The organism is Streptomyces sp. NPDC005799 (assembly GCF_040630525.1).
Classification (GTDB): Bacteria; Actinomycetota; Actinomycetes; order Streptomycetales; family Streptomycetaceae; genus Streptomyces; species Streptomyces griseorubiginosus_B.
Map to the genome: position 1 here is coordinate 1 of NZ_JBEXXQ010000064.1, position 57,671 is coordinate 57,671.

General features: G+C 71.1%; 47 protein-coding genes and 3 pseudogenes (1 of these 50 running past the window's edge). 24 read left to right on the forward strand and 26 right to left on the reverse strand.

The genetic code is table 11. From position 1 onward, the window contains the following. Positions 1-21: 21 nt before the first annotated feature. Together ABZ453_RS42190 and ABZ453_RS42195 are read left to right on the forward strand one after the other, a co-directional pair. Positions 22-126, forward strand: a complete 105-nt coding sequence (locus ABZ453_RS42190) for a hypothetical protein (RefSeq protein ID WP_359024017.1) — start codon at positions 22-24, stop codon at positions 124-126. An 83-nt stretch (positions 127-209) separates the two neighbouring features. Continuing rightward, positions 210-935 carry an SDR family NAD(P)-dependent oxidoreductase gene (locus tag ABZ453_RS42195; protein WP_359023924.1) on the forward strand — a complete coding sequence of 242 codons (726 nt, stop codon included), beginning with the start codon at positions 210-212 and terminating at the stop codon, positions 933-935. 117 nt (positions 936-1,052) lie between these two features. Here ABZ453_RS42195 and ABZ453_RS42200 read toward each other — a convergent pair whose 3' ends face one another. From ABZ453_RS42200 to ABZ453_RS42215, 4 genes and pseudogenes are all read right to left on the reverse strand, one after another. Next, positions 1,053-1,328 carry a cyclophilin-like fold protein gene (locus tag ABZ453_RS42200; protein ID WP_359023926.1) on the reverse strand — a complete coding sequence of 92 codons (276 nt, stop codon included), beginning with the start codon at positions 1,326-1,328 and terminating at the stop codon, positions 1,053-1,055. A gap of 257 nt (positions 1,329-1,585) precedes the next feature. Then, positions 1,586-1,792 (reverse strand): annotated as a pseudogene (locus tag ABZ453_RS42205) (helix-turn-helix domain-containing protein); the annotation flags it as partial. Positions 1,793-1,829: 37 nt separating this feature from the next. Then, positions 1,830-2,117 (reverse strand): annotated as a pseudogene (locus ABZ453_RS42210) (non-heme iron oxygenase ferredoxin subunit); the annotation flags it as partial. Between the two features lie 132 nt (positions 2,118-2,249). Then, entirely contained in the window at positions 2,250-2,729 is a 480-nt protein-coding gene (locus ABZ453_RS42215) for a flavin reductase family protein (RefSeq protein ID WP_359023928.1), read from the reverse strand. Between the two features lie 194 nt (positions 2,730-2,923). Here ABZ453_RS42215 and ABZ453_RS42220 point away from each other — a divergent pair, with 194 nt between their 5' ends. Continuing rightward, positions 2,924-5,215 (forward strand): FUSC family protein, encoded by a 2,292-nt coding sequence (locus ABZ453_RS42220; RefSeq protein ID WP_359023930.1) that lies wholly within the window; start codon positions 2,924-2,926, stop codon positions 5,213-5,215. A 22-nt stretch (positions 5,216-5,237) separates the two neighbouring features. Here ABZ453_RS42220 and ABZ453_RS42225 read toward each other — a convergent pair whose 3' ends face one another. Both ABZ453_RS42225 and ABZ453_RS42230 read right to left on the reverse strand, forming a co-directional pair. Then, positions 5,238-6,290 (reverse strand): alcohol dehydrogenase catalytic domain-containing protein, encoded by a 1,053-nt coding sequence (locus ABZ453_RS42225; RefSeq protein ID WP_359023933.1) that lies wholly within the window; start codon positions 6,288-6,290, stop codon positions 5,238-5,240. Continuing rightward, positions 6,287-7,114, reverse strand: coding sequence for an IclR family transcriptional regulator (locus tag ABZ453_RS42230; protein ID WP_359023935.1), 828 nt, complete (start codon positions 7,112-7,114; stop codon positions 6,287-6,289). Before ABZ453_RS42230 ends, ABZ453_RS42225 begins: the two co-directional genes overlap by 4 nt. Positions 7,115-7,164: 50 nt before the next feature. Between ABZ453_RS42230 and ABZ453_RS42235 the strand changes: the two genes are divergently transcribed. Further along, positions 7,165-8,877, forward strand: a complete 1,713-nt coding sequence (locus ABZ453_RS42235) for an IlvD/Edd family dehydratase (protein WP_359023937.1) — start codon at positions 7,165-7,167, stop codon at positions 8,875-8,877. A 16-nt stretch (positions 8,878-8,893) separates the two neighbouring features. On the opposite strand, the gene ABZ453_RS42240 is transcribed toward ABZ453_RS42235, so the two are convergent. The 4 genes from ABZ453_RS42240 to ABZ453_RS42255 form a co-directional block, all read right to left on the reverse strand. Further along, positions 8,894-9,055 (reverse strand): hypothetical protein, encoded by a 162-nt coding sequence (locus ABZ453_RS42240; protein WP_359023939.1) that lies wholly within the window; start codon positions 9,053-9,055, stop codon positions 8,894-8,896. Next, on the reverse strand, positions 9,010-9,375 hold the full coding sequence (locus tag ABZ453_RS42245) for a LysE family transporter (protein ID WP_359023941.1): 366 nt from the start codon (positions 9,373-9,375) through the stop codon (positions 9,010-9,012). The genes ABZ453_RS42240 and ABZ453_RS42245 overlap by 46 nt, the downstream gene beginning before the upstream one ends. Positions 9,376-9,473: 98 nt before the next feature. Next, a complete protein-coding gene (gene icmF, locus ABZ453_RS42250; protein WP_359023944.1) occupies positions 9,474-12,704 on the reverse strand; it encodes a fused isobutyryl-CoA mutase/GTPase IcmF in 3,231 nt (1,076 codons plus the stop codon). Positions 12,705-12,804: 100 nt separating this feature from the next. Further along, positions 12,805-14,271: an NAD(P)/FAD-dependent oxidoreductase gene (locus ABZ453_RS42255; RefSeq protein WP_359023946.1), complete on the reverse strand. Its 1,467-nt coding sequence runs from the start codon at positions 14,269-14,271 to the stop codon at positions 12,805-12,807. 128 nt (positions 14,272-14,399) lie between these two features. Between ABZ453_RS42255 and ABZ453_RS42260 the strand changes: the two genes are divergently transcribed. Beyond that, on the forward strand, positions 14,400-14,534 hold the full coding sequence (locus ABZ453_RS42260) for a hypothetical protein (RefSeq protein ID WP_359023948.1): 135 nt from the start codon (positions 14,400-14,402) through the stop codon (positions 14,532-14,534). Continuing rightward, positions 14,531-14,866: a hypothetical protein gene (locus tag ABZ453_RS42265; protein ID WP_359023950.1), complete on the forward strand. Its 336-nt coding sequence runs from the start codon at positions 14,531-14,533 to the stop codon at positions 14,864-14,866. The genes ABZ453_RS42260 and ABZ453_RS42265 overlap by 4 nt, the downstream gene beginning before the upstream one ends. A gap of 2 nt (positions 14,867-14,868) precedes the next feature. Here ABZ453_RS42265 and ABZ453_RS42270 read toward each other — a convergent pair whose 3' ends face one another. The 3 genes from ABZ453_RS42270 to ABZ453_RS42280 form a co-directional block, all read right to left on the reverse strand. After that, a complete protein-coding gene (locus ABZ453_RS42270) occupies positions 14,869-15,369 on the reverse strand; it encodes a universal stress protein (RefSeq protein ID WP_356773302.1) in 501 nt (166 codons plus the stop codon). A 95-nt stretch (positions 15,370-15,464) separates the two neighbouring features. After that, entirely contained in the window at positions 15,465-16,106 is a 642-nt protein-coding gene (locus tag ABZ453_RS42275) for an acyltransferase (protein ID WP_359023952.1), read from the reverse strand. A gap of 71 nt (positions 16,107-16,177) precedes the next feature. Next, entirely contained in the window at positions 16,178-18,805 is a 2,628-nt protein-coding gene (locus ABZ453_RS42280; RefSeq protein ID WP_359023954.1) for an alpha-L-rhamnosidase C-terminal domain-containing protein, read from the reverse strand. A gap of 142 nt (positions 18,806-18,947) precedes the next feature. On the opposite strand from ABZ453_RS42280, the gene ABZ453_RS42285 reads away from it, so the two are divergent. Beyond that, positions 18,948-19,409, forward strand: coding sequence for an ankyrin repeat domain-containing protein (locus ABZ453_RS42285; RefSeq protein ID WP_359023956.1), 462 nt, complete (start codon positions 18,948-18,950; stop codon positions 19,407-19,409). Here the strand turns inward: ABZ453_RS42285 and ABZ453_RS42290 are convergent. After that, on the reverse strand, positions 19,381-21,843 hold the full coding sequence (locus tag ABZ453_RS42290; protein ID WP_359023958.1) for a SpoIIE family protein phosphatase: 2,463 nt from the start codon (positions 21,841-21,843) through the stop codon (positions 19,381-19,383). The two genes, ABZ453_RS42285 and ABZ453_RS42290, sit on opposite strands and share 29 nt — an antisense overlap. Positions 21,844-22,054: 211 nt before the next feature. Between ABZ453_RS42290 and ABZ453_RS42295 the strand changes: the two genes are divergently transcribed. The 5 genes from ABZ453_RS42295 to ABZ453_RS42315 all read left to right on the forward strand — a co-directional run bounded on the left by ABZ453_RS42295 (position 22,055) and on the right by ABZ453_RS42315 (position 31,690). After that, positions 22,055-24,121: a SpoIIE family protein phosphatase gene (locus ABZ453_RS42295; RefSeq protein ID WP_359023960.1), complete on the forward strand. Its 2,067-nt coding sequence runs from the start codon at positions 22,055-22,057 to the stop codon at positions 24,119-24,121. A 54-nt stretch (positions 24,122-24,175) separates the two neighbouring features. Continuing rightward, on the forward strand, positions 24,176-24,430 hold the full coding sequence (locus tag ABZ453_RS42300) for an EF-hand domain-containing protein (RefSeq protein WP_359023962.1): 255 nt from the start codon (positions 24,176-24,178) through the stop codon (positions 24,428-24,430). A 243-nt stretch (positions 24,431-24,673) separates the two neighbouring features. Then, positions 24,674-29,869, forward strand: a complete 5,196-nt coding sequence (locus ABZ453_RS42305; protein WP_359023964.1) for a family 43 glycosylhydrolase — start codon at positions 24,674-24,676, stop codon at positions 29,867-29,869. Between the two features lie 91 nt (positions 29,870-29,960). Beyond that, positions 29,961-30,446 carry a TrkA C-terminal domain-containing protein gene (locus tag ABZ453_RS42310; protein WP_359023966.1) on the forward strand — a complete coding sequence of 162 codons (486 nt, stop codon included), beginning with the start codon at positions 29,961-29,963 and terminating at the stop codon, positions 30,444-30,446. 5 nt (positions 30,447-30,451) lie between these two features. Next, on the forward strand, positions 30,452-31,690 hold the full coding sequence (locus ABZ453_RS42315) for a cation:proton antiporter (RefSeq protein WP_359023968.1): 1,239 nt from the start codon (positions 30,452-30,454) through the stop codon (positions 31,688-31,690). A 16-nt stretch (positions 31,691-31,706) separates the two neighbouring features. Here ABZ453_RS42315 and ABZ453_RS42320 read toward each other — a convergent pair whose 3' ends face one another. Beyond that, positions 31,707-32,726, reverse strand: a complete 1,020-nt coding sequence (locus ABZ453_RS42320) for a hypothetical protein (protein ID WP_359023970.1) — start codon at positions 32,724-32,726, stop codon at positions 31,707-31,709. Between the two features lie 196 nt (positions 32,727-32,922). Here ABZ453_RS42320 and ABZ453_RS42325 point away from each other — a divergent pair, with 196 nt between their 5' ends. The 6 genes and pseudogenes from ABZ453_RS42325 to ABZ453_RS42350 all read left to right on the forward strand — a co-directional run. Further along, complete coding sequence (locus ABZ453_RS42325; RefSeq protein WP_359023972.1) at positions 32,923-33,864, forward strand: ABC transporter ATP-binding protein; 942 nt, start codon at positions 32,923-32,925, stop codon at positions 33,862-33,864. Further along, the gene (locus ABZ453_RS42330; RefSeq protein ID WP_359023974.1) at positions 33,861-35,219 is read left to right on the forward strand and encodes an ABC transporter permease; all 1,359 of its coding nucleotides are present in this window, start codon (positions 33,861-33,863) and stop codon (positions 35,217-35,219) included. Before ABZ453_RS42325 ends, ABZ453_RS42330 begins: the two co-directional genes overlap by 4 nt. 4 nt (positions 35,220-35,223) lie before the next feature. Beyond that, complete coding sequence (locus ABZ453_RS42335) at positions 35,224-37,980, forward strand: bifunctional YncE family protein/alkaline phosphatase family protein (RefSeq protein WP_359023976.1); 2,757 nt, start codon at positions 35,224-35,226, stop codon at positions 37,978-37,980. 131 nt (positions 37,981-38,111) lie between these two features. Continuing rightward, on the forward strand, positions 38,112-39,026 hold the full coding sequence (locus ABZ453_RS42340; protein WP_359023978.1) for an LLM class flavin-dependent oxidoreductase: 915 nt from the start codon (positions 38,112-38,114) through the stop codon (positions 39,024-39,026). A 49-nt stretch (positions 39,027-39,075) separates the two neighbouring features. Then, positions 39,076-40,098 (forward strand): LLM class flavin-dependent oxidoreductase, encoded by a 1,023-nt coding sequence (locus ABZ453_RS42345; RefSeq protein ID WP_359023980.1) that lies wholly within the window; start codon positions 39,076-39,078, stop codon positions 40,096-40,098. A 62-nt stretch (positions 40,099-40,160) separates the two neighbouring features. Beyond that, positions 40,161-40,304 (forward strand): annotated as a pseudogene (locus ABZ453_RS42350) (DUF4440 domain-containing protein); the annotation flags it as partial. 76 nt (positions 40,305-40,380) lie between these two features. Here ABZ453_RS42350 and ABZ453_RS42355 read toward each other — a convergent pair. Then, a complete protein-coding gene (locus ABZ453_RS42355) occupies positions 40,381-40,815 on the reverse strand; it encodes a tetratricopeptide repeat protein (RefSeq protein WP_359024019.1) in 435 nt (144 codons plus the stop codon). Positions 40,816-40,871: 56 nt separating this feature from the next. Then, positions 40,872-41,978 (reverse strand): LLM class flavin-dependent oxidoreductase, encoded by a 1,107-nt coding sequence (locus ABZ453_RS42360; protein WP_359023982.1) that lies wholly within the window; start codon positions 41,976-41,978, stop codon positions 40,872-40,874. Between the two features lie 146 nt (positions 41,979-42,124). Between ABZ453_RS42360 and ABZ453_RS42365 the strand changes: the two genes are divergently transcribed. After that, complete coding sequence (locus ABZ453_RS42365) at positions 42,125-42,613, forward strand: carboxymuconolactone decarboxylase family protein (protein WP_359023984.1); 489 nt, start codon at positions 42,125-42,127, stop codon at positions 42,611-42,613. Positions 42,614-42,629: 16 nt separating this feature from the next. Here ABZ453_RS42365 and ABZ453_RS42370 read toward each other — a convergent pair whose 3' ends face one another. Together ABZ453_RS42370 and asnB are read right to left on the reverse strand one after the other, a co-directional pair. Next, positions 42,630-43,100, reverse strand: coding sequence for a MarR family transcriptional regulator (locus ABZ453_RS42370; RefSeq protein WP_359023986.1), 471 nt, complete (start codon positions 43,098-43,100; stop codon positions 42,630-42,632). Between the two features lie 73 nt (positions 43,101-43,173). Next, positions 43,174-45,015: an asparagine synthase (glutamine-hydrolyzing) gene (gene asnB, locus ABZ453_RS42375; RefSeq protein ID WP_359023988.1), complete on the reverse strand. Its 1,842-nt coding sequence runs from the start codon at positions 45,013-45,015 to the stop codon at positions 43,174-43,176. Between the two features lie 305 nt (positions 45,016-45,320). Between asnB and ABZ453_RS42380 the strand changes: the two genes are divergently transcribed. Beyond that, positions 45,321-46,907: a serine/threonine-protein kinase gene (locus ABZ453_RS42380; protein ID WP_359023990.1), complete on the forward strand. Its 1,587-nt coding sequence runs from the start codon at positions 45,321-45,323 to the stop codon at positions 46,905-46,907. A 27-nt stretch (positions 46,908-46,934) separates the two neighbouring features. On the opposite strand, the gene ABZ453_RS42385 is transcribed toward ABZ453_RS42380, so the two are convergent. Next, complete coding sequence (locus tag ABZ453_RS42385) at positions 46,935-47,924, reverse strand: DUF5937 family protein (protein ID WP_359023992.1); 990 nt, start codon at positions 47,922-47,924, stop codon at positions 46,935-46,937. Between the two features lie 123 nt (positions 47,925-48,047). Between ABZ453_RS42385 and ABZ453_RS42390 the strand changes: the two genes are divergently transcribed. Further along, positions 48,048-49,232, forward strand: coding sequence for an MFS transporter (locus tag ABZ453_RS42390; protein WP_359023994.1), 1,185 nt, complete (start codon positions 48,048-48,050; stop codon positions 49,230-49,232). A 199-nt stretch (positions 49,233-49,431) separates the two neighbouring features. Continuing rightward, positions 49,432-50,367 carry a hydroxymethylbilane synthase gene (gene hemC, locus ABZ453_RS42395; protein ID WP_359023996.1) on the forward strand — a complete coding sequence of 312 codons (936 nt, stop codon included), beginning with the start codon at positions 49,432-49,434 and terminating at the stop codon, positions 50,365-50,367. Positions 50,368-50,415: 48 nt separating this feature from the next. On the opposite strand, the gene ABZ453_RS42400 is transcribed toward hemC, so the two are convergent. The 4 genes from ABZ453_RS42400 to ABZ453_RS42415 all read right to left on the reverse strand — a co-directional run bounded on the left by ABZ453_RS42400 (position 50,416) and on the right by ABZ453_RS42415 (position 53,270). Beyond that, positions 50,416-50,937, reverse strand: a complete 522-nt coding sequence (locus tag ABZ453_RS42400; protein WP_133047651.1) for a hypothetical protein — start codon at positions 50,935-50,937, stop codon at positions 50,416-50,418. 192 nt (positions 50,938-51,129) lie between these two features. Further along, positions 51,130-51,990 (reverse strand): ABC transporter permease, encoded by an 861-nt coding sequence (locus ABZ453_RS42405; RefSeq protein ID WP_359023999.1) that lies wholly within the window; start codon positions 51,988-51,990, stop codon positions 51,130-51,132. Next, positions 51,950-52,792 (reverse strand): ATP-binding cassette domain-containing protein, encoded by an 843-nt coding sequence (locus ABZ453_RS42410; RefSeq protein WP_359024001.1) that lies wholly within the window; start codon positions 52,790-52,792, stop codon positions 51,950-51,952. The genes ABZ453_RS42405 and ABZ453_RS42410 overlap by 41 nt, the downstream gene beginning before the upstream one ends. 25 nt (positions 52,793-52,817) lie before the next feature. Continuing rightward, positions 52,818-53,270, reverse strand: coding sequence for a MarR family winged helix-turn-helix transcriptional regulator (locus tag ABZ453_RS42415; protein WP_359024003.1), 453 nt, complete (start codon positions 53,268-53,270; stop codon positions 52,818-52,820). Positions 53,271-53,528: 258 nt separating this feature from the next. Between ABZ453_RS42415 and ABZ453_RS42420 the strand changes: the two genes are divergently transcribed. After that, positions 53,529-54,323 carry a SigB/SigF/SigG family RNA polymerase sigma factor gene (locus tag ABZ453_RS42420; RefSeq protein WP_359024005.1) on the forward strand — a complete coding sequence of 265 codons (795 nt, stop codon included), beginning with the start codon at positions 53,529-53,531 and terminating at the stop codon, positions 54,321-54,323. 21 nt (positions 54,324-54,344) lie between these two features. Here ABZ453_RS42420 and ABZ453_RS42425 read toward each other — a convergent pair whose 3' ends face one another. Next, entirely contained in the window at positions 54,345-54,677 is a 333-nt protein-coding gene (locus ABZ453_RS42425; RefSeq protein WP_359024007.1) for an ANTAR domain-containing protein, read from the reverse strand. Between the two features lie 171 nt (positions 54,678-54,848). Between ABZ453_RS42425 and ABZ453_RS42430 the strand changes: the two genes are divergently transcribed. After that, positions 54,849-55,652, forward strand: coding sequence for a VOC family protein (locus ABZ453_RS42430; RefSeq protein WP_359024009.1), 804 nt, complete (start codon positions 54,849-54,851; stop codon positions 55,650-55,652). Positions 55,653-55,896: 244 nt separating this feature from the next. Here the strand turns inward: ABZ453_RS42430 and glgX are convergent, their stop codons facing one another. Then, positions 55,897-57,671: the 3' portion of a glycogen debranching protein GlgX gene (glgX, locus tag ABZ453_RS42435; RefSeq protein WP_359024011.1), read on the reverse strand. The gene runs 373 nt beyond the window's last position; only the last 1,775 of its 2,148 coding nucleotides appear in the window; its start codon lies beyond the right edge, outside the window — the gene reads right to left on this strand; it ends in the stop codon at positions 55,897-55,899.

The window sequence follows — 57,671 nt, forward strand, 5'->3', positions numbered from 1 at the left end:
CACACCGACCACGACGCCCAGATCCCCGTCTCCCCCGAGGCGACGGAACTCCTCTCCGGCAAGCCCACGACCGGATCGGTCACCGTGCCGGCGGGGGAGGTGGCGGTGGTTCGCGAACCCCGCTGACCTGGTCTTCGCCAAGCCCGCTGGCCTGATCGACGATGATGAGGGGGACGGGGACGAGCGATCACCCGAGAGGCGGTGCCATCTTGAGTCGGATCCTGGTGACCGGTTCCGCGGACGGCCTGGGGCGGGCCGCGGCCGCGTCGTTGCTGTCCGCGGGACACGACGTGGTGGTACACGCCCGCAGCCACGAGCGCGCGACGGCGCTCGACCCTCTGGTCGAGCGCGGGGCCCACCTCGTAGTGGGCGACTTCACCGAGCGTGCGGCGGTACGGGACATCGCCGCCGAGCTCAATGACGCCAAGCCGCTCGACGCGGTCGTCCACAACGCGGGCGTGTGGAGCGGACCCGCTGTCATGCCGGTCAACATCGTCGCGCCGTACCTGCTCACGGCCCTGCTGCGCGGGCCGCGGCGGCTGGTGTACCTCAGCAGCGGCTCGCACTTCGGCGGGCGCCCCTCACTCGCCGGCGTCGACTGGCGGGGGCGGGGCGCGGGCTCGTACGCCGACAGCAAGCTGTTCGTCACGACGCTCACCGCAGCGGTGGCGCGCCTGCGGCCCGGGGTGCTGAGCAACGCGGTGGACCCGGGCTGGGTGCCGACGAAGATGGGCGGGCCGAACGCGCCCGACGATCTGGAACTCGGCCACGAGACACAGGTGTGGCTCGCGACGAGCGACGACCCGCTGGCCCTGACCACGGGCGGGTACTGGTACCACCGCCAACGGAGCGAACCGCACGACGCGGTCCACGACGAGGCCTTCCAGGACCGCCTGTTGATGGCACTGGCCGAGGAGACCGGCACGCAGCTGTGAGCGGGCGCAGCGGCTCCTGGACAACGTCACGCGGACGGATATCAGGAGGCCGCGGCTTCTATGAGGACCTTGTCCGCGGTGCCGATTCGGTCGTACTGACCCGCACTTCAGTGCGGGTCACACCAGGTTGCCCCAGGGCCTGTGGTAGGCCAGGTCACCGGCCTTGGGCTCGGCTCCGGCCGGGGCGCCGGAGGTGGACAGCCGAAGGGGCAGATCGGCGATCAGGGTGGTGGTGACGGGATGGCCGTCGATGGTGAGGCGCAGCTTCATGGCGCTGGTCCTGCCGGAGGTCGTGGTCGGTGACGGGCCGGAGTGCGGTGGCCGCAGCACGGGCGTGGGGGCCGGCGCGGCCAGCAGCACGGCGGCGGCCGGTATCAAGAGGCGTCGGGACATTCAGTCGGGCAGGGGCTCGGAGTAGTGGCGGAAGACGTCACGCCCGCTGTGCATGCTGTACAGGCGCTGGGCCAACGCGTCCGGGCTGTTGTGCTCGGCACGATCAGCTGTGCGACATGGATGTTCTCCGGGGCGAGCGCGTCGTGCAGCATGCGGGCGTAGGCACTCTCGCCGGCGAAGGCGATCGAGGTGCCGGCGACGTTCCCGTTGGGCCGTACGGCGCTGTACGCCTCGTGGAATTCCGCCTCGACGTCCCCCATCAACGCCAGCAGGAGTCCGGTCCGGTCGCCGAACCGGCGGAACAGGGTGCCTTTGCCCACCCCAGCCGCCTGGGCGACCTCGTGCATCGTCACATGGTCCGCGCCGCGTTCGGCCACCAGGTCGGCGGCCGCCTCCAGCAACCGGGCGCGGTTGCGGGCCGCGTCGGCCCGCTCCACGACGGCGTCGTCCGGCACCTGTGTCACCGTTGGCTCCGCGGTGGTAGGCGTAGACGCGGCCGTCCTCGATCTGCACGGGGTACACGGGGACGGGGCGCGTCGCCGGCGGGTCGAGGGGGTTGCCGGTGCGCAGGTCGAAGCGGGAGCCGTGCAGCCAGCACTCGACCGTGCACCGCTCCACCTCGCCCTCGGCGAGCGAGACGGCGCTGTGCGAGCACACGTCGTGGATCGCGAACACCTGCTTCTCGGTGAGCACGAGGGAGAGGGGAGTCCCCTGCACCTCGAATCGGCGCGGAACGTCCTCCTCCAGTCCGTCGAACGCGCAGATGTACGTGTAGCCGTCGCTCGGCATCGCTCTCCTGGGTGCGTCCGCGTGATGGTGGCTGATCGCCCACCGTAGCGACGCGACCTCGGCGCGGGACCCTCCCCCAGCCCGAACCTTCCTCGGCACATGGACCTAGGACACCGCCACTCCCGGGGAGGTTCAGGCCGGATGGCCCGGGTCGATGTCCAGCGCGTCGCGGAGCCTGAGCAGTGGACCGTCCGTGCCGCCTCCCCACTGCACCGGTGCCAGGACGAAGCCGACGTGATCGCCTCCGTCGATGTGGCTCTCGACGGTGCCGACGAACCACGCCGCGACCTCGTCCAGGATCGCCGAGCCGCCGTACCCCTGTGTCCACGGTGTCCGGGTGAACTTGTCGGTCCGGTCGCCCGTCCGTCCGCCGAACAGCTCCGCCTGTGCGTGCTGCTCACGGGTCAGCAGATGGACGGCGAGGCAGTCGGCGCGGCGGGCGATGTCGTAGGTGTGGTTGGCCTTGGAGATCCACACCGCGAACCGCGCTGGCTGGATGGAGCACTGGCAGAAGAACCCCACCAGACACCCGGCCCGTTGCCCATCCGCCGAGGCCGTGACCACGCACATGTCGGGGTTCAGCCGGTCGGTGAACGTGTCGATGTCTGTCATGGCTGCCCGCTCCGGATCCTTCGCCGATCGCTCCGCGTACGAGTGCCCGCCTTCCACTCCGGCTCACGGGCGCAAACATGGCCCCGGCGCCCCGGACGTTTTCGGCAGGAAGGCGGGCAGCGCGGTCCCGGGGCGCACATACTCGACACCTGTGGGGCGCGCGGGCGTCGTGCCGACGGGAGGTGTGCGGGCGTATGCGGATACCTGGTCGTCTCGCGGTCGCCGGGCGTCTCGGGGCGTGGCTGCGGGACCACGATCCGGGGCTGGCGGCGACGCGCCGGGCGGGTCGGACCGCGCTGGTCATGCCGGCCCTGTTCGCGCTGTGCAGCCAGGTGTTGCACGCGCCGACGATCGCCACGTTCGCGGCGTTCGGCTCGTTCTCGATGCTGCTGCTCGTGGAGTTCACCGGTCCGATGGTGCAGCGGCTACGCGCCCATATGGGGCTCGCGGTGGCCTGGGCGCTGCTGATCTGTCTGGGCACGCTCGTGGCCCGGCAGACGTGGCTGGCGGTCACGGTCACCGTGGTGGTCGGCTTCCTGGTGCTGTTCGCGGGTGTGGTCAGCTCCGTCCTCGCGGGCGCGTCGACGGCACTGCTGCTGGGTTTCGTCCTTCCGGTGACCTCACCCGGCCCGCTCTCGCAGCTGCCCGACCGGCTCGCCGGCGCGGGCCTCGCGGCGGCCGCCGCCCTGCCCGCGATCTCCCTGCTCTGGCCCCGGCCCACCGCGGACCCGCTCAGCGCGCCCGCCGCCCGGGTCTGCCGCGCGGCCGCCGCACAGCTGCACGCCGACGCGTCCCGGCTCGCCGCCGATCCGGACGCGCCGAGCCCCGCCCACTGCCGCGTGGCCGCCCACGGCGCCGCCACCACGGCCGCCGAGCTGCGCACCGCCTTCGACGCCACGCCCTATCGGCCGACCGGCCTGTCGACCGGGTCGCGGGCCATCGTCCGGCTGGTCGACGAACTGACCTGGCTCAGTGCCATCGTGGCCGAGAGCGCGCCTCCGGACGACGGGAACGCCGGCTGCGACCGGGACGCCCATCGGGTACGACGATCCGCCGCCGAGGTCCTGGAGCGGGCCGCCGATCTCCTGGACGCCCCGCGGTCGGACCCGAAGGCTCTGCGGGCCGCCTCGGCGGAGCTGCGCGAGGTCATGGACGGCATGGAGCACGGGGCCGTCACCCGGCTGCCGGTGCACCGGCCCCGCCCGGGCACGGAGGCGGAGATCCGGGACTTCCTCGGCTCCCTGGACCTGTCCTTCCGCGCGCAGGAACTGGGGTTCGCCACCCTGCAGATCGCCGGCAACGTGGACCTGGCCGCGGCCGCCGAGCGCCGCAGCTGGCCGGAGCGGCTGCTGGGCCTCGAACCCGGTACCGTCGTCCAGCCGCTGGCCTCGGCGCACGAGCGGGCCGCCGCCCACCTCCAGCGCGGCTCCGTCTGGCTGCACAACAGCCTGCGCGGCGCGCTCGGCCTCGGCGTCGCGGTCGCCCTCGCCGACGCCACCGGCGTCCAGCACTCCTTCTGGGTGCTGCTGGGCACGCTGTCGGTCCTGCGCTCCAACGCCCTCAACACCGGCCAGAACGCCGTACGCGCGCTGGGCGGCACCCTCGTCGGCTCGGTGCTCGGTGCCGGGCTGCTCCAGCTGATCGGCGACCACAGCACAGTGCTGTGGTTCCTGCTGCCCCTCGCCGTGCTGGTCGCGGGCATCGCACCCGCCGCCATCTCCTTCGCCGCAGGTCAGGCGGCGTTCACCGTCACGCTGGTCATCCTGTTCAACATCGGCCGGCACCCGGACTGGCACATCGTGCTGCTGCGGATCGAGGACATCGCGCTGGGCTGCGGGGTGAGCGTGCTGGTCGGCCTGTTCTTCTGGCCGCGCGGCGCCACGGCCGCCGTCGACCGCGCCCTCGCCGCCGCCTACACCGACAGCGCGCGCTATCTGGCCGGCGCGGTGCGGTACGCGGTGGGCCGCTGCGCCGGCGGCCCCCCGCCCGTCGCGGCCCCGGAGGAGGAGAACCGCCAGGCGGCGGCCGCGGCTCGGCGCCTGGACGACGCCTTCCGCAGTTATCTCGCGGAGCGCGGCGCCAAACCGGTGCTCCTGGCCGACATGACCACCCTCGTCACCGGCGTCGTCGGACTGCGGCTCGCCGCGGACGCCGTCCTGGGCCTGTGGCAGCGCGCCGGTGAGCAGCCCGACGAAACGGACCGGGTGGACGCACGTCTGGTGCTGATGGGCACCGCGGACCATGTCTCCGTCTGGTACCGCAATCTGGCGACGGGCCTGGACCGCGGCACCTCGGTGCCGGACCCGATGCCCCCGGACCCGGCCGCCGAGGCCCGCCTGGTCACCTCCCTGCGGCGCGATCTGAGCGACGAGGCCGGCAAGGCCACGGACACGGCGGTCCGTATCATCTGGACCGCCGACCACCTCGACGCGGCCCGCCGCCTGCAGTCCGGGCTGGCCGCGGCGGCGAGGCCCGCCGAGACGTGAGACCAGGCCTCACGAGGCCTCTTCACTCGTGCGCTGGACGAGCGTCCTCCCGCCGTGGATCAACGAGGACCTTGGGCCCGGGGCCCGCCTCCGCGGGCCGTCCTCCGGCGAGCACGGCGCCGACCGATTCCAGGCCCACGGTCGCCGCGACGAGCGGTCGCGGATCGACCAGACCCTGCGCGTAGGCCCGGATCGTTGCCGCCAGTCCCGGGGACGCGGACAGCACGCCCACCGCGGTCACGTCCTTCAGGGCGAGCGCGCGGGTGTCGACACGGCTCGGTTCACCGGACAGTCCGATGTACACGAGCCGTCCGGCCGGCTCGACCAACTCCAGTGCCCTGCCCGGCAGATGGGCGGCGTTGGAGGCGTCGACGACGGCGTCGAAGGGCAGCTCGGGAACGGCGTCCTCCCACCACACGTGCTCGAAGCCCAGTGCGCGGGCGAAGGCGAGCGACGGGGCGGTACGGCCCATGAGGTGCACCTCGGCCCCGGCGGCCCGGACGAACATCGCCACGAGCAGCCCGATCGTCCCCGGCCCGAGCACCAGAACCCGGTCACCGGGCCCGGCGCCCGTGGCCCGCGCGGCGCGCAGGGCGTTGCCGCCCGGCTCCACCAGGGCCCCGAGTTCGGCGTCGACGGAGTCCGGCAGAGCGTGCAAGGACGTGGCGGGGACGGCCAGTTGCTCGGCCAGCGCCCCGGGCCGGTTCCCGCGTACGCCGACCTCCTGCCGTTTGTCGCACACGTGCTGGTGCCCTCGCCGGCAGCGGCGGCAGTCGCCGCACCCGAGCATGGTGTCGCCCATGACCCGCCGGCCGATCCACGCGGGGTCGACCCCGTCGCCGACGGCGGCCACGCGTCCGGCCCACTCGTGGCCCAGACGCATGGGGTAGGCGGCGTGTCCCTGGTGGAGGTAGGCCATCGCGCCGCTGAAGAACTCGGCGTCGGTGCCGCAGACACCGGCCCGCTCGACGTCGACGACGACTTCCCCGGGAGCCGCCACGGGTGCCGGGACCTCCTGGACCGCGTACTCCCCCGGTGCGGTCAGGACGAAAGCGCGTATGGCGCGGACGGTCATCGCGGGTGCGGCCCGTTCAGCGGGCCGAGCAGCTTGCGGATGTCGTCGATCCCTTCGGTCAAGGTCTGCACGGGAGTTCGGTAGGCGAGGGCGCTGACGCTCACCGCTCCTGAGGGAGCGGTCGGTGAGACGGCGTAGACGGGCAGGGCGAGGCAGTTGACGCCTGCCTCGTTCTCCTGGTCGTCGAGGGCGTAACCGCGTGTGCGGGTTACCTCCAGCTCGCGGTGCAACTCCTCGGCCCCGCACCTGGTTTGGGGCGTCCGGCGCTCCAGGGGAGCGTCGCCGATCCACCGTCGTACGGCCTCCGGCGTGCTCAACTCGTGGGCGAGCAGCAGCTTTCCGACGGCGGTGGCGTGGGCGGGGTTTCGGCCGCCGACCGTGGAGGTCAGCCGGACGGCGCCGTTGGGCGGGTCGACCTTGGCGCGGTAGACGACCTCGCGGCCGTCGAGGACGGCGTAGTGGGCGGTCTCGCCGAAGCGGGCGGCCAGCGCTTCCAGCACCGGCCGCAGGCGGACGTGTTCGGGGCGCGCTTCGTGGTGGGCGAAGGCCATGCGCAGGAACTCGTCGCCGAGCAGATAGTGGCCGCGCCCGTCCTGATCGGCGAATCCGGCCCGGCGCAGGGCGGCCAGAGCCCGGTGCACGGTGGGTTTCGGGCTGCCCATCGCCCGGGTCAGTTCCTCCAGGCCCACGCCCTCGGAATGCCGGGCGAGCTGCTTGAGGACCGCGAGCACCCGGTCCGACCCCACCAGCCGAGCTCCGCCGACGCGCTCGGAGCCGTCTTCGTCGGGGTCTGTCGATCCCTCATCGCTCTGCGTATGCTCCATGGCGTTCCACAGATTAGACCTGTGTGTCGATTGCCGGAAGGGGCTCGAGGGTGACGCTCCGCAGCGCCCAGTGGTACGAGGGTCAGGACCGCAACGCCTACATCCACCGGGCGTGGATGCGTCGAGGAGGGCCCGAGGACGCGTTCTCGGGCCGGCCACAGATCGCCATCGCCAACACCGCCTCGGATCTGACCCCGTGCAACGCGCATCTCGACGAGGTCGCGGCCTCGGTCCGTGACGGTGTCCACGAGGCGGGCGGCATCCCGCTGGATCTGCCGGTGGTGTCGCTGGGCGAGACCCAGGTGCGCCCGACGGCGATGCTCTGGCGCAACATGGCGGCGATGGCCACGGAGGAGATGCTCCGGGCCAACCCCATCGACGGCGTGGTGCTGCTCGGTGGCTGCGACAAGACGATCCCGTCCCTGCTGATGGCCGCCGGGTCGGTGGATCTGCCCGCGGTCGTCGTGCCGGGCGGCCCGATGCTGACCGGGACCTTCCGCGGGCGTCCGCTGGGCTGCGGTACGGACGTGTGGCGGCTGTCGGAGGAGGTCCGCGCCGGGACCCTCAGCCAGGAGCAGTTCACCCGCTCCGAGTCCGCGATGATCCGCAGCCGCGGGCACTGCAACACCATGGGCACCGCCTCCACGATGGCGCTGGTGGCCGAGGCCCTGGGCACCGTCGTACCCGGAGTCGCCGGAACCCCCGCACCCGACAGCCGACTGCTGCAGGCCGCGCACCACACCGGCCGGCGGGCCGTGGAGCTGGTCGGCGCCGACCGCAGGCCGTCGACCTTCCTGACCAAGGCCTCCTTCCACAACGCGATCGTGGCGCTGGCCGCGATCGGCGGCTCCACGAACGCCGTCGTCCATCTCCTGGCGATCGCGGGCCGGTTGGGCGTCGAGCTGACCCTCGACGACTTCGACCGCATCGGCTCGCGCGTCCCCGTCCTGGTCGACCTCCAGCCCGCCGGCCGCTTCCTGATGGAGGACTTCCACCGCGCCGGAGGCCTCCTCGCCGTCCTGCGCGAGGTCCGCGACCTGCTCGACCCCGACGCGCTGACCGTCACCGGCGAGCCGCTGGTCCACTACCTCGACGAGGCGCCGATCTGGGACGGCGAGGTCATCCGCACCCGCGCCGAACCGCTCGTCGCCGAGGGGGGTATCGCCGTCCTGCGCGGCAACCTCGCCCCCGACGGCGCGCTCGTCAAACCGGCGGCCGCCTCACCTCACCTGCTGCGCCACCGCGGCCGGGCGGTCGTCTTCGACTCCATCGAGGACTTCCATGCCCGCGTCGACGACCCCGACCTCGACGTGGACGCCGACTCCGTCCTGGTCCTGCGCGGCTGCGGCCCCAAGGGCTACCCGGGCATGCCCGAGGTCTCGAACATGCCTCTGCCCAGGAAGCTCCTCGCCCAGGGCGTCCGCGACATGGTCCGCGTCTGCGACGGCCGGATGAGCGGCACGGCGTACGGCACGGTCGTCCTGCACGTGGCTCCGGAAGCCGCGGCGGGCGGTCCCCTCGCCCTCGTCCGCACCGGGGACGTCATCACCCTCGACGTCGCGGCCCGGCGCATCGACATGGACGTATCGGCCGAGGAACTCGCCCGCCGGCCCCCGAGCAAGGCCACCGTCACCGGCTTCGCCAACCCCGGGCGGGGCTGGGAACGCCTCTACGTCGACCACGTCCTGCAGGCCGACACCGGGGCCGACCTGGACTTCCTGGTCGGCTCCAGCGGCTCGGAGGTCAGCCGCGAGTCGCACTGACGGCCGACGGTGACGGTCACTCCGTCGCCGCGACCCCCAATCCGATGGCGATGAGCAGCCCGCCGGTGACCCGCTCCCAGCGGCGCCGCCAGGCCGGACGCTCCAGCACGGACCGCAGCCGGGCCGCGACCATCACCAGGGCCAGCCAGTAGCCGAGGCCGAGGACGATGTCGGCCACGCCGTCGCGCAGCGGGGGCCGTCCTCCCGCCGTGGCATCCGCCGTGCGCCGAGCAGGGCGCGCACCCCCAGGTACACCAGGTAGGCGGCCCCGAGCAGCTTGATGACGGTGAAGGCGTACGCGAACCGGGTCGCGAGGACGGACACTCCCAGGACGGCCGCGCAGAAGTGCACACACAGCCCTGCCCGGGCGCCGAGAGCCGCGGCCCTGCCCACTGCGCGTCGCCGGACGGACGCCCGGACGATGACCAGGAAGTCGGGGCCCGGTACCAGGTAGGCGAGCAGCACCACCCCGACGAACCTCACGAGATCGACCGACATGCCGTCCTCCGCCCTGCCGCCCGCTTACGGGCCGAGCCGAGAACTGCCGTGTTCCACCGGCACGCGAGGGCATGCGGCCGACCTCGTATCGGTGACCGTCAGACGTTACGGCGGTACTGTCCGCCGACCTCGAAGAACGCGTCGGTGATCTGCTGCAGCGAGCAGACCCGGGCGGCGTCCATCAGGACGGCGAAGACGTTGTCGCCGCTGACCGCCGCGTCCTTCAGGGCGGCCAGGGCGGCATGGGCCGACTCCTGGTGGCGGGCCTGGAAGTCGTGGACACGGCCCAGTTGGGAGTGCTTCTCCTCCTCGGTGGCGCGGGCGAGTTCGACGACGGCCGGTTCGGCGGTGTCGGCGTGCGGGTTGCGGAAGGTGTTGACGCCGATCAGCGGCAGCGAGCCGTCGTGCTTGCGCTGCTCGTACAGCATCGACTCGTCCTGGATGCGTCCGCGCTGGTAGCCGGTCTCCATCGCGCCGAGCACACCGCCGCGTTCGCTGATCCGCTCGAACTCCTGCAGGACGGCCTCCTCGACGAGGTCGGTCAGTTCGTCGATGATGAACGATCCCTGGAGCGGGTTCTCGTTCATCGCCAGGCCCCATTCCCGGTTGATGATCAGCTGGATGGCCAGGGCCCGGCGGACGGAGTCCTCGGTGGGGGTGGTGACGGCCTCGTCGTAGGCGTTGGTGTGCAGGCTGTTGCAGTTGTCGTAGATGGCGATGAGTGCCTGCAGGGTGGTGCGGATGTCGTTGAAGTCCATCTCCTGGGCGTGCAGGGAGCGTCCGGAGGTCTGGACGTGGTACTTCAGCTTCTGCGAGCGCTCGTTGGCGCCGTACTTCTCCTTCATCGCCACCGCCCAGATGCGGCGGGCGACCCGGCCCAGCACGGAGTACTCGGGGTCCATGCCGTTGGAGAAGAAGAAGGACAGGTTGGGGGCGAAGTCGTCGATGTGCATGCCCCTCGCGAGGTAGGCCTCGACGTAGGTGAAGCCGTTGGCCAGGGTGAAAGCGAGCTGGCTGATGGGGTTCGCGCCGGCCTCGGCGATGTGGTAGCCGGAGATGGACACCGAGTAGAAGTTGCGGACCTTGTTCTGGATGAACCACTCCTGGATGTCGGCCATCATCCGAAGCGAGAACTCGGTGGAGAACAGGCAGGTGTTCTGGCCCTGGTCCTCCTTGAGGATGTCGGCCTGCACGGTGCCGCGCACGGTCGCCAGCGCGTGCGCGCGCAGCTCGGCCGCTTCCTCGGGGGACGGGTCGCGGCCCTCGGCGGCGCGGAACTTCTCGGTCTGCTGGTCGATCGCGGTGTTGAGGAAGAAGGCGAGGATGGTGGGCGCGGGCCCGTTGATGGTCATGGAGACCGAGGTGGTGGGTGCCACGAGGTCGAAGCCGTCGTAGAGGGCCTTCATGTCCTCCAGGGTGGCCACCGAGACACCGGAGGTGCCGACCTTGCCGTAGATGTCGGGGCGTTCGTCGGGGTCGCGGCCGTAGAGGGTGACGGAGTCGAAGGCGGTGGACAGGCGGGTGGCGGGCTGGCCTTCGGAGAGCAGCTTGAAGCGGCGGTTGGTGCGGAAGGGGTCGCCCTCGCCGGCGAACATGCGGGCCGGGTCCTCGCCGTCGCGCTTGAAGGGGAACACCCCGGCGGTGAAGGGGAAGTGGCCGGGCAGGTTCTCCGCTCGCCAGAACCGCACCAGTTCGCCGTGGTCGGTGAAACGGGGCAGGGCGACGCGGGGGATCTTGTTGCCGGACAGCGACTCGCGGGTGAGCTTGGTGCGGATCTCCTTGTCCCGCACCTTCACCACCTGTTCGTCGCCGGAGTAGGCGGCCACGACCGCGGGCCAGTTCTGGATCTGCTCCGTGATCTCGTACGGCAGCCGCCGCCGCGCCTGGGCCAGCAGTGACCGTACGTCCTCGGCGTCCAGGCCGGCGTCGACGAGCTCGCCCTCGACCGCCGCCAGGCGCTGCACCCGCCGTGCCGCGTCGGCCAGTTGACCGGTGGTGACGTGGTAGGCGCGGATGGAGCCGGTGATCTCGGCGAGGTAGCGGACCCGGTCCGCGGGGACCACCTGGCGGATGCCGGAGGAGTGCCGTACGTCGACCGGAGCCAGCGTGCCCTCGGCCAGCGGCAGTCCCTTCTCGGCCAGGACGGTCTTCAGGTGCTGGTGCAGGGCGGTGACGCCGTCGTCGTTGAAGGTCGCCGCGGAGGTGCCGTAGACCGGCATGTCCTCCGGCCGCTTACCGAACGCCTCGCGGTTGCGGACCAGTTGACGGCCCACGTCCCGCATCGCGTCCTTCGCGCCGCGCCGCTCGAACTTGTTGATCGCCACCACGTCGGCGAAGTCGAGCATGTCGATCTTCTCCAGCTGGGAGGCGGCGCCGAACTCCGGCGTCATCACATACAGCGAGGTGTCGACGAACGGCACGATCGCCGCGTCGCCCTGGCCGATGCCCGGCGTCTCCACGATCACCAGGTCGAACCCGGCGGCCTTCACGACGTCGATCACGTCGGAGAGGTGCTCGGGCAGCTCGCGGCTGCCGCGGGTGGCCAGGCTGCGGAAGAACACCCGGTTGCCGTCCAGGGAGTTCATCCGGATCCGGTCACCGAGCAGGGCGCCCCCGCCGCGGCGGCGGGTCGGGTCGACGGCGATCACCGCGATCCGCAGCTTGTCCTGCTGGTCGACGCGGAAGCGGCGCACCAACTCGTCGGTGAGGGAGGACTTTCCGGAGCCGCCGGTGCCGGTGATGCCCAGCACCGGCACGGTCCGGGCGGTGGCCGCGGCGCGCAGCTGCCCCAGGAACTCCGTGTCCAGCTTGCCGAGTTCGGCGCCGGTGACGGCACGCGCGACGGCGAACCGGTCGCCGACCAGGACGGCGGCGGCATCGGCCGGCTTCGCGTCCCACAGGTCGAAGTCGCAGTCCCGCACGACCGTGTTGACCATTCCGGCCAGCCCCATCCGCTGCCCGTCCTCCGGGGAGAAGATGGTCACCCCGCTCCCCCGCAGCCGGGCGATCTCCTCGGGGACGATGACGCCGCCACCGCCGCCCACCACCCGCACATGCTCCGCCCCCTGCTCGCACAACGACTGGACCAGGTACTCGAAGTACTCGACATGCCCGCCCTGGTAGGAGGAGACGGCCACGCCATGGGCATCCTCCTCGAGGGCCGCGTCGACGACCTCCTGTACGGAGCGGTTGTGGCCGAGGTGGATCACCTCGGCGCCCTGGGACTGGAAGATGCGCCGCATGATGTTGATCGAGGCGTCATGCCCGTCGAACAGGGCCGAGGCCGTGACCAGACGGACGGGGTGCACGGGCCGGTGCAGATCGCTCATGGCGGGGGCCTTCCCAGGGCAGGTCGCGGGCACTGACGAAGAAATAGTAGGACGTCCTAGTAATCGGCGGCCGGAGGGCGGCGTGTGAGGAGCAGCACAGTTACTCGGACGTCCTACCATCCTGTGCCCTCGCCCGGCGTGATCGACGCCCCGTACGCCGCAGATACCGCAGCGCCGACTCGGCCGCGTGCGCTCCGCACATGCCGTGCGCCCCGGCTCCCGGCGGGGTGGCGGCCGAGCAGATGAACACGCCGGGCACGCCCGTGGCGTACGGGTCGAGGGCGGGGCGGGGTCGGGCCAGCAGTTGGCGGACGGTGTTGGCGCCGGTGACGATGTCCCCGCCGACGAAGTTCGGGTTGTACTCCTCGAAGGCGGCGGGCGTGCGCACCGCCTTGCCGACGACCCGGTCGCAAAAGCCGGGGGCGAACCGTTCGATCTGCTGGACGATCGCCTCGGTCGCGTCGCCGTCGTAACCGTGGGGCACGTGGGCGTACGTCCACACCGGGTGGACGTCCCCCGCGGAGCGCGCCGGGTCGGCCAGGTACTGCTGTCCGACCAGCACGAACGGCCGCTCGGGCATCCGGCCGAGGTGGACGGCGTACTCGGCGGCGGCGACCTGCTCGAAGGTCCCGCCGAGGTGCACGGTTCCCGCCCGCCGTGCCGCCTCGTGGGTCCAGGGCACCCCGCCCTCGACCGCGAAATCCACCTTGAACGCGCCCGGACCGTGCCGGAAGCGACGGTAGGCGCGGGCGACCGGGGCCGGCAGCCGGTCGCCGAGCACGTCGGCCACCGCAGCCGGCGCCAGGTCGAACAACACCACGTCGGCGGGCGGGAGTTGGGCCGCCGACCGCACCCGGACACCGGTCTCGATCCGGCCGTCCAGCTCTCCCAGCAGACCCGCCAGGGCATCGCTGATCGCGCGCGAGCCGCCCGCCGCCACCGGCCAGCCGTACCGGTGCCCGGAGGCGATGATCGACACCCCGATGGCGGCGGTGGCCGGGCGGTTCAGCGGCCGGAAGGCGTGCGCGGCGATGCCGCCGTACAGCGCCCGCGCCGCCTGTGAACGCCACACCCGCGCCAGCGCGGAGGCGGGCAGCAGCGACGGGACGCCGAAGCGGGCCAGCAGCAGCGGGTGACGCGGCACGCGGGTCAGGGGGCCCAGGAAGTCCCCGGCCAGCGCGTCGAAGTGCTCACCCAGGGGCCCGAACAGCCGCTCCCAGCGGGAGCCGTCGGGACGGCCGAGCCCCTCGGCGGTCCGCCGCACCGACCGGTGCAGCACGCCCGCCGCTCCCGAGTCCAGCGGGTGCACGCAGTCGATCTCCGGCAGGCACCAGCGCAGACCGAACCGCTCCAGGTCCAGGGTGCGCAGGAAGGGCGAGCCGGCCGCCATCGAGTGGATCGCCGAACAATGGTCGTGCAGCAGGCCGGGCGTGAGCTCGCTGGTGCGGGTACCACCGCCGATGACGTCCGCCGCCTCCAGCACGGTGACGACAACCCCCGCGCGCGCGAGCCGGACGGCCGCCGCGAGCCCGTTGGGACCACTGCCCACGACGACGGCTGTGCTCATGGAAACTCCTCGGCGTGCGAGTCGGGGCGCGGTGGACGGGGGCGAGCCGCGCACGCGGGCTCTTGTGACACCACTGTGACTGGAGCAGTGGCCTCCGTCACAGTCCAACGCCCTCCGGCCTGGTGGAGTTGCCCGAACCGACAAAGATCATGCCGGACAGGGGGCTCATCATCGCCGGACTCGGCGTCTTCGCCATCTGCGCCCTGCTCGTGATCGGCGCGGGTTGTGTGACCGAGTTCCGCGCCCGGAGAGCGCTGCGGTGATCCGTCGCTACGGCGGACCGCTGCTGGTCCATCTCCTCATCGGGCTACCGACCGTCGTCGTGGTGTGGTGCGCCCGTTGGTATGCCGCGTACGGCCACTGCGGGCTCGACGATCTCGAACGGCCCGACCTGGACGGCTGCACCTACGACCAGATCGATCACAGCGGTCCGGTCCTGGGCCTGCTCGTCATCACCGGTCTGTTCGTGCTGGCGCTGCTGGTAATCGCCGTTGTGAGCGTACCTCTCAGACGTGAACGTCCGCTCAGGCCATGGCTGTTGACGCTGCCCGCGGTCCTGCTGCCCTACCTCGCCCTCCAGGTGTTGGCCCGCTGACGCTACCGGTGGTGCGGGGGATGCGGCGGTGGGGGCGGGATGGTGGCCAGGCCGGGGGCCGGTTCGGGCCAGACCAGGAGGACCGGGCAGGGGGCGTGGTCCAGGACGAAGCGGCTGGCGGGGCCGAGGCTGTGCGGGCCCAGATGGGTACGGTCGCCGTCGCGGGCCAGGATGAGCAGATCGGCGTTCTCGACCGCCGCGACGACCTCGCGTTCGACGCGTCCAGTGCGCTCGGTTCGGGTGCAGGGCCGGCCGAGCCGGTCGGCGGCGGCGCGCAGGAGCTGGTCGGCGGAGGCCGCGGCGAGGTGTTCGACGCGGGTGCCGGGATCGCGTTCCGCGTGCCCCCGGCCCAGCAGCCCGGCGAACGCGCCGTGTGCCACGCTCGGCAGGTCCTCCGGGGTGACATGGAGCAGGACGACGTCCGCGTCCTCGAGCGCGTGTCTGCGCGCGGCGTCCACGCACGCGGGCCAGGTGCCCTCGACGATCCAGACGACCACTTTCACGCGGTCAACCTCCTTCGGCGGCGACGGGCGACACGCGGCGTTGAACGGCGATGACTACGACACCCACAGTGCCACGATCCCGCCGCCGGGCAAGGTCATTCGACGCCGAGCATCCTGTCCTCCGCATGCGCGCCGAACTCCGCCACCCGAATCTCCGCCACACGCTCGTACCGCCTGATCCGGTCCGTCCAGGCCGCGTCGACGCCGAAGGCGACCTGGGCGAAGCCGACCCGTGCGACCGCCTCGGCCACACCCGGGTCACCCGGCGCCAGGACGCGGGCCGGGTCGTCCAGCGCGAGGGTGTGCGGGGGCACGAAGAACTCGTCCGGCAGCACCGCACGGGCGTGGACCAGTGCGCCGACGGCCACGACCACGCCGGCGCCGAGCCGTGCGCCCTGCAGCACGGTCGCCGAGGTGGCGAGGTAGGCGCACCGGACCACCTCACAGCCCAGCAGGGTGGCGTGCGGTCCGACGAAGACGTGGTCGCCGAGGAGCACCGGTTGGTCGCCGGCGACCGCGGAGGCACGCAGGACCGCGTTCTCGCAGATCACCGACGCCTCGCCGATGTCGATCCGGGAGCCCTCGGCATCGAGCACCGCGCCGTACATCACCCGGGCGCGCGGCCCGACCCGTACGTCGCCGACCAGCGTGGCGTTCGGTGCCACGTAGGCCGTGGGGTGGACCTGCGGGGCGTGCCCGCGGTGCTCGATGAGGATCCCGTCCTGGTTCACGGTCATACGTCGATTGTTTCCGCCGGCGCGCTCGGCCCCTGGCGGAATTCGGACGTCGTGTCCGCGCCGTCCCCCGGTCAGCCGTCCCGTCGGGCGGTGACGGTGTGCGCGCCCGGGGCCAGTCCGGTGATCGTGACGCGCCCGTCCTCGACACCGACCGTGCCGTCCGACGCGCGGTGCCCGTCCCACACCCGTCGGCCGTGGGCCCGTACGGTCAGACGGCCGCTGTTCCCCGGCAGCGCGACCGTGCCCCGGGTTCCCCGCGGGACCTCCACATCCAGTCGGAAGACCCGTCCTGAGTTCTCCCATGCCACGCGCAGCGCGCCGTGCGGTGTGGGGAGTTGCCCCTGCGCCCAGGTGACGTCGCCGGGTTCGGGGCGCACCTCCCAGGTGGCGTACCCGGGGGACGTCGGCCGGGCGCCCAGCAGGTGGTGGGTCAGTGCCGGGAGGACACCGGTGGACCAGCCGTGGGCCATGCTGGTGTAGGCGTCCTCGTAGAGCGAGCCGCCCGGGCCGATGCCCTCCCAGTTGGTGATGCCGGGGTCATGGGCGTCCATCCATCCGTAGATGCGCCGGATCTGGTCGAGGGCGGAGTCGGCGCGTCCGGCGGTGAAGCGGGCCACGATCTCCGGGTACGACGTGAAGGCGTAGACGCGCTGCGAGGCGCCGTCGAAGATCGTGTCGTTGTCCATGAAGGCGTTGCCGTACGGGCGCCTGGTGGTGGCGTCGAGATGGGCGAGCGCGGACTGAGCGCGGTCGGTGTCGGCGACGCCGGCGGTGACGGCGAGGGAGTTGCCGTCCTGTGCGTGCCGGACGGCCCCGGTGCCGGAGTCGAGATAGGCGCCCGAAATCGCGTCCCACAGCTGGGAGTTGATGGCGTCCTTCACGGCGTCGGCCCGCTGCGTCCATCGTGTCGCGTCGGCCTGGTGGCCGAGCAGGCGGGCGAGCTGGGCGGCGTCCCTGAGCGCCTGGACGTAAAGAGCGTTGTAGTAGGTGACCCTCCCGGTGCGTCCGAGGAAGGCGTAGTCGCCGTAGCCGCCGGTGTTGTTGAGTCCCTTGCTGAGCAGTCCGGACTCGTCGGTGACGCTCGGGTACCAGGTGTCCAGGACCTTCAGCAGGTTGGGGTAGTAGCGGGTGGCGTAGGCGCGGTCCCCGGTGTAGAGCACGTAGTCCCAGCTGCAGGTGACCCACCATAGCGGATAGTCGAACAGCGGGAGGGTGTAGGCGGCGATGGAGGCCGGCGGGATCCAGCCGTCCGTGCGCTGGTGGTCGGCGAGGTCGGCGAGCACGTTGCGGGCGGCGGCCGCGGTGTCGTCGTGGGTGAGGTACAGGGTCCGGGCGGAGACGGCGAGATCGCCGACGTACGGGTCGCGGTCGCGTTTGGCCCCGTCGTGCAGGACGAGCTTGCCCTCCAGGGAGGCGGTCCAGGCGTTGCGCGGGTCGACGTCGTCCTGGCGGAAGGTGTCGGTGACGAGTTCGTTGGTGTAGGCGGCGCCGTACCAGTAGCGGTTGAGGTCGTCGTCGGAGCAGAGGAACCAGCCGCGGTAGGTGGCGGGGGTGCCGACGTAGGCGGTGAAGTCCAGGCTGACGGAGTCGATTTCGACGGTTCCCCAGGGTTGCGCGGCCGGGGCGTCGGTCGCCAGTGCGTCGAGGGTGATGCGCAGGTAGCGGAAGCCGTGCAGTCCGTCGGCGTAGACCTTGTCGCCGGACTGCAAGCCCTTGTGGTCGGTCCAGTCCGCGCCTTTGGCCGGTACGGCGAACTGGTCGGTTCCCTGGGCCGCGACGCCGGACTGGTCGGAGCGGGTGAAGTCGGAGCGGTCGGTGAGGAACTGCTTGGTCTCGGAGAACGCGAGGCGTACGCCGGGCGAGTTGTCGGAGGCGGAGGTGAAGCGGACGCGCGGGTACCCCACGACGACCTTGCCGAAGTCGACCGTCACGCTGGGCGCCACGACCGGTTGGACCGCCTCGGGCCAGACCTCGTTGATCCGGGTGAACGCCCCGCGCGGGGTGTCCTGGACGGCGGTGACGGTGACGCGGACCTGGGTCGTCGAGAACGTCGTGGTGAAGGGCACCGCCCGCTGGATGACATCGTTGTCGGAGATCGTCGCGACGGTCTGCCAGGCACCGTTGACCCAGACGTCGACCGTGAAATCGGTCGGCACGCCGTCGCTGTTGGAGATCACGGTGATGCCGGACATGCTCCGCGGCTGCGGCAGGGTGATGATCAGCGTGTCGGGGAAGGCGGCGATCGTGTCGTCGTTCCAGAAGGTGTCGGGGCTGCCGTCGATGGCGTTGGCGGCGTCGTAGGTGCGCGGCTGACCGTCGTTGCCGTTGTTCCCGGCGTGCGTGGAGGACGCCGAGGCCTGGGTGCCCTCCGGCCAGCGCGGGGCGGGGGCGGACTGCGGACGGCGCAGGACGGTTCTGGCGCCGCCGGGCTTCAGCAGGGCCTCGGGCTTGCGGACGTCACCGGCCGAGGCGAGGACACGCTCGGGTCGCACGGTGCGGGACGCGGGGCCTTGGACGTAGTGCTGCCAGCCCGTGCCGATGCGTGGAGGTCTGGTGGTGGCCGTTCCGGTGTCGGCCGCCGCCGGGGTCACCGTGGGAAGTCCGGCGGTCAGAGCGACGGCTCCGGCGCCGGCCGCGAGGACCGTACGACGGCGGGGGCCGGGTTGTGCAGGGTGCTCCGATGGGCTGGTGGATGTCATGGCACCTCGTCCCTCACAGGCGGTTTGAAACGATTCAATACGCTGGGGCAGGGCGACGTTATCTCAAGTCCGGTATCCCGTACAGGGATTGTGCAGCGCTTGACCCCATGCAGGAGGTCAATGATCGCTAAGCTCGCCGACCGTGAAACAGCGGCGGCAGAAGAAGCTTTCCCGTCATCTCTTCGCGGCGATACTGGCCGCTGACCCGGCACGGGTGGCGGCGCTGCTGCGCGTGGGCGCGCACCCGGAGCGAGCGGACAGCGACGGCACCACCCCTCTGTATCTGGCGTCCGTGCAGGGTCAGTCCGAGATCGCGCGCCTGCTGCTGACCGCAGGTGCCGCCCCGGACGGGGAGAGCCGGGGAGTCGGGGCGGAGGGCACACCCTTGTGCGCGGCCTCGTGCTGGGGGCACAGCAGGACCGTGCGTGAACTCTTGGCGCACGGAGCCGACCCCAACCTCCGTGAGGACGGCGGAAGAGGCTGGACGCCCCTGGACTGGGCGAACCACGGCCCCCATCCCGAGACCGCGGAACTCCTCATCGCGGCCGGAGCACGCCCCGCAAACGGACCCAGCCTCACGGAATTTCCTGCTCCGCCCAGATGATCTTTCCCTCGGGTGTGTAGCGGGCGCCCCAGCGGTCGGTCAGCTGGGCCACGAGGAAGAGGCCGCGGCCGCCCTCGTCCGTGCTGCGGGCGTGTCGCAGGCGGGGGGCCGTGCTGCTGGAGTCGGCGACCTCGCAGGTCAGGTTGGTGTCGCGGATCAGTCGCAGACGTATGGGCGGCTCGGCGTAGCGGATCGCGTTGGTGACCAGTTCGCTGACGACGAGTTCCGTCGTCATGGCGAGGTCCCGCAGTCCCCAGGCCTCCACCTGGCGGGTGGCCCGCGCGCGGAGGTCGGCGACGGCGGCCGGGTCCACGGGCACGTCCCAGGAGGCGACATGGTCCGCGCCCAGAGTGCGGGTGCGGGCCAGGAGCAGGGCGATGTCGTCGGGCTGCGGTCCGGGGACGAGCTGCTGCACCGCGGATGTGCACAGCGTGGGCAGGTCGGCGCCGGAGCGGGTGAGCGCCTCGGCCAGGCGGGACATGCCGCGCTCGATGTCGCCGTCGGATCCCTCGATGAGACCGTCGGTGTAGAGGCCGATCAGGCTGTTCTCGGCGAGTTCGATCTCGGTGGCCTCGAACGCCATGGCGCCGAGTCCCAGCGGCGGTCCGGCCGGCGGCTCGGGGAAGGAGACCCGGCCGTCGGGTGCGACCACGACGGGCGGGGGGTGTCCGGCGCGGGCCATGGTGCAGCGACCGGTGACCGGGTCGTAGACGGCGTACAGGCAGGTCGCCCCGAGGAAGGCGGTCATGCTTCCCTGGGCCGGCCCCCCGTCGGTCTTCTCGGCGCTCAGCCGGAGGACGAGGTCGTCGAGGTGGGCCAGTAGTTCGTCGGGCGGCAGTTCCATGTCGGCGAGGGTCTGCACCGCCGTACGCAGCCGGCCCATGGCCGCCGCGGCGGTGATGCCGTGTCCCACCACGTCGCCGATGACGAGACCGACCCTGGCCCCGGACAGCGGGATCACGTCGAACCAGTCGCCGCCCACACCGTCCGTGGGGTCGGCCGGCAGATAGGCGGAGGCCACCTCCAGCGCGGTTCCGCCGGAAAGGGCCTGCGGCAGCAGACTGCGCTGCAGGGTCACCGCCGCGGTGTGTTCGCGGGTGTAGCGGCGGGCGTTGTCGACGCACAGCGCCGCCCGGGCCACCACTTCCCGGGCCAGCAGCACGTCGTCCGGCTGGAAGGGGACCGGGTTGAGCGAGCGGAGGAAGGTGGTGATGCCGAGCGCGGTGTTGCGTGCCCGCATCGGTACGGAGATCAGCGAGTGCAGGCCGAACTCGCGGATCCTCTGGGCCCGTTCGGGCTCCTCTGTGACCCACTCCTTGGCCGAGGGATCGATGACCGGGAGCAGGATCGGCTCACCGTCGATGAGCAGACTCAGATCATGTGTCGGCGGCAGGAAGCCCGCTTGCTCCCCGATCCGCACCACGGCCTCGGGACAGCCTTCCCGCACCGAGCTCATCCCGGCGCGCCGCAGCACCGGCTGGGCGGGTGCGGGCCCGGCGTCCGTCAGCCACGCCCCGTGCCCCTCGGTGCTCAGGACGGGCTCCAGGAGATCGACGACGACGAAGTCCGCGAACCGCGGTACCGCGAAGTCGGCGAGTTCCTGGGCCGTCCGCATGACGTCGAGGGTGGTGCCGACGCAGGTGCCGGCCTCGTTGACCAGCGTCAGCAGGCGCCGCGCGGTCCAGCGCTCGGTGACGTCCTGGACCATGTAGCAGACCCCGGTGACGGCCTCCCCCGCGTCCACCAGGGGGAAGAAGGACGTGGAGTACGCGCGCTGGCGGTGCGGATCGGCCCAGCTCCAGCCCAGGTACTCATAGTCGGTGACCGGGACTCCGCTGTGCAGGACCTTGCGCATCAGCCCTTCGAGGGTGGCCGCCTGCAGCCCCGGCAGCAGCTCGCTCAGCCGCCGCCCGAGACGCTGTTCGCGCGGCACGCCGCCGAAGCGTTCGAGGGTGTCGTTGAGCCATACGTAGCGCAGCTCCCGGTCCATCACCGCCATGCCGACCGGGGAGCGGGTGAGGAACCCGTCGAGCACGGACTGACCGATCATCCACTGCTGGCGCCGCTCCCGCGCCGAGAGCAGGAAGCACTCGCTCGCGCCGACCCGGAACGACGCGGAGACGCGGAGGTCCGCGTCGACGGACCGTCCGTCGCGGTGCCGCAGCGGGACCAGGCCGTTCCACCCCATGCCGGCGCGGCAGCGCTGCACCACGCCGGCCACCCGAGCCGGGTCCCTGGGGACGTCCAGCAGACGGGCGGCGGAGGTGCCGACCATCTCGGCGGCAGGGTGGCCGAGCAGCGCTTCGGCGGCACGGGTCCACCCGAGCACGACCCCCTGAGCGGTGACGACCGCGGCCGCGTCGCTGGACGCATCGAGGAGATCGCGCGGTGCCGCGGGCGTCGGCCCGTCGGGCTCGTCTCGCGCTGGATCCATGGGTGCCATCCGGGTGCCGTCCTGTACACCCCCATGTTCCTGCTAGTCCGCCCGATGCGCATGGGCCTGACGGACCCGGTTGTCGGCGCTCCCCCGCTTCCGCCCGTCCGGAAGCGGAGGGACCATGGAGGGACCGCTGGTCGGAACCCGGGTGTGCGACGACGCCGGCAAGGGTCGCCGGATCCTGCGGAACGGTGGAGGTGCTTGCCGGATGACAGCCGAATCCTTCGCGCCGGACGACGATGCGACCGGCGTCGACTCACCCCCGCCGACCGGTCTGCTGGACCTCCTGAGCGTGGCCGCGACGGTCGTCGACGCCGACGGGCGCATCGTGTTCTGGACCCCGCAGGCCGAGGAATTGTTCGGGTACTCCGCGCAGGAGGCGCTCGGAAAGTACGCGGCGCGGCTGTTCATCCACCCCGAGCATCTCAAGGCCGTGGTCAGGCTGTTCACGGAGGTGCTGCGGACCGGGCGGAGCTGGGCCGGCGCCTTCCCGATCCGGCACAAGGACGGCAGCACCCGGGTCATGGAGTTCCGCAACATGCGGCTGCAGGACGACCTCGGGGACGTCTACGCGCTGGGCATCGCCGCCGACCACGACCTCCTGCAGCGCGTCGAGACCGACCTGGCCCTGTGCGACCGGCTGATCCGGCAGTCCCCCATCGGCCTGGCCCTGCTCGACCCCGACCTGCGCTATCTGCTGGTCAACCCGGCACTGGAGCGCATCGACGGCGTCCCCGCCGAGGAGCACGTGGGCCGGGGCCTGCGGGAGACCCTGCCGCTGCCGGACATCGACACCATCGAGTCCGCGCTGCGCCAGGTGCTCACCACCGGCACGCCGCTGCTGGACCAGTACCACGTCGGCCGTCCGCGGACCGACCCCGAGCACGAGCACGCCTGGTCCATGTCGTTCTACCGGCTGGAGGACCCCGGGGGCCGGGTCCTGGGCGCGGCCGCGTCGGTCGTCGACGTCACCGAGCGGCACCGCGCGGCGGCCGAGGCCGACCGGGCGCGGCGCCGGCTCGCGCTCATCGCGGACGCCTCGGTGCGGGTCGGGACCACGCTGGAGGTGGAGGAGACCGCCCGGGAGTTGGCCGAGATCGCCGTCCCGCAACTGGCCGACGTGGTCGCCGTCGACGTCCTGGATTCGGCGCTGTCCTGCCGCCGCTCCCGCAGACCGGACGACGGACCCGAACTCTTCCGCGCCCTCGCGCTCAAGGCGGCCCATCCGACGGTGGCCCTGCGCGCCGCCGACCCGCCCGGCGGACTGGCCGCCTATGAGGGCGACCGGCTGGTCACCCTGTGCGTCCACAGCGGCCGCCCGGTCCTGGTGCGGCATGTCGGCGAACAGGACCTGCCGCGCATCGCGCGGGACGCCGAGGCCAGCTCGTTGCTGGCCCGGGCAGGCGTCCATTCGTACCTCGCGGTACCGCTGATCGCCCACGGCGAGGTGCTCGGCGCGTTCGACCTCAAACGGACCCGCAATCCGCTGCCGTTCGACGAGGACGACGTCGTGCTGGCCGCCGAGCTCGCCGGGCGCGCGGCGGTGGCCATCGACAACGCCCGCTGGTTCCAGAGCGTGCGCAACACCTCCCTGACCCTGCAGCGCAGCCTGCTGCCCGATCATCCGCCGCAGCACGCGGGGCTGGAGCTGGCCTCCCGCTACCAGCCCGCCCAGGCCACCAGTGAGGTCGGCGGCGACTGGTACGACGTCATCCCGCTCGAGGACGACAAGACCGCGCTCGTCGTCGGCGACGTCATGGGCAACGGCATCGACGCCGCGGCCACCATGGGCCGGTTGCGCACCGCCACCTGTGCCTACGCCGACCTCGATCTCGAGCCCGCCTCCGTGCTCCGCCACCTCGACAAGATCACCTGCGATCTGGAGCACTACATCGTCACCTGCCTCTATGCCGTGTACGACCCCCACACCCGCCAGTGCCTGCTCGCCAACGCCGGCCACATGCCGCCCGCGCTGGCCGGCCCTCATCACGCCCCGAAGCTGCTCGACCTGCCCTCCGGCGCACCGCTCGGTGTCGGCGGCATCACCTTCGAGACCACCACGACCCGCCTCGATCCCGGCGATCTGCTCGTCCTCTACACCGACGGCCTGGTCGAGACGCGGCACCACTCCATCGACGACCGTCTGCAGACCCTGCTCGGCTTCCTCGACGAGCCGCACCGCCCGCTGGAGGAGACCTGCGACCTCCTGCTCTACGGCCTGCGCCACCCCGACGACCACGACGACGTCGCTCTCCTCGTCGCCCGGGCACTGTAGGGAACCAGGGCGGCGGACCGGCGTTCTCGTTCCTGAGAGGCGATGAGGGGAACCATGAGCGACAAAGCCCGCAAGCTGTTCGAGGCGCTCGACCTCGACCACAACGGGACCCTGACCCGCGATGAGGTGATCATCGCGCTGTGGAGCAAGGGTCCCACGCTCGCCGCGTCGGGGGACCTGCCGTTGTGGGCGCTGGGAGACGCCGACGCCTCCTCCGCCCTCTTCGACGCCGCCGACCAGAACGGGGACGCGGCCGTGACGCTGGAGGAGTTCTCGGCAGTCGTGGACCGTCGCTTCGGCTGGAGCTGAGCGAAAGAGCGACGGCAACCCCCTCCGGCTGTCCGAGAGTTGAGGCCCGAACACCTCGCTCGTTCGGCCTGTCGGACATCGTTCGAAACCTCTTGACGGTGGCATGACCTTCGATTGACACTCTCGCAACACGACGTCACTCAGCCGAAACGATCAGGCGCCCCTGACCGGGGCGCCCGTTCCCGGCCGGCTTCCCCTGCCTTGCTCCCCCCGTCAGCCATGCCTCCGCAAGGAACCCCCACCATGACGTACCTCGCACGCCGGCGCACCCGTGTCAGACGCTGGGCCGGCCGGCTCGCCGGTCTGACCACCGTGTCGCTGTTCCTGGGCCTCACCGCACCGCTCTCTGCCGCGCACGCGGCGGAAAGCGCGGACGTCACCGACGGGCTGGCCCTCTGGTACAAGCTCGACGCGGCCTCCGGCAGCACCGTCCCCGACGCCTCGGGCAACGGCCGGGTCGGCACCGTGAGCGGGACCGCCGACTGGTCGGCCACCGGTCAGGGACTCGCCTTCAACGGCTCCGACACCTACATCAAAGTGCCGAACGACATCATGAAGGGCATGGCCGCGATCACCGTCTCGACCGACGTGCTGATCGACTCCGCGCAGTCCACGCCGTACTTCCTGTACGGCTTCGGCAACTCCAGCGGCAGCAACGGCAACGGCTACCTCTTCACCACCGGCGACTCCCTGCGCACCTCGGTCGCGACCGGCAACTGGTCGACGGAGCAGACCACCAAGCCCGCCGACGCGCACAACCTCACCCGCGGGGTGTGGAAGCACCTCGCCTACACCCAGGCCGGAACCACGGGTGTGCTGTACGAGGACGGCGTCGAGGTCGGCCGCAACACCTCCGTCACCATCACGCCCGGCTCCATCGGCTCGGGCACCACGACCGCCAACTACATCGGCAGGTCGCTCTACTCCGGTGACAAGCTCTTCAAGGGCCGCGTCCGCGACTTCCGCGTCTACGACCGCGCCCTCGACGCCTCCGAGGTCGCCCGGCTGGCCCTCCCCGTCGCCAGCCGGGGCGTCGCCGACGACAAGGCCGCGCTGAGCCTCGGCGACACCGGCGCCGTGACCGCCGACCTGGACCTGCCGAGGACCGGGACGGCCGGGGGCTCCATGATCAGCTGGGCCAGCGACGACACCGCCGTGGTGAGCGGCACGGGCAAGGTGACCCGCCCGGCCGCCGGCGAACCCGCCGCCCACGCGAAGCTCACGGCCACCCTCCGCAAGGGCGCCGTGAGCGACACCAAGTCCTTCGACGTCACGGTGCTGCCCGACTTCGACGACCGGACGGCCACCGAGCACGCCGCCGAGGCCCTCACCGTCCACAACCTCGACGACGTACGCGGCAACCTGTCGCTCCCGACGACCGGTTCGTACGGCACCCGGGTCACCTGGTCCTCCGGCACACCGGACGTCGTGTCCGCCGACGGCATCGTCCACCGCCCCGCACACGGCGCCGGTGCCACCACCGTCGAGCTGACCGCCACCGTCACCAGGGGCGAGGCGCGAACGACCCGTGTCCTGACCGCGAAGGTCCCCGAACTGCCCGCGCAACAGGCCCTCAAGGGCTATATGTTCAGCTACTTCACCGGCGAGGGCACCGCGGACGGTGAGCAGCTCTACGCGGCGCTGAGCAAGGGCGACGACCCGCTGAAGTGGCGGGAGTTGAACGACGGCAAGCCCGTGCTGACCTCGACGCTCGGCGAGAAGGGCCTGCGCGACCCCTTCATCATCCGCTCCCCCGAGGGCGACAAGTTCTACCAGATCGCCACCGACCTGAGGATCTACGGCAACGGCGACTGGGACGCCGCCCAACGCAGCGGCAGCAAGTCCATCATGGTCTGGGAGTCCACCGACCTGGTGCACTGGACCGACCAGCGCCTGGTCAAGGTCTCCCCCGACAGCGCGGGCAACACCTGGGCGCCGGAGGCGTTCTACGACAGCGGGCTCGGGGAGTACGTCGTCTTCTGGGCCTCGAAGCTGTACGACAACCCCGGGCACACCGGCGACACGTACAACCGCATGATGTACGCGACCACCCGCGACTTCTACACCTTCAGCGAGCCCAAGGTCTGGATCGACCGCGGCTGGTCCGTCATCGACTCCACGATGATCCAGAAGGACGGCACGTACTACCGTCTCTCCAAGGACGAGCGCAACAACTCCTCCTCGACTCCCAACAGCAAGTTCGTCTTCGAGGAGAAGAGCGACTCCATCCTGGGCTCGTGGAGTCCGGTCGCCGAGGGGATCGGCAAGGGCGCGATGAGCGCCGCCGAGGGGCCGTTGGTCTTCAAGTCGAACACCGAGGACAAGTGGTACGCGTTCCTCGACGAGTTCGGCGGGCGCGGCTACATCCCGTTCGAGACCAGCGACCTCGACTCGGGCACCTGGACCCCCGTCACCGGCTACGACCTGCCGGCCAAGCCGCGTCACGGCACGGTCCTGCCGGTCACCCAGGCCGAGTACGACCGGCTGTTGCGCGCCTACCAGCCGGACCAACTGGTCGAGAGCGTCGAGGACGTGCCGGTGAAGACGCGGACCGGTGAGCGACCGGTCCTGCCGGCCACGGTGATCGCCACCTATGCCGACGGCGTCAAGCGCCCTGTCGCCGTCTCCTGGGAGGACGTGCCGGAATCGCAGTACGCCCAGGGCGGCACCTTCACCGTGACGGGAAACCTGCCCGACGGCGCCGCGATCCCGGTCCAGGCCCGGGTGACGGTGTCGGAAGAGGGCCCGGCCGTTCCGGCCGACCTGCTGCTGCACTACGGCTTCGACGAGACGTCCGGCAGCATCGCGGTCGACTCCAGCGGGCACGGCTTTCACGGCACGTACGCCCGCACGCCCGCCTTCGGCACCGGCGTCGACGGCGGCTCGTTCAAGATGTCCGGCGCCTCCGACTCGCCGTACGTGAAGATCCCGAACGGCGTGCTGAAGGACGCCGACAGCGTCACCGTGTCGACGTACGCCAAGTGGCAGGGCGGAAACGCCTTTCAGTGGCTGTTCGGACTCGGGCCGGACAGCGACAAGTACCTGTTCGCCACGCCCTCCAACGGCGGCTCCAGCCTCTACTCGGCCATCACCAAGGCGAGTTGGTCGGCCGAGTCGAAGCTGACGGCCGGCTCGCAGCTCACACCCGGCCAGTGGCGGCACGTCACCGTCACCCTCGACGGCCCGACCGGCACGATGGTCCTCTACGTCGACGGCGTCGAGGCGGCCCGTACGACGACAAGCATCAAGCCGTCCGAACTGTACGACGCGAACAAGGACTACACCGGCTACATCGGCCGGTCGCTGTACTCGGCCGACCCGTACTTCGGCGGCGAGGTCGACGACTTCCGCATCTACGACCGGGCGTTGTCGGCCGCCGAGGTGATGGAGCTCAGCGGCAACACGGCGGGGATCGCGCATGTCTCCCACCCGGGCCTCAAGGTCGACGCCATCGTAGACAACGCGGACGGCAGGATCACGCTGCCGATGCAGGAGGGCACCGATCTCACCTCCCTCGCACCGGAGTTCACCCTCGCCCACGGCGCGGCGATCAGCCCCGCCTCCGGCAGCGTGCAGGACTTCAGCAAGCCGGTGACGTACGAGGTGACGGGGTCCGACGGCAAGAAGCGCAGCTGGACGGTCTCGGCGCTCGTCATGAAGAGCCCGGTCCTGCCGGGCCTCAACGCCGACCCGAACATCGTCCGCTTCGGCGACACCTTCTACCTCTACCCGACCACCGACGGCTACGACGGCTGGAGCGGCACGCAGTTCAAGGCGTACTCCTCCACCGACCTGGTCCACTGGAAGGACCACGGCGTCATCCTCGACCTCGGTCCCGACGTCTCCTGGGCGGACAGCAGGGCCTGGGCGCCGACGATCGCGGAGAAGAACGGCAAGTACTACTTCTACTTCTGCGCCGACGCCAACATCGGCGTCGCGGTCGCCGACTCCCCGACCGGCCCCTTCAAGGACGCGCTCGGCAAGCCGCTGTTGAAGGCAGGGCAGTTCAGCGGCCAGATGATCGACCCGGCGGTGTTCACCGACGACGACGGCCAGTCGTATCTGTACTTCGGCAACGGCCACGCGTACGTCGTACCGCTGAACGACGACATGACCTCGCTGGACACCGCGAAGGTCAAGGACATCACGCCCAGCGGCTACAACGAGGGCTCCTTCGTCATCAAGCGCAACGGCACCTACTACTTCATGTGGTCGGAGAACGACACCCGCGACGAGAACTACCGCGTCGCCTACGCCACCGGCTCTTCCCCCACCGGTCCCTGGACCAAGCGGGGCGTGATTCTCTCCAAGGACCTCTCCCTGGGCATCAAGGGCACCGGCCACCACTCGGTCGTCCAGGTGCCGAACACCGACGACTGGTACATCGCCTACCACCGCTTCGCCATCCCCGGCGGCGACGGCACACACCGCGAAACGACCGTCGACAAGCTGGAGTTCGACTCCGACGGCCTGATCAAACCGGTCGTCCCCACACTGACGAGCATCGACCCGGTGACCATCGTGCACGCGGGCGAGGACACCGGAGGTGCGGAGGGCGACGCGATCGCGCTGAACGGCTCGATCTCCGGTGCGGGCAGCGCACGGTGGACGGTCGAGCAGGGAGCGCCCTGCACCTTCGCCGACCCCGCCGCCGCGAGGACCACCGTCACCTGCACCGACGACGGCATCTACACGGTCACCCTGACCGGCGGGCGCAGCCACGACACGGCGAGGGTCACGGTGGCCAACGCGGCCCCGGCCATCACCTCCGCCGAAGGTCCTCGATCCGCGGTGCCGGTCGGCCAACGGGCGGTCGTCACGGCCCGGTTCGACGACCCGGGAACGAGCGACACCCACACCTGCGCGGTCGACTGGAAGGACGGCGGCAAGCCGACGGCCGGGACGGTCACCGCTGCCGGCTGCCGGGCCGAACACACCTACGCCAAGGCCGGAATCCGCCGCCCGGTGATCACGGTGACGGACGACGACGGTGGCACCGGCACCAGGACGCTGCCCGAGGTCATCGCCTATGACCGCTCGGCCGGTTCCGTGTTCGGCACCGGGATCTTCACCTCCCCCGCCGGCGCATACCCCGCCAAGCCGGATCTGACCGGCAAGGCCGCCTTCTTCTTCACCGCCCGCTACCCCAAGCGGGCCACCGTCCCGACCGGGGAAGTGTCCTTCGAGTTCGGCCCGGCGAAGCTGAGGTTCCGCTCGACCGCCTCCGACTGGCTCGTGGTCACCGGCGACCAGGGCGTGTACCAGGGATCGGGCACGGTCAACGGCACGTCCGGCTACGCCTTCCGCGTCACCGCCGCCGACACCCCGGACCGCTTCCGCATCAGGATCTGGAAGAAGTCCGACGGTGACGTGGTGTACGACAACGCCACCAGCCCCACACTCCTGGGCGTCCTCACGATCGGCTCCCCCACTCGCTGAACAGAAGCCACCGCACGGCCCCTTGAACCTCACCCCGTAGGGTGAGGTTCAAGGTTTCCCAAAGAGATGTCAAAGTCGGAGGGGGTCGGCCGTGGGTGCGCCACGCCTCAGCAGTACGCCGTTGCCAGGGATCGGGGTCCGCTACGACCTCACGACGCGCGAGCAGCGCCGCTTGTCGGTGGTGGCGCACCGGGACGGTACGCGCACGGTGAGCGCGTACCGCACGGACGATCCGGACGCGTGCGCGCTGTCGGTGCGGCTGACCGCGGGCGAGGCGGAGGCACTGGTCGACGCCATGAAGCCGACGCACCACAGCCCGAACCTGCTGTCCACGACCGAACTGGGCCTGGTGGCCGAGCGGATCGAGCTGTCCACCGTCTCGTACTGGAACGGGCGCCTGCTGGGTGAGACCCGGATGCGTACCGCCACCGGCGCCTCCATCGTGGCGGTGCTGCGCCGGGCCGAGGCGATTCCCTCGCCGACTCCGCACTTCCGGCTGGCGGGCGGCGACACACTGATCGTGATCGGTACCCGTGAGGGCGTCGAGGCGGCCGCCGCGATACTCGGGCGGGAGTGAGCGGTATGCACTCCTCCGCACGCTTCCTGATCGAGTTCGGCGGCATCATCCTCGGGCTGGGACTGCTGGGCCGGTTCGCCGCACGCTTCCGCTTCTCCCCCATCCCGCTGTATCTGCTCGCCGGACTCGCCTTCGGCGAGGGCGGGTTGCTGCCGCTGGGCGCCAGTGAGGAGTTCGTCGCCATCGGCGCCGAGATCGGTGTGATCCTGCTGTTGCTGATGCTCGGCCTGGAGTACACCGCCAGCGATCTCGTCTCCAACCTCAAGACCCAGTACCCGGCCGGTCTCGTCGACGCCGCGCTCAACGCCCTGCCCGGCGCCGCGATGGCGTTGCTGCTGGGGTGGGGGCCGGTCACCGCCGTCGTACTGGCCGGGGTGACCTGGATTTCGTCGTCCGGGGTGATCGCCAAGGTGCTCGGCGACCTCGGGCGGCTGGGCAACCGCGAGACACCGGTCATCCTCAGCATCCTGGTGCTGGAGGACCTCTCCATGGCGGTGTACCTCCCGATCGTCACCGCGCTGCTGGCGGGCGCCGGGATCGCGGCGGGCAGCCTCACCCTGGGCATCGCCCTCGGGGTGGCGGGGCTCGTCCTCGTCGTCGCGGTGCGCTGGGGACGGCACATCTCGCGTTTCGTCTCCAACGACGACCCGGAGAAGCTGCTGCTGGTCGTCCTCGGGCTGACTCTGGTCGTCGCCGGTCTCGCGCAGCAGCTGCAGGTCTCCGCCGCCGTGGGCGCCTTCCTCGTCGGTATCGCCCTCTCCGGTGAGGTGGCCGAGGGCGCGCACAACCTGCTGGCCCCGCTGCGCGATCTGTTCGCCGCCGTCTTCTTCGTCTTCTTCGGCCTGCACACCGATCCGGCCAGCATTCCGCCCGTCCTGGTCCCGGCCCTCGCCCTGGCCGTCGTCACGGCCGCGACCAAGATCGCGACCGGTTACTGGGCGGCACGCCGGGCCGGCATCTCCGCCAAGGGCCGTTGGCGGGCGGGCGGCACGCTCGTCGCACGCGGGGAGTTCTCCATCGTCATCGCCGGTCTCGCCGTCACCGCGGGCATCGAGCCCTCACTCGGCCCGCTGGCCACGGCGTACGTCCTGATCCTGGTGATCCTGGGCCCGCTCACCGCGCGCTACACGGAGCCGGTGGCGCTGTCGCTGACCCACCGTCTGCGCGGCCCCGAACAGCCGAAGGACACGCCGGCCGAGGGTGCGGCCGGCGTGGCGGAGCCGCACGAAGTGGGCCGGCCCTGAGAACGTCCGCCCGGGCTCAATTGTCGAAGCCGATGTGGACGTGGTCGTGGTGAGTGTTGTCGCTGAAGTACTGGTCTGCCCTGGAGCCGCCTGAGAGGTGGACGGGGCCGCCGACGTTGTAGGAGCCGGCCGCCGCCGCGTCCCGCATGAAGCGTTCGATCAGGTTGCGGGGCGTGGCCGGGTCGACCACCGCGTGGCCGTCGATCTGCCACACGTCGAAGGCCCGGCCGCGGGGATGGTCGCTGGGGCGGCTGGTGCCGAAGACATCGAGGGGATGGCCGGAGCGGACGACGCTGACGTACATCCGATAGGTGCCCGCCAGCTGCCGCATCGCGGTGAGGACACTGTCGTGGATGCGGCCGCTGCGCAGATCGGCCCTCGCGGCGGGCGGCAGTTCGATGCGGGAGTCGGCCAGGATCGCGCGGACCGGGCTCGGCAGCGGTGACACGGCCGCCCCGGGCCGCGCCGGGTGCAGGGCGGTGACCGTCCAGCCGGAGGCGGCACGGGTGAGCCGTACGTCCACCGTCGTACCGCCGGCGCCGACCGTGCCGCCCCGACGCGTCCACTGCCGGCAGACGACCAGCACGCTGGCGGAGTCGGTGAGGATGCCGCCGTACTGGGCGTCGACCACCTGCACGACGGCCGCGTCCGCGTCCGGCAGCAGCGGGCCGGCCTGGGCGACGAGCCCGGCGGGAAGCTTCAGCGCGGCCACCCGCGTCCTGGCCGCCGCCGCGCCGCCCCCGCCCTGCGGCCACGCCCCGATCGCCTCGACGAGCTGAACCGCACGGAGTTTGGCGACCGGAGTGATCTCCGCGGAGGTCGGCCGCCAGAGTGTTGTACGCGGCAGGGCGGCGGCCTGTGTCGTGGGCGGCGACGGGGTGGGCGGACCGGCCGGTGCGGTGCCCGGCGGGGAGGCGCCCGACGGAGAGGGGGCCGTGTGGGACGTGCCGCTGCCGCAGCCCGCCGCACCGAGAACACAGCCCGCAACGCCCAACAGTACGGCTCGGCGGGACGGTTGACCGGGCTCGTGCGTCATATCTCCCAGTGTCCGCCCATCGGGTGCCCTACGCCCGGCGGCCGACTCCCTTGCCCGACTCTGGGCCGATGCGAGTGCTTCGTACTCATGTACTTGCCAATCACTTGACGATCCGTTCCCTGGACGTTCAACCCTGGTCCCTCGCCTGCGCTGTGTGACGTCCCTAGGTTTCCTGAGGGTTTGGGAAGAGGGGACTATGGACGCACTTCTCGCGGTCCGGGCGCGTGGCATCAGCAAGTGTTTCGGCGATGTCGTGGCACTCGACGGCGTCGACCTCGATGTGACGCAGGGTCAGATCCACGGCTTGGTGGGACCCAACGGCGCCGGCAAGACGACACTGCTCGGTCTTCTGCTGGGTCTGGCCGTCGCCGACGGCGGCCGGCTGGAGATCCTCGGGACGCCGGTGGAGCGGGCGCTCGCCGTTCCCGACGGGGTCGCCGGCTTCGTGGACGGCCCTGGCCTCTACCCCTCCCTCACCGCCCGGCAGAACCTCGCCGCGCTGGCCCGACTCCGGGGCCACGACGCGCGGACGGCGGGAATCGACGAGGTGCTCGACCAGGTCGGGCTCACCGACGTCGCCGACGACAAGGCCCGCGGCTTCTCCCTCGGCATGCGGCAACGGCTCGGTCTGGCCGCCGCCCTGCTCACCAAGCCCCGGCTACTGGTGCTCGACGAACCCTCCAACGGCCTTGACCCGTCCGGCAAAAGGCATGTGCACCGGGTTCTGACCCGGCTCACCGCGGACGGCACCAGTGTGGTCGTCTCCAGTCACCGGATGGACGACCTCGAGGCGCTGTGCTCCGAGGTGACCATCCTCGCCACCGGACGGGTCGTCTTCTCCGGGCCGTTGAACAAGCTGGCCTCCGAGAACCGCGAACTCGACTACCGGGTGCGCACCTCCGATCCGCGGGCCGCGCGCCGACTGGCCGACGACGCGGACGGGATCAGGGTCGTCGAGGACACCGGGATGCGGCGGGACGCCGAGGTGCTGGTGGTACGAGCCCTGGTGCCGGCGCTCGACGAACTGGTGGCGCACCTCGTGCGGTCGGGTGTCGCGGTGCGCGAACTGGCGCCCGTCGTCTCGCCGTTGGAGGCCGCGTTCCTCGCCCTCACCGAGCGTCAGGAGGACGGCCGATGACCACGGCCATCGCCGAAGACAGCGTTGCCATCGTCCGCCGTGTACCGCTGTCGCGCGGCTACCGCTTCGAGTTGGTGAAGCTGGTCTCGCAGTGGCGGATCCGTCTGCTGGTCCTCGCCTGCTGGATCGCGCCTGCGCTCTTCGTGGCCGGGGTGAGCCGGCAGAGCACCCTGCCGTCCGACACGCTGTTCGGCCGCTGGATGCATGCCACGGGGTGGGCCGGGCCGCTGGTGATGCTCGGTTTCGCGGGCACCTGGGCGCTGCCACTGCTGACGTCGGTGGTCGCCGGTGACGTGTTCGCCGCCGAGGACCGGCTGGGGACCTGGCGGCATCTGCTGGTGGCGGTCCGCTCACCCCGCAGGATCTTCGTTGCGAAGTCGCTGGCCAGCCTCACCGTCATCCTGCTGCTGGTGGCCGGGCTCGTCTGCTCCAGCGTGATCGGCGGGCTGGCGTCGGTCGGCAACCAGCCGCTGGTCGGCCTCGACGGCCACGTGCTCACACCGGGTGACGCGGCAGGCCGGGTCCTGCTGGCGTGGCTGTGCGCGCTCGCCCCGACCCTGGCACTCGCCGCGATCGGCCTGCTCGGATCGGTCGCTCTGGGGCGCTCCCCGATGGGCCTGCTGCTGCCGCCGCTGGTCGCGCTCGGCATGCAGGTCGCCCAAATGCTGCCACTGCCGGTCGCCGTACGCCTCGCCCTGCCGGGCTACGCCTTCATCTCCTGGAACGGCCTGTTCACCGGCCCGGCCCAGCTCGGCCCGCTGCTGATCGGCGTCGCGGTCAGCCTGGTGTGGGCCGTGCTGGCGACGGCGCTGGCGTATCTGCTGTTCCTGCGGCGGGACTTCACCAACCTGGCCTACGACGGTGCCGGTCGCCGGGCTCTCACGGTCGGGCTGCTGCCGCTGGCCGCCCTCACCGCCGTCACCGTCGCGGTGGTCGCCGTGGCGACCCCGTCCATGGGCTCCGGCATCAAGCAGGACAAGGTCCAGCGTTCGGTGGCCACCGCGTTCGCCCACCTCTACCGGCTGCAGACCCGGCAGTTGCACCGCCCCGCCGTCACGGAGGCGAAGCTGCGGACCACGGCGGCGTGCACCAAGAGCGACGGCCAGGGCGCTCAAGAAGGCGCGGGCAACGACTGGCGTTGCGTCGTGACCTGGCATCTCCCCGACGTCGCGGTGGCCGGTACGGCCATCTACCAGCTCGACGTCGCCTCAGACGGGCGGTTCGTGGCCGACGGCGACGGACCGAAGGAAGTCAACGGTTACTTCCTCGTCCGTACCCCCACCGGGGACGCCCCGAACCCCCTTTGGCAGTTCGACGGCAACGTCGAACTGCTCGACACCACCTCGAAGGGATAAGTCCATGCAGGTAACACGGCTGCGCCGGGTTAACGAGCAAGAGCAGGTCAGCCTCTTCGGCAGACGCGTCGGCCGGCGCACCCTCCTGGTCACGGCGGGCATCACCGTCGCGCTCGGCGTCACGGGGACCGCCGTCGCCTCGACGTGGCAGTTCGGCACCCAGCAGGTCGCCCAGGTCACCCGCAACGGCCAGGTGCTGCCCAGCGACCAGTACATCAAGCCGTACGGCGACCGCACGGTCATCAACGACGGCAAGATCATGTCGTCCACGGTCAGCCCGGACGGCACCCACCTGGCCGCGGCGGTCGCCGACGGCGACGCCTCGCTGGTCGTCCTGGACCTCGCGACCGGCCAGGTGAAGCAGAAGGTCGGCACCAACGCGGCGGACGACCTGCGCATCAAGACCGGTTCCGTCGGCCAGGAGGGTCCGACGTACTCGCCCGACGGCACGCAGCTGTGGCTCGGCCAGGCCGACGGCTACACCAAGTTCACCGTGGGCGCGGACGGCACCCTCGCCAACCCGGTGACCGTCTCCATCCCGGCCGACGGCACCAAGCACGCACTGGTGGGCGCGGCGGTCTTCTCCGCCGACGGCTCCACCGTCTACTCGGCGGTCAACGGCCAGAACCGGGTCGTCGCCATCGACGCGGCCAGCGGAACCATCAAGCAGAGCTGGACTGTCGGCAACGCCCCGCGCGGTCTCGCCCTGGTGGGCGGCAAGCTCTACATCAGCAACGAGGGCGGGCGCCCGGCCAAGGCCGGCGAGACCACCATGAACTCCTACGGCACCCAGGTGCCGGCCAACCCCGACACCGGCGCCGCCACCACCGGCACGGTCAGCGTCATCGACACGTCGGACCCGTCGGCCGCCGTCGGCAGCATCGAGGTCGGTCTGCATCCGACCGCGGTGTACGCCAAGAAGGGCACGGTGTTCGTCACGAACACCGCCGACAACAGCGTCTCGGTCATCAACACGGCCAAGGACAAGGTCGTCCAGACCATCGCCACCCAGCCGTGGCCGGAGGCCTCCGTCGGCTACGAGCCCAACGCCGTTACGCTCACCGACGACGGCCGCCTGCTGGTGACGCTCGGCCGCGCCAACGCCGTCGCCGTCTACCGCTACACCTCCGCGCAGCAGCCGGCCCGCTACGTCGGCCTGCTCCCGACGGACTACTTCCCCTCGGGGATCACCACCGTCGGCAAGCAGGTGATCGTCTCCAACACCCGTGGCATCGACGCCCGCCGCCCCACCACCGCCAGTGGTCACAACACCCACGACACGACGTCGAGCCTGACGCAGTTCACGCTGCCCGACGACAAGACCGTCCGCTCGCAGACGGCCAACGTCTTCAAGCGGAACGGCTGGACGGCCGGTTCGGTCCTCACCGCCAACGGCAAGGGCCACGCCAACCCGCTGCCGGTCCCGGTGCGCCTGGGTGACCCCTCGACGATCAAGCACGTCTTCCTGCTGGTCAAGGAGAACCGGACCTACGACCAGGTCTTCGGGGACCTGCCGCAGGGCGACGGCGACTCCTCGCTGACGACGTTCGGCGAGAACGTGACGCCCAACCAGCACGCGCTGGCCCAGCAGTTCGGGCTCTACGACAACTTCTACGACGTCGGCACGAACTCCGCCGAGGGCCACAACTGGCTGATGCAGTCGGACAACCCGGAGTACACCGAGTCCTCCGCGGGCGAGTACACCCGCAGCTACGACACCGAGGACGACGTTCTCGGCCACCAGAAGACCGGCTTCATCTGGACCGGCGCGCAGGCGGCCGGGAAGTCCGTCAAGGACTTCGGCGAGTTCCAGTCGATCGAGTCCAAGCCGGCCGGCGCGACCTGGCAGAACCTGTACTGCGACAGCAAGAACATGGCCGCGACGGGGGCGCAGACCCAGTACCCCATCAAGACCGGTTCGGCGATCCCGTCGCTCAACAAGGTGGCGGTACAGGGCTTCCCGCTGTTCGACCTGGATGTCCCGGACATCTACAAGGAACAGATCTGGAAGCAGGACTTCGAGAAGAACGGTCCGGCGAACCTGAACATGTTCTGGTTCTCCAACGACCACACCGGCGGCCCGGCGAACGCCTCCGCCGAGGTCGCGGACAACGACCTCGCGGTCGGCCGGATGGTCGACGAGATCTCGCACAGCAAGTACTGGAAGGACTCGGCGATCTTCGTCGTCGAGGACGACTCCCAGAACGGCCTCGACCACGTCGACGGCCACCGTGCGCCGGTCCAGGTCATCAGCCCGTACGCCCAGCACGGCGCCGTCGACAACCACTACTACTCGCAGATCACGATGGTCCGCACCATCGAGCAGATCCTCGGCATCCACCCGATGAACCAGCTCGACAGCGCGGCCACCCCGATGTATGGGGCCTTCACCCCCAAGGCGAACAGCACCCCGTTCACCGCGGTACCCAACCGGACCTCGCTGACCCTCGGCGTGAGCCCGCAGCCCACCTGTGGTTCGGACACCCCGGCGGCGCAGGACAAGCAGGCGGCCGCCGCGCCCACGACCACCGCGGTGCCTCAGGCGGCGCAGACGGTCGCGGCGCAGTGGAAGGCCTGGGCCTCGCACCAGCGCCTGACCGGCCCGAACGCCGTGCCGGACTACGCCAACCCCGAGCAGATGAACCGTTACACCTGGTACCAGACGCACAACTTCACCAAGCCGTACCCGGGCGACAAGAAGGTCTACGCGCCGAACGCTGTACCCGGCGCCTACCTCCCGTCGCCGGAGTCCGACGGCTGACCGAGCCTCATCCCGACGGAGCCCCATCCCGACAGGGCCCTGCGGCCGGCGTCACCGCCGGCCGCAGGGCCCTGTCCGCGCTCCTCCCGGACCAGGCCGCCTCCGACAGGGTTCATCGATACGTTGGAGGCATGCGCTTTGCCATCTCCATCCCCCAGTTCTACCTGGACGGCGAGTTCGATCCGGGAGCCTTCCGCGCGTACCTCGCGCGGGCGGAGGACCTCGGGTACCACAGCGTCTGGGCGCAGGAGTCACCACTCGGCACCGGGGCGGTGCTGTCGCCGATGGAGGCCATGACGTACGCCGCCGCGTGCACGACCCGGCTGCGGCTGGGGACGACCGTCTTCGTGAGCACACTCCACCAGCCCGTCCACTTCGCGAAGGCGCTGGCGACCGTCGACCAGATGAGCGGAGGCCGGCTGGAGGTGGGCGTCGGCTCCGGTGGCCCGAACCGGCCGTTCGCCGCGTTCGGCATGGACAAGGCCCGGTACCTGGCGCGGTTCACCGAGGGCATCGACCTCGTCAAGGCGCTGTGGACACGGCCGAGCGTCACCTTCGAGGGTGAGTTCTGGCAGCTCGAGGACGCCGCGATGGAGCCCAAGCCGCTCCAGAAGCCGCATCCGCCGCTGTGGTTCGGTGGCTCGAGCGAGTCGGCGCTGCGGCGCGCGGTGCGGCTGGGGGACGGGTTCTTCGGCGCCGGCTCGTCCACCACGGCCGCGTTCCGTGAGCACGTCGCGTTCGTCGCCGAGGAGGCGGCCACGGCGGGCAGGACGCACTTCCCGGTCGCCAAGCGGGTCTACATCGACATCGACGACGACGCCGAACGGGCACGGGAGCGGATCAACGCCGGACTGGCCCGTGTCTACGGTCGCCGGATCGCCCGTATCGAGGCCGCCGCGGTCGCCGGGACCCTGGACGAGTGCGTGGCGGGCGTCCGCGAGGTGATCGACGCCGGCGCGGACCTCGTCCTGTTCACCCCGCTCGGCGATCCCGCGCCGCTCGCGGAGCGCATCGCCGCGGAGCTGATCCCCGCGCTCTCCGTTTGATGTCACGCGCGCCTCGGAATGAACTCGATCGTAGAACGTTGAACCAACTATGAAGAAGATCGGTTTTCTGTCGTTCGGGCACTGGACCCCGTCGCCGCATTCGCAGACGCGGTCCGCCGCCGACTCCCTGCTGCAGGCGATCGACCTGGCGGTCGCCGCCGAGGAGCTGGGCGCCGACGGTGCCTATTTCCGTGTCCACCACTTCGCCAGGCAGCACGGCTCACCGTTCCCGCTGCTCGCCGCCATCGGCGCCCGCACCAGCCGGATCGAGATCGGCACCGGTGTCATCGACATGCGCTACGAGAACCCCATGTACATGGCCGAGGACGCCGGCGCCGCCGACCTCATCTCCGGCGGGCGGCTCCAGCTCGGGATCAGCCGGGGCTCACCGGAGCAGGTCATCGACGGCTGGCGGCACTTCGGGTACCGGCCCGCGGAGGGCAAGACCGACGCCGACATGGCCCGTGCGCACACCGAGGTGCTTCTGGAGGTGCTGAAGGGCGAAGGGTTCGCGGAGCCGAACCCGAACCCGATGTTCGGCAACCCGCCGGGGCTGCTGCGGATCGAGCCGTACTCCGAGGGGCTGCGGGAGCGGATCTGGTGGGGGTCCGGTTCCGACGCGACCGCCGTGTGGGCCGCCAAGGTCGGCATGAACCTGCAGAGCTCGACCCTCAAGGACGACGAGAGCGGCGAACCGCTGCACGTCCAGCAGCGCAAGCAGATCGAGGCCTACCGCGAGGCCTGGCGCGCTGCGGGCCATGAACGCGAACCCCGGGTCTCCGTCAGCCGCAGCGTCTTCGCGCTCGTCGACGACCGGGACCGCGCCTACTTCGGCCGGGAACGCGACTCCAAGGACCACGTGGGGTACATCGACGCCGACACCCGCGCGGTCTTCGGCCGCACCTACGCCGCCGAACCCGACGTACTCGTCAAACGGCTCGCCGAGGACGAGGCCATCACCGCCGCCGACACCCTGCTGCTCACGGTGCCCAACCAGCTCGGCGTCGACTACAACGCGCACGTCGTCGAGAGCATCCTCACCCACGTCGCCCCGGAACTCGGCTGGCGCTGAGCCCTCGCCGCCGCAAGGTCGGCGCCGCCCCACTGGAGGCGCCGGCCAGATGCAACCCGGGTGCCCGCTACCTCGCGACCAACAAGGCTACCGGCAAGCCGATCGACGTCAGGGGGGCGCACCACTTCGTCGTACGGGGCGGTCTGATCGTCCGCTTCGAGCAGTTCGTCGACAGCGCGCTCGTCCGCGACGCGGTGACCGCGTGAACAAGTCACGGGCAGCGTGAGCGGGGGTCACCGGGTCGGCCCGGTGACCCCCGCTCCTCGTTTCGGCCCCGCTCGCTCACTCGCCGTCGGCGAACTCGCCCGCGAACGCCGCGGCCATCCGTAGCCACGGCGTCGCCTCGTCCGGACGTCCCTGGCGTTGCAGGGTGCGGCCCAGCATCAGGTGGGCGTAGTGCTCCACCGGGTCGCGCTCGACGATCACGCGCAACTGTTCCTCGGCGCGCCGCAGTTGTGCCGAGTGGTAGTAGGCACGGGCCAGCAGCAGCCGGGGCCCGATCTGCTCCGGGGCCTCCTCCACCACGGCCGCGAGCAGCCGCGCGGCGCCGATGTAGTCCCGGGCCTCGAACAGCAGCTGTGCCCGCTCCCAGCGCTCCGTGGTGGTCTCCTCGTGCGGCACGCCGGCGCCGTTGTCGAACAGGTGCAGGGCGCTGGCCCACCGGTCGGGTGCCACGCCGTCGCCGGCGAGGTACCCGTTGAAGTCGTTGTCCGTCATATTGCTGTCCGTCATCGTTCCTTCCCGTCCTTCCTGCTGTCCGCGGCGGGGCCGGCTCACGACACCGGTCCGGTGGCCTGCGCACGCTCGGCGTCACGGGCGGCGAGCAGGGACGCGTGGGTGGGTGCCTCCGGCACGTCGGCCGGACGGTTCCTGGCGAACTCCGCACGCAGCACCGGTACGACCTCCTCGCCGAGCATGTCGATCTGTTCCAACGCCGTCTTCAGCGGTATGCCGCCGCCGTCCACGACGAACAGCTGGCGCTGATAGTCGCCGGCGTACTCGCGGAAGGTGAGCGTCTTGTCGATGACCTGCTCGGGGGTGCCGACCGTCAGCGGGGTCTGCTCCATGTACTCCTCCATCGACATCCCTCCGCCCATCACCGGCGAGTGGTCGAAGACGGGGCGGAACTCACGGACTGCGTCCTGGGAGGTGCGGCGCATGAAGACCTGGCCGCCCAGGCCGACGATCGCCTGCTCCGGGGTGCCGTGGCCGTAGTGCGCGTACCGGCTGCGGTACAGATCGATCAGCTTCGCGGTGTGCTCCCTGGGCCAGAAGATGTTGTTGTGGAAGAACCCGTCGCCGTAGTAGGCGGCCTGTTCGGCGATCTCCGGGGAGCGGATGGAGCCGTGCCAGACGAACGGCGGGATGCCGTCCAGCGGCCGCGGGGTCGAGGTGAAGCTCTGCAGCGGTGTACGGAACCGGCCCTCCCAGTCGACGACGTCCTCGCGCCACAGCCGGTGCAGCAGGGCGTAGTTCTCCACGGCGAGGCTGATGCCGTCGCGGATGTCCTTGCCGAACCAGGGATAGACCGGCCCGGTGTTTCCGCGGCCCGTCATCAGGTCGACGCGGCCGTCGGCCAGGTGCTGGAGCATCGCGAAGTCCTCGGCGATCTTCACCGGGTCGTTGGTGGTGATCAGCGTGGTCGAGGTGGACAGGATGATCCGCTCGGTGCGTGCGGCGATCCAGCCCAGCAGCGTGGTCGGGGACGACGGGACGAACGGCCGGTTGTGGTGCTCGCCGGTCGCGAAGACGTCCAGCCCGACCTCTTCGGCCTTCTGCGCGATGGCGACCATGGCCTTGATCCGCTCGTGCTCGGTCGGCGTACGACCCGTGTTCGGGTCGGTGGCCACGTCGCCCACGGTGAAGATGCCGAACTGCATCGCCTTCACCCCTCCATCAGGTTGATACATCAACTAAGCCGGTGCAACGCGAGGCCGGTCACGGCTATTCCGACCGCCGGCCATAGCATCACCTGACGACACCCCGACGTGCGGGCCATCACGAACGGCCCCGGAGGAGACCCGAAGTGAGCGACCGCACCACCGGATCGGCACCGCGCAGGATATTCATCGACAAACAGAGCCCCAAGGCCTTCCACGCGCTCGTGCAGACCTCCGAGGCGGTGCGCGTGACAGCGGCCGACGCCGGGCTCGACCGCACCACCGTGGAACTGATCAACCTCCGCGTGTCCCAGCTGAACGGCTGCGCCTACTGCCTCGAGGTGCACACGAAGGCGGCCCTGCGCGCCGGCGAGTCACCGAGGCGGCTGGGTGTCCTGGCGGCCTGGCGGGACACCGAGGTCTTCACCGAGCAGGAGCGCGCCGCACTCGCGCTGGCCGAGGCGACGACCGATCCGACGGACGCCGACGCGCAGGAGTCCGCGTACGAGGGGGCCCGGCAGATCCTGAGCGAGGACCAGATCTCGGCCGCGATCTGGGTGGCGGTCACGATCAACGCGTTCAACCGCGTGTCGATCCTCAGCAAGCATCCGGTCCCGCCGGCCCACGAGGGGTAGCCGTCACCGGCCCACGTCAGGGCGCTTCCTCGGCTTCGAGCTTCTCCACCACGCGTTCGGAGATCCGGGCGAGCGTGCGCAGTTCCGCCGGTGTGACATGGTCGAGGAACAGCTCGCGCACCGTCTCCACATGGCGTGGGGCGGCGGCCTCGATCATCTCGCGCCCCGCGTCCGTGATCACCACGAACGCTCCGCGTCCGTCGTCGGGGCACTCGTCCCGCACGACCAGCCCGCGCTTGACCATGCGGGCGATGTGGTGGGACATCCGGCTCTTCTCCCACTCCAACACACGGGCGAGTTCCAGGATCCGCCGCCGCCCGTCCGGTGCCTCGGACAGTTCGACCAGCACCGCGAAGTCCGCGGACGACACATGGGACTCCGCCTGCAACCGGCGTGCCAGCCGGCCCCACAGCCTGTCGTGCAGGCGGATGAAGCTCCGCCACGCGTGCTGTTCCTCCGGCGTCAGCCAGCGCACCGTCTCTTCCATGCGGAAAGTGTAGGCGTGGTTGACACCTCACCCATTTTCCACGTGCGCGCCATGCTGCGCCGCTTCCCGGGAGTCAGCCGAGGGTGATCTCCGGGCGGTAGATGTCCATCCACTGGGCGAGATCGAGCGCGCGTTCGAGGCCGCGGCGTTCGGCCTGGGTGCTCACCGGCGCCTCACGGTGGGCGACGCGGTGGAGGCGGTCGTGGTCGACAAGGTCGAAGACCGGGTGGGCGGGCCGGGTGAGCAGGTCCTTGGCCTGGTCCTGGAGCGCGGCGGCGTACTTGGGGTCCTGGGTGGAGGGATAGGGGCTCTTGACCCGGTCGTACACCGACTTGGGCAGCAGGTCGGCGGTTGCCTCGCGCAGCAGGCTCTTCTCCCTGCCGTCGAAGGACTTCAGCGCCCAGGGGGTGTTGTAGACGTACTCGACCAGCCGGTGGTCGCAGAACGGGACGCGGACCTCCAGGCCCACGGCCATGCTCGCCCGGTCCTTGCGGTCGAGCAGAACGCGGACGAAGCGGGTGAGGTGGAGGTGGCTGATGCACCGCATGCGGTACTCGAAGTCGCTCTCCCCGTCGAGGCGTTGGATGCCGGCGGCAGCGGTGCGGTAGCCGTCGGCGGTGTATCCCTCAAGGTCGAGGGAGCCGAGGAGGTCGTCGCGCAGGACCTCGGCGTCCTCGCCGAAGTGGCGGGAGAACCGCACCAGCCAGGGGAAGGTGGTGCCCCGGCGGGCCTCCTCGTCGAAGAACTGGAGGTAGCCGCCGAAGACCTCGTCGGCGGACTCGCCGGACAGGGCGACCGTCGACTGGTCCCGGATGGCCCGGAAGAGCAGATAGAGCGAGGCGTCCATGTCGCCGAGGCCGGCGGGCAGGTCGCGGGCCCGGAGCACCTTGGCGCGGACCTCGGGATCGGCGAGGGACTGTGCGTCGAGGACGATGTCCTGGTGCTCGGTGTGGGCGGTGCGGGCCACGTCGTGGACGAACGGGGTGTCGGGGGTGCCGCGCAGGTCGTCGGCGACGAAGTGGTCGATCTGGCCGGCGAAGTCGACGGCGAAGCTGCGCACCTTTTCGCCGTGCTCGCCGAGTTGGCGGGCGGCGAGCGCGGTCATGGCGGAGGAGTCGAGGCCGCCGGAGAGCAGGGTGCAGCGCGGTACGTCGGCGACGAGCTGGCGGCGCACGATGTCGTCGAGGAGGGAGCGGACGGTGGCGATGGTGGTGTCACGGTCGTCGGCGTGGGGACGGGTCTCCAGCTCCCAGTAGGCGCGGCGGTGCACGCCGGTGCGGTCGACGGTGACGACGCTGCCGGGTTCGACCTCCGCCATGCCGTCCCAGACGGCGTGTCCCGGCGTCTTGATCATGGTGAAGAGTTCGCGCAGCCCGTCCAGGGTGACGCGGGCGGAGGCCAGCGGGTTGGCGAGGATCGCCTTGGGTTCGGAGCCGAAGAGCACGCCGTCGGGTGTCGGGTAGTAGTAGAAGGGCTTGATACCCATGCGGTCCCGGATCATCACCAGTTTGTCGCGACGGCCGTCCCAGACGGCGAACGCGTACATGCCGTTGAGCCGCTCGGCGATCCCCTCGCCCCACTCCAGGTAGCCGCGCAGGACCACCTCGGTGTCCGAGTCGGTGCTGAACTCGTGTCCCCGGCTGGTGAGTTCAGGGCGCAGTTCGGTGAAGTTGTACGTCTCGCCCGAGTAGACGAGGGCCACAGTGCCGTGCGGAGTGTCGGCGCTCATCGGCTGCCGGCCACCGGGCAGGTCGATGATCGCGAGCCTGCGATGCCCGAGGGCCGCCGGGCCCTGGACCCACGTGCCGCGGTCGTCGGGGCCGCGGCGGGCCATCGTCTCGGTCATTGCATCCAACACGGCGACCTCCGTCCGCAGGTCGCGGTCGAAGGAGATCCAGCCGGTGATGCCGCACATACGTCTGCCTCCCGCTCAAGGCCTGCCCGCGATGCCGTCCCACCTGCGACTTCCCACGCGGGGGTGGAGGCCCACGAACAAACAAGATGTAAAAGCCACACATCTGTCAGGGTGCGCCGCGCCGCCGGGGCGGTCAACACGCCCGTAACACGGGCGACTTGGAATCCCCCACACTTTCGGCCGCACTTTGCACACGCGAAACCCGTCGGCCCCCACCCCACCGGGCCCGCCCCGCCAGGAACCGGCCACAGGCAAAAACTTCCCCACCTCGGGGCCGTACGGGTGCGTCCTCTAAGCTCCGGGCCATGAACGACGGGGTGAGCGCCAGACGGGTCGTCGACGGGCGCTTCGAACTGGAGAGCAGACTCGGCGGCGGGGGCATGGGCACGGTCTGGCGCGCCCGCGACCTGCTGCTGCAGCGGAGCGTGGCGGTCAAGGAGGTCCGGCCCGCCGACCCGGACCTCGCCGAGTACGACCCGGACGCCGCAAGGATGCTGCGCGCGCGGGTGCTGCGCGAGGCCCGGGCGCTGGCCCGGGTGCAGCATCCGAACGTGGTGACGATCCATCACATCGTCGACGGCGGGGAGGGCACCTATCCCTGGATCGTCATGGAACTGGTCGACGGCGGCTCCCTCGCCGACCGGCTGGCCCGTGGCCCCATGGCGCCCTCCGAGGCCGCGGGCATCGGCCGAGGCGTACTCGACGCGCTGCGCGCCGCCCACGCCGTCGGCGTCCAGCACCGCGACGTGAAGCCCGCCAACGTCCTGCTGCGCACCGACGGCAGGCCGGTGCTCACCGACTTCGGCATCGCCGCGATCCGTGAGTCCACCGCCCTGACCGCCACCGGTTCGATCATCGGCACGCCCGACTACATGGCCCCCGAGCGCATCTCCGGCGGCGACGGCGGACCCGCGTCGGACCTGTGGTCCCTGGCGATGATGCTGTACGTGGCCGTCGAGGGGCACCATCCGCTGCAGCGCGGAACGACGCTGGCCACCCTGGCCGCCGTACTCCACGAAGACGTGCCGCCGCCCCGGCGGGCCGGGGCGCTGACGCCCGTACTGGAACGCCTGCTGGTGCGGGACCCCGGCGCGCGGCCGGACGCGGACGCCGTGGACGGGCTGCTGTCCGCGGCGGCCACGGACGCCACCCGACCGGCCACGACCTCCTATCCCCTCGCACCACCACAACCACCGCGCCCGCCGCAGTCCAGCACTGTCGTGCCCGGCCCGCGAAGACGGCGCGGTGCCGTGATCGCCTCGGTCGCGGCGGGCGCGGTACTCGTCGGGACGGGAACCTGGGTGGCCCTGTCCGGCGGGGACGGCGAGAAGGCGTCGGCGAACTCGAGCCCCGGTCCGCGCGCCACGCCCACGACCTCGGCCGCCACCTCCCCCACCGCCTCCGCCGGGACGCCCGCGCCCAGCGCGACGTCGAAGCTGGCGACCGGCATGCTGACGCCCACCGGAATCCGCACCGCCATCAAGGCGGTCGAGGACAAGACCGGGAGGGAGAGCTTCGGCTCACTGAACGTCTATCCCGACTACGCGTCCATGCGGATGATGGTCCCCGGGAGCCAGAGCCACTACGACACCTACACCTACCGCCCCGGCGAGGGAGTCAAGAAGGACATCATCAGCAGCTCCCTGGGAGCCGAGAAGCCCGTCAGCCTCAAGGGCTTCAACTGGGACGCGGTGCCCTCACTGCTCGCGCTGGCCGAGAAGAAGTGCCATGTCGACAAACCGACGAGCCACTACCTGCTGCTGCAATCGCCGAACCGCTTCACCAACTCCCCAGCCGGCATGGCCGTCTACCTCAGCGACGACTACGACAGCTGCTATGTGGCGGCCGATCCCCAGGGCAAGGTGACGCGGGTGGTGCCCGCCCAGGAGTGACGGTCAGGCCGTTCTCGAAGAAGCGCCCTATCCCCCCGTGACCAGCGCGTCCCCCAGCGCCGTCCGCTCGTAGCGCACGTAATAGCCCTCGCGTCGCGCGTCGAGCAGTCCCGCCTGTCGCAGGGCCGTCAGATGGGCCGACACCGTGGACGGTGCCAGACCGTGGCGCTCGGCGAGTTCCGTCGTGGCGGCGGGAAGCGTCAAGTCGGCGAGCAGCGCTGCGCGTTGCCGGCCCAGGAGGCGGGCCAGCGCGGCGGGCGGGCGCGGTGCCGGCGTGACATGGAAGCGACCCATGCCCACGGCGGGGTAGATCACCGTCGGCTGCCACGGGCGGGCGAAGCCGCTGACCACGTCCGGCCAGACGAAGACGCTCGGCATGAGGAGGATGCCGCGTCCGTCGGCCCGTTGAGCCTCGGCCAGATCGCCGTACATGCGCAGGGTGAGGGTGTGACCAGCCCAGTCGATGCCGGGGTGGAGGCCGGTGAGGAGGGCGTCGAGGCCGCCGTCGGCCGCCTGGCGGGAGCGGTCGGCGATGTCGGCGGCGAGGACGGCATGGTGGCGCGGCCAGTCGGGGGCGAGCAGGGCGTGCCAGGCCAGTTCGGTGAGGTCGGCCAGCCGGCGGACGGTCCCACCCGGGTCGTCCAGGGCGGCGCGGCCCTGCGGCGACTCGGCCAGACCCGGAGTGCAGGCGAGCGAGCGCGCGATCTCGGCGTGGGCGAGGGCGGGATCGGTGGCGCGCATCCGGGCCAGTTCGTCCTCCATGGAGGGGGAGGGTTCCTGCGGGGGCGGGCCGAGGAAGTCGGGAGTGTAGCCGCCGGTGCGCGGGATGAACAACCACAGCGGTGACAGGTCGAGGCCGGACAGGGTGCGGCGCATCCGGCGCAGCCAGGTGCGGTGGTAGCCGTGCCGGGCCGGGCGGCGCAGCATGCGCAGCGCCTCATGGGTCTGGCACAGCGGCGAGACGGCGAACCGGCAGCGCGTCAGGTCCTCGGTACCCAGGTGCAGGGTCAACGGCACAGCGGCCTCCGTGAGCGGTCGGCGATTCGATCCCGAACGAAACAGTAGAAGCCCCTCCCCCGCAACCAACACGCTTGCCGCCGACCGCACTTGGCCGTCCCCCGACATCACGGAGACCTTCGGATGGGCAACCCGCCTCCGGCCCACTGGCGCAGGGCCGCCGTCGTCGCGGCGCTGATGCTGGCGGCGTTCACCTTCAACACCACCGAGAACCTGCCCGTGGGCCTGCTCTCCCTGATGGCGGACGACCTCGGTGTCTCACTGACGGCCGTGGGCGCGCTGGTGACCGGGTACGGCCTGACCGTGGCCGTGGTGTCGCTGCCGGTCGCCCATGCCACCCGGTCCGTCCCCCGCCGGTATCTGCTCGCCGGGCTGCTGGGCGTGCTGGCGGCGGGCTGCTGGGCCTCGGCCCTCGCCACGGCGTCGTACGGGCTGCTGCTGGCGGCGCGCGTCGCGACCGCGCTGGCGCAGGCGCTGTTCTGGGCGGTGATGGGCCCGGTGGCGGTCGGCCTGTTTCCTCCCGAACGGCGCGGGCGCGTGATCGGCTTGCTGTCCGTGGGCGGTTCGCTGGCCACGGTGCTGGGGGTCCCGGCCGGCACCTGGCTGGGCGGACACGGCGGCTGGCGGGCGCCGTTCGCGGTGCTCGGGGTGCTGGCGCTGGTCTCGCTCCTGGTCGTCGCCGGCCTGCTGCCGACATCGCGTCCGCGGGAGAGCCACGCGGCGTACGGTGCCGCGCCGGACCGGCGCCGGTTCCTCGTCGTCCTCTCCACCACCGCCCTGTCGGTGACCGGGGCGTTCACGGGATGGACGTACGTGGTGGCCTTCCTGGACGAGGTCAGCGGATTCGGCGAGGACGCGGTGAGCACCGTGCTGTTCGCCTTCGGTGTGGCGGGACTGGCGGGGGTCACCCTGACCGGCCCGCTGCTCGACCGCTTCCCGCGCGCCACGCTGAGCGTGCCGGTGGCGGCGCAGACGGCGGCTCTGCTCGGTCTGTACGCGGGCGGGAGCGACCAGGTGACGGCCGTCGCGCTGCTGATGCTGCTCGGCGCGTCCGTGGGGCCGGTGTTCGTGGCGACCCAGAGCCAGGTGCTGCGGGTCGCCCCCGGCCGTACCGAGACGGCTCTGGCCGCGAACTCGGCCGCCTTCAACGTGGGTGTGGCCGCCGGGGCACTCCTGGGCGGCGGCCTGTTGCCGCTCGTCGGGCTGCGCGGCACCTTCCTGGCCGGCGCGCTGCTCACGGCGGGTGCTCTCACGGTGCTGACCTGGCCGGCCTCCAAGCCGGCGACAGCGCCCACCCGGGCGCGGTAAGCACGCCCGCCGGGCGAGCTGTCGATGGGATGGGGGGACAGATCCCAGTGGCATACGAATATTCGAATCGACCTGCGTCCCAAGAACGGCAACGAACTGAACGCCTGCGCCCGCGCCCGCGCACGTCTGGGGCGTGATACGCGTCCCGATTGGGGTGATACGGCACGGACACCCCCTCCCGGAGGTCTATCGTGTCCGCATGTCCCTCCCCGAACTGATCCGTATCGTCTCCCGCGACTCGCCCATGGCGCTGGCCCAAGTGGAGCGTGTCCGCGCCGAGTTGGCGGCCCTGCACCCCGGTGTGAGCACCGAGGTCGTGCCGGTGAAGACGACCGGTGACAAGTGGATGGGCGTGCTGTCACAGGTGGAGGGCAAGGGCGCGTTCACCAAGGAGGTGGACGCGGCGCTGCTGGCGGGCGAGGCCGATCTCGCGGTGCACTGCCTCAAGGACGTGCCCGCCGACCGTCCGCTGCCGGCGGGGACGACCTTCGCCGCGTTCCTCAAGCGGGACGACATCCGGGACGCGCTGGTGCATCCGGAGGGTCTGACGCTGGACGAGCTGCCGGAAGGGACGCGGATCGGCACCTCCGCGGTGCGCCGGGTCGCCCAACTCGCGGCCACCCACCCGCACCTGGAGTGCGTGCCGTTCCGCGGGAACGCCAACCGGCGGCTGGCCAAGCTGGAGGCGGGCGAGGCGGACGCGCTGCTGCTGGCGGTGTCGGGGCTGGAGCGCATCGGCCGTACGGACGTGATCAGTGAGGCCCTGTCGCCGGAGACGATGATGCCGTCCATCGGCGCGGGCATCCTCGCGCTGCAGTGCCGGGAGGGCGACACCGAGCTGATCGACGCGGTCAGTGGGCTGGGCGACCCCGGCACGCACCGGGAGGCCACCGCCGAACGGATGTTCCTGCACGTCCTGCAGGGCCACTGCAACAGCCCGATCGCCGGCTACGCGCGCGTGGACCACGCCGGGGAACTGTCGCTGCGCGCCTGTGTGTTCACCCCCGACGGCAAGACCCGGCTCAACGCCCACGAGTGGGCGGGCCGGCTCGACCCGGCCACGCTGGGTACGTCGGTGGCCGTGGCGCTGCTGCGTCAGGGCGCCCGGGAGATCATCGACGGCATCCCGCACTGAGGTCCGCCCGGCTGCTCGCGGTGGCAGGTCAGACGCCGCGGACGCCGGTCAGGCGGTGCCCTCTTCGGCCTGGTCGCGCAGGAAGTTGCTGACCTGGTGGGCCAGTCCCTCGCGCAGGGTGCCGGCGGGGGCGCCGACGGAGTCCTCGTGCAGTCCGATGCCGCCCGCCCACAGCCGGCGGTCGGCCCAGTCGTCGTCGACGCGCAGCTGGATCTGGACGTCGACCTGGCTCAGCCAGTCCTCGGGGCCGGCCGCGTACAGCACGGCGGTGGCGCGGCGCAGCGGGTAGACGTCGAAGCCCTCGATGAACTGCGAGTTGCGCCAGTCGATGAACGCGGACTCGCCGTCGGGGCCGATCCGCACGTCGATCTGGCCGTCCTCGAGATGGATGGTGCAGGCCTGCTCGCCCCGGTTCTCGACGGTCACCCGCAGGGCGAAGTAGGTCAGCCCGGCCGCCGCGTCGTCCCGTCCGCGCGGGGGTTCGGCCGCTTCCAGACGGTGGACGCGGACACGCAGGCCGGCATGCTCGTCGTACTCCTGCCAGTCCCCGACCACGTTCGGCTCGTACACAGTCCACCTCTCGACCTCAGAGAGCTGCTTCCTATCTGTGTGCTCAGTGCACTGTCAAATGAGCAGAATGCGCTGTGGCCAGCGAATTCGCCCCCTTTGATCACTGATCAAGCCGTGCGCAGGAACAATCGCGAAAACCGGCCACGCGCCCTCTCGCGCGTGCGTGCCGCACATCACGTTCCCCGGGTGTGATCAGCGGGCCAGCCGGCCCAGGAGCGAGGAGGCCGCGGTGATGCCCAGCGCGGCGGCCACGAGCAGCACCCCGAAGTCGAGCGCCACGTGCGCGTGGACGCCGATGAGCAGCCCGCGCAGGGCGTCCACCTCGTAGCTGAGCGGGTTGACCTTGCTGACCGCCTGGAGCCAGCCCGGCATGACGGAGACCGGGTAGAGGGCGTTGGAGCCGAAGAACAGCGGCATGGTGATGGCCTGTCCGATACCCATCAGGCGGTCACGGCTCAGCACGATGCCGGCGATGGTCATCGACAGACAGGAGAAGAAGGCGGATCCCAGGATCACGATGGCCGCCACGGCGAGCAGCTTCAGCGGGTTCCAGGTCAGCGCCACGCCGAGCAGCGCGGCGATGATGACGACCACGACGGCCTGGATCACCGACTTCACTCCGGCCGCGAACGCCTTGCCGGTGATCAGTGCCGAGCGCGGGGTCGGAGTGACCAGCAGCTTGTTGAGGACGCCGGCGTCGCGTTCCCAGATGATCTGGATGCCGTAGAAGATCGCGATGAACATCGCGGACTGGGCGATGATGCCGGGCGCCATGTAGTCGATGTAGGGGATGCCGCCGGTGGGTATCGCCCGGATCCGGGTGAAGGTCTGGCCGAAGATCAGCAGCCACAGGGCGGGCTGGACCGCGCGGGTGTACAGCTCGGTGCGGTCGTGGCGCAGCTTCTGCAGTTCGACGGCGCACATCGCCCCGACCCGGGCGGGCAGCAGCCGCCAGCCCGCACGCGGCCGGGGCGGCCGCAGGAGCAGGTCGATGCCGGCGGCGCGAGGGGCGTCAGCCGACACGGTGCGCGGTGCGGCGGGTGCTTCGGACATCGCGGAAATCTCCTGACTCGTCGTCGAGACCGCTGCCGGCGACGTCACGGAAGACGTCCTCCAGGGTCGGCAGGGTGTCGGTGCCCCGGCGCTCGGCGAGGCCCTGACGCAGCTCGGTGGGGGTGCCGAGGGCCCGGATGCGGCCGCGGTGCATCAGCGCGACCCGGTCGCAGTACTGGTCGGCCTCGTCCATGTAGTGGGTGGTCACCAGCACGGTCATGCCGGTGGCCTCGCGCACGGCGTTGATGTGCTCCCACACGCCGGTGCGGGCGATGGGGTCGAGGCCGATGGTCGGCTCGTCGAGGATCAGCAGCCGGGGCGCGCTGACCAGGGCCTGGGCGAGTTCGAGGCGGCGGATCATGCCACCGGAGTAGGTCTTGGCGAGTCGCTCGGCGGCGTCGGTGAGGTCGACGGCGGCCAGGGCCTGGCCGACCCGTGCGGCCCGCTCGCGGCGGGAGACGTCGAAGACACGGGCGAACAGTTCGACGTTCTCGCGTCCGGTCAGACCGGCGTCGGCGGACAGCTGCTGTGGCACGTAGCCGAGCAGGCGTCGTACGGCCATACGGTCCTGGGCGGCGTCGTGCCCGAAGACGCGGACCATACCGGCGGGGACCGGCAGCAGGGTGGTGATGCAGCGGATGGCGGTGGTCTTGCCGGCGCCGTTCGGGCCGAGCAGACCGAAGACCTCGCCCTCCCCCACCGTCAGATCGAGTCCGTCGACCGCGTTGGTCTCGCCGAAGGAGTACCTGAGGCCGGTGCAGGCGATGGCCTCGGCGCGTTCGGTCCCGGCGTCCGGCGTCATGATTCCTCCGCCTCCTCGTGCAGCGTCATGATTCCTCCGCCTCCTCGTGCAGGTTCTCGGCCAGCTTGCGCAGGGCGGGGACGGCCGCGCGCAGAGCCTCCCGGTCCGTCTCGTCGAGCCCGGCGAGGCCGCCTCGTACGAGTTCCGCGCGCCGTTTGCGCCATTCGGCGATGCGCGCCTCGGCGGCCGGGGTGGGCAGCAGCCGGGCGGCACGGCGGTCGGCCGGGTCGGTCTCGCGGACCAGATAGCCCTGCCGGGACAGCTGGTTGACCAGCGTCGACACCGAGTTCCCGGCCAGGTGCAAATCCTTGGCCGCGTCCGAGATGCCGATGCCGGGCCGGGTCACGACCAGGCGCAGCAACTCGACCTCGGCGCCGCGCAGCTGCGGGGCGATCTGCTCACGAAGCCGGCGCCTGAGCCTGCGCTGGACGCCGATGAGGGCGTCGATCAGGTCGTCCGGGAAGTCTTCCGGTTCCACACAGGAGAGATTACCTCTGTAGCAGAGGTAATCATCCTCAAGGGAGGGTCAAGCCGCGCTGCGCGGCCTCCCGATCGCGATCCGTTACCGTATGGCCCGTTTTGTTTTGAAAGGGGTAGTCCCGGGCATCCGAATTAAGTGCTTCGGACTGGAGGCACGTCCGTGGGAGCCGGTCAGGCCCCGGATGTCCTCCGCAGGCCCGGTCCGCGTCTCCCGCGGTGTCTGTCCACCCAGCACCGCCCGAGGGAGGTGCGCGCGATGCGCGTCACCACCAGCAGAACCAAACCCCACCCGCATGACGACGCCCCCGACACGGCCGACGCCTTCGAGCGACTGGCCCGGATGCCCGACGGCCCGGAGCGCAAGGCGCTGCGGGACGAACTGGTACGCATCTGGCTGCCCATGGCCGAGCGGATCGCCGTGCGGTTCAAGGGGCGCGGGGAGACCCTGGAGGACCTCTACCAGGTCGCCGCACTCGGCCTGGTCAAGGCGGTCGACCACTACGACCCGGACCGCGGGCACGCCTTCGAGGCCTACGCGGTCCCCACCGTCACCGGCGAGATCAAGCGGCACTTCCGCGACCACATGTGGACCCTGCACGTGCCGCGTCGGGTCCAGGACCTGCGCAACCGGGTACGGCAAGCGGCCAAGTACCTGTCGCAGACCACCCCGGGCCGGGCGCCGACCGTCGCCGAGATCGCCGAGCGGGCACAGCTGAGCGAGGCCGAGGTGCGTATGGGGATGGAGGCCCTGGACTGCTTCTCCACGCTGTCCCTCGACGCCGAGATGCCCGGAACGGACGGCTACGCCCTGGCGGACGCGATCGGCGGACCGGATCCGGGCTACGACGTCGTGGTCGACCGCGTGGCGGCGAGCCCGTGTCTGCAGGCACTGCCGGAGCGCGAACGGACCATTCTCTACCTGCGGTTCTTCCGCGGAATGACACAGAGCCGGATCGCCGAGCAGCTCGGCATCTCGCAGATGCACGTCTCCCGTCTGCTCAGCGCCTGCTTCGCTCAGCTGCGGGAGCAGCTGCTGGCCCAGACCCGCTGAGGGCCCGCGTACGCCGGCTTCTCACTCTTCCGGTGGGGCGCCGGGGACCTGTGTCGGGCCGTAGCGGTCCAGGGCGTCCTCTAGTTCGGCCCGGATCTCCGCCGGCATCATGCCGCTGCGGCCCCAGATGAGGATCAGCTCCGCGACATTGCGCAGCTTGATGTTGGTGTGCTGGGAGACGTCCTTCAAAACCGCCCACCCCTGATCGGGTGACACCCTGCCGAGGGCGACGACCATACCGATCGCCTGGTCCACGACGGCATGCGACGCCAAGGCTTCCTTGAGCTGGTCCACCTGCTCCTCCAGCTCGAAGATCCGCTGGGCCTGGGCGGAGTGCTCGTGCTGTGCTGCCACGCCTCCATCGTCGCACTCGTCGCGCCCCGCGCCAGCGGAGGCGCCGCAGGGGTGGGGGCCACCGTTTCGGCCCCCTCCCCGGGGTACTCGGCAGGCGCATCGAGCGGTTCCGGTTGGACACTGGTGACACACCGGTGGCCGCCGGTGGACGAGACCCAGGACGCGAGTGCCATGAACGACCACACGACACGCCGCGGCGGTACGACCAACGTCGTCTCCACGCACTCCGTGTTCGGGGCCCCCTGCTGGGTGAGCCTGACCAGCCGCGACCTCGACGCCACCGAGGACTTCTACTCGGCCGTACTCGGCTGGCAGTGGCGCTCGGCCAAGCTCGGTGACCGGTTCCGGATGGCCATGGTGGACGGCACACCGGTGGCCGGGATCGCCGGTGTCGCCTCCATGTGGCAGATGGCGGTCGCCTGGACGGCGTACTTCGCCGTGCCGAGCGCCGACGAAGCCGTGGCCCGCGCCCAGGAACGCGGCGGTACGGCCGCCGTCGGGCCGATCTCCTTCCCGCCGGGACGGGCGGCCCTGCTCGCCGACCGGGACGGGGCGACCTTCGGGATCTGGGAGGGCGAGCTCGTCTCCGACTGGGACAAGTGGCGTCACGCCGCCCCGGCCTTCGTCCGGCTGCACACCCGGGACGCCTTCGACGCGGCGATCTTCTACGGCGAGGTTCTGGAGTGGGCCACCGACCGGCCCGGCTGCTGCGAGGTGCACTACGAGGGCGGCGAGGTGGTGCTGCGCAGCCAGGGCGACATCGTGGCCCGTATCGTGTCCGGGGCGCTCGGAGCGGCGCCGGATCCGACCATCCGGCCGCACTGGCAGGTCCACTTCGCGGTGGAGGACGTCGCCGCGTGTGTGCGGGCCGCGGAACTGCACGGCGGAAGCGTGCTGTCCAAGGGCAGCGACGAGGCGGTGCTGCGGGACGCGGACGGGGCGCAGTTCACGGTGACGTCGCGCCGCGAACGGTAGCGTCCCGCTTGACTCCGAGCCGCCTCGGTCTGCTCGGCCTCCCGCCGGGCCTTCTCCAGCCGGCGACGACGCTCGTCGGCGGCCGTGTCCGCGCGCCGGGCCGCGGAAGGAGGCGGCGCCGGACGACGGGCGGGGTGCGGCGGGCGGTGGTGGCGCCGGCGGCGGGGAAGCCGACGGTCGGGCCGAAGGGCTTGACCAGCCGTCCGGTGGCCCCTTCCCGGCCCGGCCTTCTCAGCCGTTCACCTCAGGCTTTTCTGCGGGAGGGGCGTGACAGCAGCACCAGGCTGCGCGGCTCCACCGGCATCCGGGCACCGGCCTTGTGTTCCGTCTCGTCGGGCGGTCCCTTGGTGATGGCGGTGTCGATCAGGGTCGTCCACCGCTCGCCGTACGCGGCGTCCGGGAGGTGGAACTCCATCGGCTCCCAGTAGCTGTTGAACAGCAGCAGGAAGGAGTCGTCCACCACGCGGCGGCCGCAGGAGTCGTGTTCGGCGATGGCGTCGCCGTTGAGGAACGCGGCCACGGAGTGGGCGTCCGGGCGCTGCCAGTCCTCCTCCGTCATCTCCTGGCCGTCCGGCGCGAACCACACCAGGTCGGGCAGCGGCCGACGCGCGCGGACGGGGGTCTCACCGCGGAAGAAGCGGCGGCGGCGCAGCACCGGATGGGCCGCCCGCAACCCGATCACATAGCGCGTGAAGTCCGCGAGGTCCCGCTGCTCCTCGCTCAACCCCCAGTCCACCCAGGAGACTTCGTTGTCCTGGCAGTAGGCGTTGTTGTTGCCGCCCTGGGTACGCCCGAGTTCGTCGCCGTGGCACAGCATCGGGATGCCCTGCGACAGCAGCAGGGTGGCGATGAAGTTGCGCTGCTGGCGGGCGCGCAGCTCCAGGACGGCCGGGTCGTCGGTCTCGCCCTCGGTACCGCAGTTCCAGGACCGGTTGACGCTCTCGCCGTCCTGGTTGCCCTCGCCGTTGGCCTCGTTGTGCTTGTCGTTGTACGACACCAGGTCGCGCAGGGTGAATCCGTCGTGCGCGGTGACGAAGTTGACGCTCGCGCGGGGGCGGCGCCGGCTGTGCTGGTACAGGTCGGAGGAGCCGGTCAGCCGGGACGCGAACTCGCCCAGCGTGTGCTCCTCCGCACGCCAGAAGTCCCGTACGGCGTCGCGGTAACGGCCGTTCCACTCCGACCACAGCGGCGGGAAGTTGCCGACCTGGTAGCCGCCCTCCCCCACGTCCCAGGGCTCGGCGATCAGCTTGACGCGGCTGATCACCGGGTCCTGCTGGATGAGGTCGAAGAACGCCGAGAGCCGGTCCACCTCGTGGAACTGCCGGGCCAGCGTGGCCGCGAGGTCGAAGCGGAAGCCGTCGACGTGCATCTCGGTGACCCAGTACCGCAGCGAATCCATGATCAGCTGCAGTACGTACGGGTGGCGCATCAGCAGGCTGTTGCCGGTGCCGGTGGTGTCGTAGTAGTGCTTCCAGTCGCCGTCGACCAGGCGGTAGTAGGAGGCGTTGTCGATGCCGCGGAAGGAGAGGGTGGGGCCCTTCTCGTTGCCCTCGGCGGTGTGGTTGTAGACGACGTCGAGGATGACCTCGAGTCCGGCCGCGTGCAGCGCCTTGACCATGGTCTTGAACTCGGTGACCTGCTGGCCGCGGGTGCCGTGGGCGGCGTAGGCGTTGTGCGGGGCGAAGAAGCCGATCGTGTTGTAGCCCCAGTAGTTGGCGAGGCCCTTGTCCTGCAGCACGCCGTCCTGCACGTACTGGTGCACCGGCATCAGCTCGACGGCGGTGACCCCGAGCGCGGTCAGATGCTCGATCACCGCCGGGTGGGCGAGGCCGGCGTAGGTGCCGCGCAGTTCCTCGGGGACGTCGGGGTGGGTGCGGGTCAGGCCGCGGACATGGGCCTCGTAGATGACGCTCTCGGCGTACGGCCGCCCCGGCGGCCGGTCGTCGCCCCAGTCGAAGGCCGGGTCGGTCACCACGCCGAGCATGGTGTGCCCGGCGCTGTCGGCGCGGGAGCGGCCGT

Bases quoted from the DNA above. Each gene is read 5' to 3' on its own strand.
- ABZ453_RS42360 (WP_359023982.1), bottom strand. From the start codon at position 41,978: ATGCAGTTCGGCATCTTCACCGTGGGCGACGTGGCCACCGACCCGAAC.
- ABZ453_RS42300 (WP_359023962.1), top strand. From the start codon at position 24,176: ATGAGCGACAAAGCCCGCAAGCTGTTCGAGGCGCTCGACCTCGACCAC.
- ABZ453_RS42275 (WP_359023952.1), bottom strand. From the start codon at position 16,106: ATGACCGTGAACCAGGACGGGATCCTCATCGAGCACCGCGGGCACGCC.
- ABZ453_RS42335 (WP_359023976.1), top strand. From the start codon at position 35,224: ATGCAGGTAACACGGCTGCGCCGGGTTAACGAGCAAGAGCAGGTCAGC.
- ABZ453_RS42325 (WP_359023972.1), top strand. From the start codon at position 32,923: ATGGACGCACTTCTCGCGGTCCGGGCGCGTGGCATCAGCAAGTGTTTC.
- ABZ453_RS42370 (WP_359023986.1), bottom strand. From the start codon at position 43,100: ATGGAAGAGACGGTGCGCTGGCTGACGCCGGAGGAACAGCACGCGTGG.
- ABZ453_RS42245 (WP_359023941.1), bottom strand. From the start codon at position 9,375: ATGTCGGTCGATCTCGTGAGGTTCGTCGGGGTGGTGCTGCTCGCCTAC.
- ABZ453_RS42345 (WP_359023980.1), top strand. From the start codon at position 39,076: ATGAAGAAGATCGGTTTTCTGTCGTTCGGGCACTGGACCCCGTCGCCG.
- ABZ453_RS42215 (WP_359023928.1), bottom strand. From the start codon at position 2,729: ATGACAGACATCGACACGTTCACCGACCGGCTGAACCCCGACATGTGC.
- ABZ453_RS42280 (WP_359023954.1), bottom strand. From the start codon at position 18,805: ATGACATCCACCAGCCCATCGGAGCACCCTGCACAACCCGGCCCCCGC.
- ABZ453_RS42320 (WP_359023970.1), bottom strand. From the start codon at position 32,726: ATGACGCACGAGCCCGGTCAACCGTCCCGCCGAGCCGTACTGTTGGGC.
- ABZ453_RS42410 (WP_359024001.1), bottom strand. From the start codon at position 52,792: ATGACGCCGGACGCCGGGACCGAACGCGCCGAGGCCATCGCCTGCACC.
- ABZ453_RS42255 (WP_359023946.1), bottom strand. From the start codon at position 14,271: ATGAGCACAGCCGTCGTCGTGGGCAGTGGTCCCAACGGGCTCGCGGCG.
- icmF (WP_359023944.1), bottom strand. From the start codon at position 12,704: ATGAGCGATCTGCACCGGCCCGTGCACCCCGTCCGTCTGGTCACGGCC.
- ABZ453_RS42200 (WP_359023926.1), bottom strand. From the start codon at position 1,328: ATGTCCCGACGCCTCTTGATACCGGCCGCCGCCGTGCTGCTGGCCGCG.
- ABZ453_RS42230 (WP_359023935.1), bottom strand. From the start codon at position 7,114: ATGGAGCATACGCAGAGCGATGAGGGATCGACAGACCCCGACGAAGAC.
- ABZ453_RS42305 (WP_359023964.1), top strand. From the start codon at position 24,674: ATGACGTACCTCGCACGCCGGCGCACCCGTGTCAGACGCTGGGCCGGC.
- ABZ453_RS42390 (WP_359023994.1), top strand. From the start codon at position 48,048: ATGGGCAACCCGCCTCCGGCCCACTGGCGCAGGGCCGCCGTCGTCGCG.
- ABZ453_RS42315 (WP_359023968.1), top strand. From the start codon at position 30,452: ATGCACTCCTCCGCACGCTTCCTGATCGAGTTCGGCGGCATCATCCTC.
- asnB (WP_359023988.1), bottom strand. From the start codon at position 45,015: ATGTGCGGCATCACCGGCTGGATCTCCTTCGACCGCGACCTGCGGACG.
- ABZ453_RS42220 (WP_359023930.1), top strand. From the start codon at position 2,924: ATGCGGATACCTGGTCGTCTCGCGGTCGCCGGGCGTCTCGGGGCGTGG.
- hemC (WP_359023996.1), top strand. From the start codon at position 49,432: ATGTCCCTCCCCGAACTGATCCGTATCGTCTCCCGCGACTCGCCCATG.
- ABZ453_RS42420 (WP_359024005.1), top strand. From the start codon at position 53,529: ATGCGCGTCACCACCAGCAGAACCAAACCCCACCCGCATGACGACGCC.
- ABZ453_RS42380 (WP_359023990.1), top strand. From the start codon at position 45,321: ATGAACGACGGGGTGAGCGCCAGACGGGTCGTCGACGGGCGCTTCGAA.
- ABZ453_RS42340 (WP_359023978.1), top strand. From the start codon at position 38,112: ATGCGCTTTGCCATCTCCATCCCCCAGTTCTACCTGGACGGCGAGTTC.
- ABZ453_RS42405 (WP_359023999.1), bottom strand. From the start codon at position 51,990: ATGTCCGAAGCACCCGCCGCACCGCGCACCGTGTCGGCTGACGCCCCT.
- ABZ453_RS42295 (WP_359023960.1), top strand. From the start codon at position 22,055: ATGACAGCCGAATCCTTCGCGCCGGACGACGATGCGACCGGCGTCGAC.
- ABZ453_RS42355 (WP_359024019.1), bottom strand. From the start codon at position 40,815: ATGACGGACAACGACTTCAACGGGTACCTCGCCGGCGACGGCGTGGCA.
- ABZ453_RS42430 (WP_359024009.1), top strand. From the start codon at position 54,849: ATGAACGACCACACGACACGCCGCGGCGGTACGACCAACGTCGTCTCC.
- ABZ453_RS42225 (WP_359023933.1), bottom strand. From the start codon at position 6,290: ATGACCGTCCGCGCCATACGCGCTTTCGTCCTGACCGCACCGGGGGAG.
- ABZ453_RS42290 (WP_359023958.1), bottom strand. From the start codon at position 21,843: ATGGATCCAGCGCGAGACGAGCCCGACGGGCCGACGCCCGCGGCACCG.
- ABZ453_RS42330 (WP_359023974.1), top strand. From the start codon at position 33,861: ATGACCACGGCCATCGCCGAAGACAGCGTTGCCATCGTCCGCCGTGTA.